The 57,671-nt window shown below is 47.0% G+C and carries 55 protein-coding genes and 2 tRNA genes (2 of these 57 running past the window's edge); 38 read left to right on the top strand and 19 right to left on the bottom strand.

Annotated elements, in window-relative coordinates; genetic code table 11:
- Window positions 1-985, bottom strand: the 5' portion of a protein-coding gene (locus EHO60_RS11655; protein ID WP_135768363.1) for a motility associated factor glycosyltransferase family protein. 845 nt of this gene lie to the left of the window's left edge; 985 of the gene's 1,830 nt are visible here — the first part of the coding sequence; it begins with the start codon at window positions 983-985; its stop codon lies beyond the left edge, outside the window.
- A 75-nt stretch (window positions 986-1,060) separates the two neighbouring features.
- On the opposite strand from EHO60_RS11655, the gene EHO60_RS11650 reads away from it, so the two are divergent.
- The 3 genes from EHO60_RS11650 to thiH are packed head-to-tail and all read left to right on the top strand — an operon-like array spanning window position 1,061 to window position 5,777.
- On the top strand, window positions 1,061-3,844 hold the full coding sequence (locus EHO60_RS11650; RefSeq protein WP_135768466.1) for a chromosome segregation SMC family protein: 2,784 nt from the start codon (window positions 1,061-1,063) through the stop codon (window positions 3,842-3,844).
- A 6-nt stretch (window positions 3,845-3,850) separates the two neighbouring features.
- Window positions 3,851-4,666 (top strand): thiazole synthase, encoded by an 816-nt coding sequence (locus tag EHO60_RS11645; protein WP_135768362.1) that lies wholly within the window; start codon window positions 3,851-3,853, stop codon window positions 4,664-4,666.
- Complete coding sequence (thiH, locus tag EHO60_RS11640) at window positions 4,647-5,777, top strand: 2-iminoacetate synthase ThiH (RefSeq protein ID WP_135768361.1); 1,131 nt, start codon at window positions 4,647-4,649, stop codon at window positions 5,775-5,777. Before EHO60_RS11645 ends, thiH begins: the two co-directional genes overlap by 20 nt.
- A 48-nt stretch (window positions 5,778-5,825) precedes the next feature.
- On the opposite strand, the gene EHO60_RS11635 is transcribed toward thiH, so the two are convergent.
- The 3 genes from EHO60_RS11635 to EHO60_RS11625 all read right to left on the bottom strand — a co-directional run bounded on the left by EHO60_RS11635 (window position 5,826) and on the right by EHO60_RS11625 (window position 7,542).
- Window positions 5,826-6,125, bottom strand: coding sequence for a Cys-rich protein (locus EHO60_RS11635; protein WP_135768360.1), 300 nt, complete (start codon window positions 6,123-6,125; stop codon window positions 5,826-5,828).
- Window positions 6,126-6,142: 17 nt separating this feature from the next.
- Window positions 6,143-6,219: transfer RNA gene (locus tag EHO60_RS11630), tRNA-Met, on the bottom strand.
- Between the two features lie 105 nt (window positions 6,220-6,324).
- On the bottom strand, window positions 6,325-7,542 hold the full coding sequence (locus tag EHO60_RS11625; RefSeq protein ID WP_135768359.1) for a hypothetical protein: 1,218 nt from the start codon (window positions 7,540-7,542) through the stop codon (window positions 6,325-6,327).
- Between the two features lie 320 nt (window positions 7,543-7,862).
- Between EHO60_RS11625 and glnA the strand changes: the two genes are divergently transcribed.
- Window positions 7,863-9,284, top strand: coding sequence for a type I glutamate--ammonia ligase (gene glnA, locus EHO60_RS11620; protein WP_135768358.1), 1,422 nt, complete (start codon window positions 7,863-7,865; stop codon window positions 9,282-9,284).
- Window positions 9,285-9,402: 118 nt separating this feature from the next.
- Here glnA and EHO60_RS11615 read toward each other — a convergent pair whose 3' ends face one another.
- The gene (locus tag EHO60_RS11615) at window positions 9,403-10,167 is read right to left on the bottom strand and encodes a hypothetical protein (RefSeq protein WP_135768357.1); all 765 of its coding nucleotides are present in this window, start codon (window positions 10,165-10,167) and stop codon (window positions 9,403-9,405) included.
- A gap of 321 nt (window positions 10,168-10,488) precedes the next feature.
- Here EHO60_RS11615 and EHO60_RS11610 point away from each other — a divergent pair, with 321 nt between their 5' ends.
- On the top strand, window positions 10,489-11,865 hold the full coding sequence (locus EHO60_RS11610) for a protein-disulfide reductase DsbD family protein (protein ID WP_425460292.1): 1,377 nt from the start codon (window positions 10,489-10,491) through the stop codon (window positions 11,863-11,865).
- Between the two features lie 33 nt (window positions 11,866-11,898).
- On the opposite strand, the gene EHO60_RS11605 is transcribed toward EHO60_RS11610, so the two are convergent.
- Together EHO60_RS11605 and EHO60_RS11600 are read right to left on the bottom strand one after the other, a co-directional pair.
- Entirely contained in the window at window positions 11,899-12,873 is a 975-nt protein-coding gene (locus EHO60_RS11605) for a prolipoprotein diacylglyceryl transferase (RefSeq protein ID WP_135768355.1), read from the bottom strand.
- A gap of 76 nt (window positions 12,874-12,949) precedes the next feature.
- Window positions 12,950-13,966 (bottom strand): M23 family metallopeptidase, encoded by a 1,017-nt coding sequence (locus EHO60_RS11600; RefSeq protein WP_135768354.1) that lies wholly within the window; start codon window positions 13,964-13,966, stop codon window positions 12,950-12,952.
- Window positions 13,967-14,024: 58 nt separating this feature from the next.
- On the opposite strand from EHO60_RS11600, the gene pcnB reads away from it, so the two are divergent.
- Window positions 14,025-15,482, top strand: a complete 1,458-nt coding sequence (gene pcnB, locus EHO60_RS11595) for a polynucleotide adenylyltransferase PcnB (protein ID WP_135768353.1) — start codon at window positions 14,025-14,027, stop codon at window positions 15,480-15,482.
- On the opposite strand, the gene recJ is transcribed toward pcnB, so the two are convergent.
- The 6 genes from recJ to EHO60_RS11565 all read right to left on the bottom strand — a co-directional run bounded on the left by recJ (window position 15,479) and on the right by EHO60_RS11565 (window position 21,241).
- On the bottom strand, window positions 15,479-17,383 hold the full coding sequence (gene recJ / locus EHO60_RS11590; protein WP_135768352.1) for a single-stranded-DNA-specific exonuclease RecJ: 1,905 nt from the start codon (window positions 17,381-17,383) through the stop codon (window positions 15,479-15,481). The genes pcnB and recJ overlap by 4 nt on opposite strands.
- A 2-nt stretch (window positions 17,384-17,385) precedes the next feature.
- On the bottom strand, window positions 17,386-17,706 hold the full coding sequence (locus EHO60_RS11585; protein WP_135768351.1) for a bactofilin family protein: 321 nt from the start codon (window positions 17,704-17,706) through the stop codon (window positions 17,386-17,388).
- Between the two features lie 414 nt (window positions 17,707-18,120).
- Window positions 18,121-19,290 (bottom strand): iron-containing alcohol dehydrogenase, encoded by a 1,170-nt coding sequence (locus tag EHO60_RS11580; protein WP_135768350.1) that lies wholly within the window; start codon window positions 19,288-19,290, stop codon window positions 18,121-18,123.
- Between the two features lie 86 nt (window positions 19,291-19,376).
- Entirely contained in the window at window positions 19,377-19,700 is a 324-nt protein-coding gene (locus EHO60_RS11575; RefSeq protein ID WP_135768349.1) for a flagellar biosynthesis anti-sigma factor FlgM, read from the bottom strand.
- A gap of 12 nt (window positions 19,701-19,712) precedes the next feature.
- Window positions 19,713-20,462, bottom strand: coding sequence for a 16S rRNA (cytidine(1402)-2'-O)-methyltransferase (gene rsmI / locus EHO60_RS11570; protein ID WP_135768348.1), 750 nt, complete (start codon window positions 20,460-20,462; stop codon window positions 19,713-19,715).
- Window positions 20,459-21,241 (bottom strand): LIC11073 family putative lipoprotein, encoded by a 783-nt coding sequence (locus tag EHO60_RS11565; RefSeq protein ID WP_135768465.1) that lies wholly within the window; start codon window positions 21,239-21,241, stop codon window positions 20,459-20,461. Before EHO60_RS11565 ends, rsmI begins: the two co-directional genes overlap by 4 nt.
- Before the next feature lie 22 nt (window positions 21,242-21,263).
- Between EHO60_RS11565 and EHO60_RS11560 the strand changes: the two genes are divergently transcribed.
- Window positions 21,264-22,004, top strand: coding sequence for an LIC_20245 family lipoprotein (locus tag EHO60_RS11560; RefSeq protein ID WP_425460290.1), 741 nt, complete (start codon window positions 21,264-21,266; stop codon window positions 22,002-22,004).
- A 28-nt stretch (window positions 22,005-22,032) separates the two neighbouring features.
- On the opposite strand, the gene nadE is transcribed toward EHO60_RS11560, so the two are convergent.
- Window positions 22,033-23,931, bottom strand: a complete 1,899-nt coding sequence (gene nadE / locus EHO60_RS11555; protein WP_135768347.1) for an NAD(+) synthase — start codon at window positions 23,929-23,931, stop codon at window positions 22,033-22,035.
- A 44-nt stretch (window positions 23,932-23,975) separates the two neighbouring features.
- A complete protein-coding gene (locus tag EHO60_RS11550) occupies window positions 23,976-25,211 on the bottom strand; it encodes a 3-deoxy-D-manno-octulosonic acid transferase (protein WP_135768346.1) in 1,236 nt (411 codons plus the stop codon).
- Between the two features lie 5 nt (window positions 25,212-25,216).
- Here EHO60_RS11550 and EHO60_RS11545 point away from each other — a divergent pair, with 5 nt between their 5' ends.
- Window positions 25,217-25,834, top strand: coding sequence for an HAD family hydrolase (locus EHO60_RS11545; protein ID WP_135768345.1), 618 nt, complete (start codon window positions 25,217-25,219; stop codon window positions 25,832-25,834).
- Here the strand turns inward: EHO60_RS11545 and EHO60_RS11540 are convergent.
- Complete coding sequence (locus tag EHO60_RS11540; RefSeq protein ID WP_135768463.1) at window positions 25,806-26,531, bottom strand: flagellar filament outer layer protein FlaA; 726 nt, start codon at window positions 26,529-26,531, stop codon at window positions 25,806-25,808. The genes EHO60_RS11545 and EHO60_RS11540 overlap by 29 nt on opposite strands.
- A gap of 119 nt (window positions 26,532-26,650) precedes the next feature.
- Here EHO60_RS11540 and EHO60_RS11535 point away from each other — a divergent pair, with 119 nt between their 5' ends.
- The 3 genes from EHO60_RS11535 to proC are packed head-to-tail and all read left to right on the top strand — an operon-like array spanning window position 26,651 to window position 28,809.
- Window positions 26,651-27,343 carry a hypothetical protein gene (locus EHO60_RS11535; RefSeq protein WP_135768344.1) on the top strand — a complete coding sequence of 231 codons (693 nt, stop codon included), beginning with the start codon at window positions 26,651-26,653 and terminating at the stop codon, window positions 27,341-27,343.
- Between the two features lie 21 nt (window positions 27,344-27,364).
- Window positions 27,365-28,030, top strand: a complete 666-nt coding sequence (locus EHO60_RS11530) for a YggS family pyridoxal phosphate-dependent enzyme (protein WP_135768462.1) — start codon at window positions 27,365-27,367, stop codon at window positions 28,028-28,030.
- Window positions 28,027-28,809, top strand: a complete 783-nt coding sequence (proC, locus tag EHO60_RS11525) for a pyrroline-5-carboxylate reductase (RefSeq protein ID WP_135768343.1) — start codon at window positions 28,027-28,029, stop codon at window positions 28,807-28,809. The genes EHO60_RS11530 and proC overlap by 4 nt, the downstream gene beginning before the upstream one ends.
- 130 nt (window positions 28,810-28,939) lie before the next feature.
- On the opposite strand, the gene EHO60_RS11520 is transcribed toward proC, so the two are convergent.
- A tRNA-Met gene (locus EHO60_RS11520) sits at window positions 28,940-29,012 on the bottom strand.
- A gap of 193 nt (window positions 29,013-29,205) precedes the next feature.
- Between EHO60_RS11520 and EHO60_RS11515 the strand changes: the two genes are divergently transcribed.
- The 12 genes from EHO60_RS11515 (at window position 29,206) to EHO60_RS11460 (ending at window position 43,069) form a co-directional block, all read left to right on the top strand.
- Entirely contained in the window at window positions 29,206-30,276 is a 1,071-nt protein-coding gene (locus EHO60_RS11515) for a sensor domain-containing diguanylate cyclase (protein WP_135768461.1), read from the top strand.
- A 77-nt stretch (window positions 30,277-30,353) separates the two neighbouring features.
- Window positions 30,354-30,584 carry a hypothetical protein gene (locus EHO60_RS11510; protein WP_135768342.1) on the top strand — a complete coding sequence of 77 codons (231 nt, stop codon included), beginning with the start codon at window positions 30,354-30,356 and terminating at the stop codon, window positions 30,582-30,584.
- A 14-nt stretch (window positions 30,585-30,598) separates the two neighbouring features.
- The gene (locus tag EHO60_RS11505; RefSeq protein WP_135768341.1) at window positions 30,599-31,576 is read left to right on the top strand and encodes a pepsin/retropepsin-like aspartic protease family protein; all 978 of its coding nucleotides are present in this window, start codon (window positions 30,599-30,601) and stop codon (window positions 31,574-31,576) included.
- The gene (gene mnmA / locus EHO60_RS11500) at window positions 31,569-32,717 is read left to right on the top strand and encodes a tRNA 2-thiouridine(34) synthase MnmA (RefSeq protein WP_135768340.1); all 1,149 of its coding nucleotides are present in this window, start codon (window positions 31,569-31,571) and stop codon (window positions 32,715-32,717) included. Before EHO60_RS11505 ends, mnmA begins: the two co-directional genes overlap by 8 nt.
- A complete protein-coding gene (locus tag EHO60_RS11495; RefSeq protein WP_135768339.1) occupies window positions 32,714-34,981 on the top strand; it encodes an alpha-hydroxy-acid oxidizing protein in 2,268 nt (755 codons plus the stop codon). Before mnmA ends, EHO60_RS11495 begins: the two co-directional genes overlap by 4 nt.
- 207 nt (window positions 34,982-35,188) lie before the next feature.
- Entirely contained in the window at window positions 35,189-36,472 is a 1,284-nt protein-coding gene (locus EHO60_RS11490) for a PilZ domain-containing protein (RefSeq protein WP_135768338.1), read from the top strand.
- Window positions 36,473-36,522: 50 nt separating this feature from the next.
- The gene (locus EHO60_RS11485) at window positions 36,523-37,425 is read left to right on the top strand and encodes a pseudouridine synthase (protein ID WP_135768337.1); all 903 of its coding nucleotides are present in this window, start codon (window positions 36,523-36,525) and stop codon (window positions 37,423-37,425) included.
- Window positions 37,422-38,891, top strand: coding sequence for a Na+/H+ antiporter NhaC family protein (locus tag EHO60_RS11480; RefSeq protein WP_135768336.1), 1,470 nt, complete (start codon window positions 37,422-37,424; stop codon window positions 38,889-38,891). Before EHO60_RS11485 ends, EHO60_RS11480 begins: the two co-directional genes overlap by 4 nt.
- Before the next feature lie 110 nt (window positions 38,892-39,001).
- On the top strand, window positions 39,002-41,005 hold the full coding sequence (locus EHO60_RS11475; RefSeq protein ID WP_135768335.1) for a plastocyanin/azurin family copper-binding protein: 2,004 nt from the start codon (window positions 39,002-39,004) through the stop codon (window positions 41,003-41,005).
- A gap of 49 nt (window positions 41,006-41,054) precedes the next feature.
- On the top strand, window positions 41,055-41,369 hold the full coding sequence (locus EHO60_RS11470; RefSeq protein WP_135768334.1) for a PLDc N-terminal domain-containing protein: 315 nt from the start codon (window positions 41,055-41,057) through the stop codon (window positions 41,367-41,369).
- Window positions 41,370-41,382: 13 nt separating this feature from the next.
- The gene (locus EHO60_RS11465) at window positions 41,383-42,420 is read left to right on the top strand and encodes a multicopper oxidase domain-containing protein (protein WP_135768333.1); all 1,038 of its coding nucleotides are present in this window, start codon (window positions 41,383-41,385) and stop codon (window positions 42,418-42,420) included.
- Between the two features lie 28 nt (window positions 42,421-42,448).
- On the top strand, window positions 42,449-43,069 hold the full coding sequence (locus tag EHO60_RS11460) for an SCO family protein (RefSeq protein ID WP_135768332.1): 621 nt from the start codon (window positions 42,449-42,451) through the stop codon (window positions 43,067-43,069).
- 167 nt (window positions 43,070-43,236) lie between these two features.
- Here the strand turns inward: EHO60_RS11460 and EHO60_RS11455 are convergent, their stop codons facing one another.
- Both EHO60_RS11455 and EHO60_RS11450 read right to left on the bottom strand, forming a co-directional pair.
- A complete protein-coding gene (locus EHO60_RS11455) occupies window positions 43,237-43,647 on the bottom strand; it encodes an Hsp20/alpha crystallin family protein (RefSeq protein ID WP_135768331.1) in 411 nt (136 codons plus the stop codon).
- A 29-nt stretch (window positions 43,648-43,676) separates the two neighbouring features.
- Window positions 43,677-44,087, bottom strand: a complete 411-nt coding sequence (locus EHO60_RS11450) for an Hsp20/alpha crystallin family protein (RefSeq protein WP_135768330.1) — start codon at window positions 44,085-44,087, stop codon at window positions 43,677-43,679.
- Window positions 44,088-44,580: 493 nt separating this feature from the next.
- Between EHO60_RS11450 and EHO60_RS11445 the strand changes: the two genes are divergently transcribed.
- The 15 genes from EHO60_RS11445 to EHO60_RS11375 all read left to right on the top strand — a co-directional run.
- Window positions 44,581-44,922, top strand: a complete 342-nt coding sequence (locus EHO60_RS11445; protein WP_135768329.1) for a MarR family EPS-associated transcriptional regulator — start codon at window positions 44,581-44,583, stop codon at window positions 44,920-44,922.
- A gap of 60 nt (window positions 44,923-44,982) precedes the next feature.
- Window positions 44,983-45,867 (top strand): ABC transporter permease, encoded by an 885-nt coding sequence (locus EHO60_RS11440; RefSeq protein WP_135768328.1) that lies wholly within the window; start codon window positions 44,983-44,985, stop codon window positions 45,865-45,867.
- 57 nt (window positions 45,868-45,924) lie between these two features.
- Window positions 45,925-46,935 carry a UDP-N-acetylglucosamine 4,6-dehydratase (inverting) gene (pseB, locus tag EHO60_RS11435; protein ID WP_135768327.1) on the top strand — a complete coding sequence of 337 codons (1,011 nt, stop codon included), beginning with the start codon at window positions 45,925-45,927 and terminating at the stop codon, window positions 46,933-46,935.
- The gene (gene pseC, locus EHO60_RS11430) at window positions 46,932-48,095 is read left to right on the top strand and encodes a UDP-4-amino-4,6-dideoxy-N-acetyl-beta-L-altrosamine transaminase (protein ID WP_135768326.1); all 1,164 of its coding nucleotides are present in this window, start codon (window positions 46,932-46,934) and stop codon (window positions 48,093-48,095) included. The genes pseB and pseC overlap by 4 nt, the downstream gene beginning before the upstream one ends.
- A 5-nt stretch (window positions 48,096-48,100) precedes the next feature.
- The gene (locus EHO60_RS11425) at window positions 48,101-48,835 is read left to right on the top strand and encodes a cytidylyltransferase domain-containing protein (RefSeq protein WP_135768325.1); all 735 of its coding nucleotides are present in this window, start codon (window positions 48,101-48,103) and stop codon (window positions 48,833-48,835) included.
- Between the two features lie 10 nt (window positions 48,836-48,845).
- Complete coding sequence (locus EHO60_RS11420) at window positions 48,846-49,994, top strand: N-acetyl sugar amidotransferase (protein WP_135768324.1); 1,149 nt, start codon at window positions 48,846-48,848, stop codon at window positions 49,992-49,994.
- 19 nt (window positions 49,995-50,013) lie between these two features.
- A complete protein-coding gene (gene hisH, locus EHO60_RS11415) occupies window positions 50,014-50,625 on the top strand; it encodes an imidazole glycerol phosphate synthase subunit HisH (protein ID WP_135768323.1) in 612 nt (203 codons plus the stop codon).
- Window positions 50,626-50,643: 18 nt separating this feature from the next.
- Complete coding sequence (hisF, locus tag EHO60_RS11410) at window positions 50,644-51,414, top strand: imidazole glycerol phosphate synthase subunit HisF (RefSeq protein WP_135768322.1); 771 nt, start codon at window positions 50,644-50,646, stop codon at window positions 51,412-51,414.
- Between the two features lie 6 nt (window positions 51,415-51,420).
- Window positions 51,421-52,416: a PseG/SpsG family protein gene (locus EHO60_RS11405; RefSeq protein ID WP_135768321.1), complete on the top strand. Its 996-nt coding sequence runs from the start codon at window positions 51,421-51,423 to the stop codon at window positions 52,414-52,416.
- Window positions 52,417-52,890 carry a GNAT family N-acetyltransferase gene (locus EHO60_RS11400; protein WP_135768320.1) on the top strand — a complete coding sequence of 158 codons (474 nt, stop codon included), beginning with the start codon at window positions 52,417-52,419 and terminating at the stop codon, window positions 52,888-52,890.
- Between the two features lie 18 nt (window positions 52,891-52,908).
- Window positions 52,909-53,964, top strand: a complete 1,056-nt coding sequence (gene pseI / locus EHO60_RS11395) for a pseudaminic acid synthase (protein ID WP_135768319.1) — start codon at window positions 52,909-52,911, stop codon at window positions 53,962-53,964.
- Complete coding sequence (locus tag EHO60_RS11390) at window positions 53,964-55,250, top strand: ABC transporter ATP-binding protein (protein WP_135768318.1); 1,287 nt, start codon at window positions 53,964-53,966, stop codon at window positions 55,248-55,250. Before pseI ends, EHO60_RS11390 begins: the two co-directional genes overlap by 1 nt.
- Window positions 55,247-56,071: a hypothetical protein gene (locus EHO60_RS11385; protein WP_135768317.1), complete on the top strand. Its 825-nt coding sequence runs from the start codon at window positions 55,247-55,249 to the stop codon at window positions 56,069-56,071. The genes EHO60_RS11390 and EHO60_RS11385 overlap by 4 nt, the downstream gene beginning before the upstream one ends.
- Before the next feature lie 19 nt (window positions 56,072-56,090).
- The gene (locus EHO60_RS11380; protein WP_135768316.1) at window positions 56,091-56,882 is read left to right on the top strand and encodes a hypothetical protein; all 792 of its coding nucleotides are present in this window, start codon (window positions 56,091-56,093) and stop codon (window positions 56,880-56,882) included.
- Between the two features lie 114 nt (window positions 56,883-56,996).
- On the top strand, window positions 56,997-57,671 hold the 5' portion of the coding sequence (locus EHO60_RS11375) for an accessory Sec system protein Asp2 (RefSeq protein WP_135768315.1). It continues 261 nt past the right edge of the window; 675 of the gene's 936 nt are visible here — the first part of the coding sequence; the start codon lies at window positions 56,997-56,999; its stop codon lies beyond the right edge, outside the window.

Below are 57,671 nucleotides of genomic sequence, written 5' to 3'. Positions count from 1 at the left end.
GATATTTCGCGGTGAGACTATGTACCACCGAACGAAATTTCAAATTTCTTAATATAGGAGGGGAACTGACCAGATCGGCAAAAAGAGGAATCGCTTCCGAATCCTCCCCTAAAAAGTGGAATACGGAATGAGTCTGGGCGTCGAGAGTCATAACTCCGTCCGGTACGATTCCATGTTTTAACAGAACCTTCAAAGAAGTGTCGCAGGAAAGGATGAAAACCTTATCTTGCACGGAGCGGATCCATTCGCACTGTCTGCGAAGGTTCGGACCGGCGGATACGAGAAGAGAGGGGACTCCTTCGAAACGGTTCTTTAAGGATTCGATCCTCGTCTTCGGATTGGGCGGAGAAAGAAAGTTCGCGGTGTTTACGAGAGAATTCTTCACCCAGATCCGTTCGAATTCGAACTTGGTTAAGAGATCGCTCATCTTGGAGGAAAGGATCTTACGGAGTCTCGTTTCGACTTCCGCATAATACGTCTCGTTTCCGGAGACGCTTGCCGCGTTCCTGACGATTCGGATTCCCGAAACCCTTTCCACAGGAAGGGATTCTAGATAATTCCAAAGAATGGACAGGGAACCTTCTCCCAAAAATAAGTGACGACCCGGAATGTCCATCACCGGCTCCAGCCAATCCTTCCAAAGAGGAAAAAGGAGTTCCTTCTCGCCGTCGATTAGCAGAAGGATCTGCCCCGGTTCCATTTTCAGATGGGTTTCCTGAATCAGGTGAGGGTTTCCTAATCCTAGAACCGCGACGAGATCGGTAGGAACGATTTTCACCTTCTCCAATTGCCGGACCGCTTGGGTACGCGGAGAGACCGCGCTGGCCAAAGCCCTTTCGTTCCGGGAAAGAAAAACTTCTCCTTTCGTTTTTGCTTCTTGTAGGCGAAACGGGGAAGAGCTCCCTTCCGGTTCTCGGAAATAGAGCGCTAGGTAAGGTTTTTTCCCGAATATTTCTCTTGTTTTTTCCGGGAGATCGTGGGACATAATACTCCTAGGCATTCCAGAGTCTGCCCGATTCTGGTCACTTGCAATCAATTTCCCGAAGAAACAAAAAAAACCATGTATCTTAAAAGCCTGAATATTGTTGGATTCAAGACATTTGCGGACGAGACGGAAGTCCTTCTCGATCCGGGATTTACCGCAGTGGTAGGTCCGAACGGTTCCGGTAAATCGAATATCGTAGACGCTTTAAAATGGGTCTTCGGAGAAAAATCCGCCAAGGGATTGCGCGGTGAAAAAATGGACGACGTTATCTTTCACGGGTCCGAGGCTCGTAAGCCCGCAGGTTACGCCGAGGTCAGCGTAGTCTTCGACAATTCCTCCAAGCTCATCAAGATGGATTACCCTACGATCAAATTGACTCGTAGGCTTTATGCGGACGGAACCAACGAATATCTCATCAACGATTCCAGAGTACAGCGCAAGGATATTGAGAAAATTCTAATGGATACCGGAATCGGAAAATCCAGCTACTCCATCATGGAGCAGGGAAAGGTGGATCGTATTCTCCATTCCAAGCCGGAGGAAAGAAGGCTGATCTTCGAAGAGGCCGCAGGAATTTCCCGTTTCAAAATGGAACGCCAAGAGGCGCTCAAAAAATTGGCAGATACCAGCCAAAACCTTCTGCGAATCCAGGACATCATCGGCACCATGAAAAAGGAGATGGAAGTCAAGGAAAAGCAGGCGGAAAAAGCGGAGGAATATTTCCGTCTCAAACAGCAGCTGGACGAAACGGACAAGATCATTCGATTCATCAAATACGACACTCTTACTAGGAAGTTGAACGCTTCCGAGACCGAGCTGAGGGATGTGAAGGAAAAGAACCAAGTTCTGTTGGAACGCATCTCGGCGGAAACGGGACGGATCGAATCCTTGGATTCCGAAAAATCCGATTTGGAAAAGAAGGTTGCAGAGATCGATAAGAAACTTCTGGACCATTTGACCCAAACCCAGATCCAGAAGGATAAGGTGGAAAGCAATAAGGGAATCATCCAGGATTACCAGGATCGGATTTCGGAGATTCGAGAGTCCTTATCTTCCGAAGAATCCTCTTTGAGCGTCCTTGTTTTGGATAAGGAAAGAGCGGAAAAGGAAGCGGTGGAACTGGAAGGCCAGATTCGGAACCTAGAGGACGCGATTGAGGAACTCAAATTGCAAAAGACGGATCTCGAAACCGAGATCGACCTCGAAAACGCTTCCATCCAGGAAAAAGAGGGTCGGATCAGTTCCAATGACAAACGACATCTGGAATTGCGGGATCGACTGAAAGAGGTAGTCTTCGACCTCATTAGCCAATTGGAATCCAGAAAAAAAGAGGCTCAGGAATCGGAAACTCGGCGGAAAGAGTTGAAGGAGATTCTGCTTTCGGAAGCGGACCGTCTGCATACCGTGGGTTTCAATCTCCGTTCCGAATTGGAGATTTCCTTCACTCCCGAAAACAAGGCCAGAATCCTTTCTCTCGCATCCGAATTGCAGACCGAGGAGTTTTGCAGTCGTCTTTCCCAGTATTTTTCTTTGGAGGACGGACTCCGGAGTCTCTTGTTCGACCGGGACGGATTCCTTTCCCAAAAGGAAGGCTTGGACCAGGAGTTGGAGGATTTGATTCTCGAAAACGAGAATCATACCAGATCCATCAAGGAATCCGGAGTTTCCATCGAACTTCTGCGGGAAGATGTGGAAGGGAACAAGGAAAGAACCGTGGACTTTGAAAAAAGGATCCTGGAACTGAATTCCGAAAGAAACGGAAAGATAGAAAGCTCCAAGTCCATTTCCGAGAGAATCGCGGAAGTCGAAAAAAGGATTCTTTCCGCCAAGGAATCCACCAAGACCCTCCTAGTCAAAAAGACGGAATTCGAAAAGGAAGTCGCGGACCTGGAGTTGCAGATCGAAAACAGGTATAACGAATTCCTGGAAATGAGTCGGGCCCTAGACTCAGAAAAAGAGGCCCTGCGTCATATCGTCCGAGAGATCCAAGGCTTAAAGAACGAGATCCAAAAGAACCAAGAGGATTATAAGAACCTATTCCCCGTATTGACGGAAAAGGAAAAAGCCGTTTCCGTTTTTCGCGTACAACTGGAATCCTTTTCGGAGGAATTGTACAACGATTATTCCATTTCGGAACAGGAACTTTCCGACGAATTCAAGGATAAGAAATTCGAAAGAGGGGAGAACGAATCCAAATTAAGAAAATTGAAATCGGAAATCCAAATGTTGGGTTCCATCAATCCTCTTTCCATCGACGAATACAGGAATATCAAGGAAATCTACGAACACCATCGGTCCCAAAAGGAAGACATAGAAAAATCCAAAAACGATATCTCGGAAATCCTGAAGAACATCAACGAGGAATCGGAAAAACTCTTCCGAGAAACGTTCGAAAAGATCCGGGAGAATTTCCAGGAAACTTTCTCTACTTTGTTTAACGGGGGTAGGGCCATTCTGGAATTGGTGGAAGGAGAGGATAGTCTAAACGCGGGAATCGAAATCATGGCAGAGCCTCCCGGCAAGCACGTCCAAAATCTCAGATTGCTTTCGGGAGGGGAAAAATCCCTGACGGCGATCGCGTTATTGTTCGCGATTTACATGGTAAAACCCTCTCCGTTCTGCTTTTTGGACGAGATCGACGCGGCGCTGGACGAAGCGAACAAGCTAAGGTTTTGCCAAATCCTGGATAAGTTCAAAGACAGGTCCCAATTCGTAGTGATCACCCATGCACAATCCACGATCCACCGTGCGAATTCCATCTTCGGGGTCACGAACGAAGAGCCTGGAATTTCCAAGATCGTCAGCCTCCGACTGGACCAGGCAAGGGACTTTGCCGGAAAGGTTTCCGAGGCAGTCTAATTTTTGATGCAGCCGAAATCCGACGAACTTGTCATAGCAGGGAGGTCGTTTCGCTCCAGGCTTTTTCTGGGAACGGGAAAATTCTCTTCCGGACAGGCGATGGAGGAAGCCATACGTTCCTCCGAAACGGAAGTCGTAACCGTCGCTTTGAGAAGGGTGGACCTGGAATCGAATTCCGACGATATTCTTTCCCATATCGATAGAAAGAAAATCCTACTTCTTCCCAATACGAGCGGAGCGAGAAACGCAGAGGAAGCGGTACGATTGGCCCGCTTAGCGAGAGAGCTGGGGGCGGGGAATTGGGTGAAGTTGGAAGTTACGCCGGATCCGGTTTATCTTTTACCCGATCCGATCGAAACCCTGAAGGCGGCGGAAATCCTCGTAAAAGACGGCTTTATCGTATTGCCTTATATTAATGCGGATCCTATCCTTTGCAAACATCTGGAGGAGGCGGGTTGTGCGACCGTCATGCCGCTGGGTTCTCCGATCGGAACGAACCAAGGGATTAGGACCCTTGCCAATCTGGAAATCATCATCGAACAATCCAGGGTTCCGGTCGTCGTGGACGCCGGATTGGGAGAACCTTCCCACGCTGCACAGGCGATGGAACTGGGGGCGGACGCCGTTCTGGTAAATACCGCAATCGCGATCGCAAAAGATCCGGGGAAAATCGGGCTCGCATTCCGGCTTGCCACGGAGGCGGGAAGGATTTCCCATTTGTATGGATCCGGCAGAGCGGCGGTGCGAAAATCCGCAACTGCTTCCAGTCCTTTGACCGGATTTTTAGAAGAAGAAAATCGTAATGTACACGGAACTTTTTGATTCCATTCCTTTTTCCGAAGCCATAACTCGGGTACTGTCCAAAACAAAAACGGATGTGGAGTTCGCGCTAGATCGGTCGGCATCGGGTAGGGCAGTCGGTTTCGAGGATTATCTGGCTTTGGTTTCCCCGGCGGCCGATTCGTATTTGGAGGAAATGGCGAACTTATCCAGGTCCTGGACGAGAAAGAGATTCGGAAATACGGTCTCCCTGTTCATGCCGATGTATCTTTCCAATGAATGCCGTTCCTCCTGCGTTTATTGCGGATTCAGTTTCGAGAATAAGATTCCCCGGCGGACGTTAAGCGAACCGGAGATCCGTCAGGAAGCGGGCATCCTGAGAAGGAAAGGGATCCGCCACCTTCTCTTTCTGACGGGAGAGGAATACTCCAAAACGAATTTAGAATATATTAAAAATGCCGTCCGCATTCTCCGGGAATTTTTCGACTCGGTGTCCATGGAGATCTATCCTCTCGACACGCAAGGCTACGCGGATCTGATTGCAGAGGGAGTCGAAGGATTGGTGGTTTATCAGGAGACCTACGATCCGGATGCGTATTCTTCCTATCACCTCCGGGGCATGAAGAAGAATATGAGATACAGATTGGAAGCGCCGGACCGCGGAGGTGCCGCCGGTTTCCGAAGGATCGGCCTGGGAGCGCTTTTAGGACTCGCGAATCCTTACGGAGAAATGTTCAAACTGGGAGAGCACGCATCCTACATTTCCAAAAAGTATTGGAGAAGCACGGTCCAAATCTCTCTCCCCAGAATGAGGCCGGCCGAAGGGGATTTTCACCAAACCCTTCCGGTTTCGGATCGGGAATTCGTCCGATTCCTATTCGCCTTACGATTGTTTTTGCCGGATTCCGGGATCGTGCAATCCACCCGTGAGTCCTCTAAAATGAGGGACCATCTCGCCGGATTGGCGGTCACTCAACTCTCGGTGGAATCCAGAACGGATCCGGGAGGGTATTCCGGAGGAACCGAACTCAAGCAGTTCGAAATCGAAGATATTCGGACGATTCCGGAAGTCTTCGCCATGCTGCGCGATAAAGGACTGGATCCGGTCTTTAAGGATTTTGATCGGGGATTTCTGGTGGGCGCCGAGAGTTGATCGCTCTCTGGAATCGGATGTTCCGATTCCTTAGCGCCGCCGAATTCCTTACTTCTTCTCTTTCGCTTTGTATGCGTTGATCAAACAGTTGTTGAAAGGAACGCATTGGTTGGCGTGGCTTTCATAACACTGTGTGACTGCAGGAAAATTTTTGCGACAAGTAGCGAGACAGCTTGCAGCCGCCTTTGGGCGTTCTTCCGCAGTCAGTTTCTTCTTTGTTTGGGATTCCACACAGTTCGTGTAGAAGTCGCAGATTTGTCCGCAAGCCGGATTTTGCGCGCTTGCGCTCGTGGCGGCAAACAAAACGAATAAGGAGAAAAGGAGGGTGAAAAGCAGATTCTTTTTCATAGGCCTATCTTAAAAAGTGGTAGCGACGCAGGGATTCGAACCCCGGACCTGCGGATTATGATTCCGTTGCTCTAACCGGCTGAGCTACGTCGCCGTCTTTCCTTCATATGAAGCCTTTCCAGACTTCTTCGTCATTTTTTTCGGAATCTCCCTCTTGTCAAAGATTTCTCCAGGGGGAAAACAAGCCATGAATCCATGTTCAAACCAGGTGATCCCAATCCTCCGCTTTTCTTCCGTTGGAAGAGCTGCCTTCCTGAGACAGATTCCTTTGCTCGGACAAGAGGCTTTCCAGCTTTTGTCTACATTTGTTTCCGAATTCTTCCCATAGTTTCCGATCGTTGTGGGAACCTTCGAACTTAGACTGTGCTTCCACAAGAAGCAATTGTCTAGGCAAGAGTTCCTCTTCGATTTCCCGTAACCTGGTTTCCCGTTTCCGTTTTCGAGTCTCTTCCGTTTTCCGGAATTCCTTCTCCAAAAAATCCGGAAGTTTTCTGTCGTTTCTACCGGTGAACTTGTCCACGAGCAAAATGGTTCTTTCCTCGAAGAGGGAATGAATTCCGGAATCGGATTCCGTTTCCGGTTGCTTTTCCGTCCAAGCTTTCAACCTTTCCGCGATGGCCGCCTTGGGAGGCCTTTCCTCTAGACAATAGGATACCAATCTTTCCCAAGCCTCGGCCGAAATTGCTGCGGACAAAAGAAGCTGGAAGGGAACGGAAAAAATCTTCCTGGGATGATGCGCTCGGGTATTCGGATTTTCTTTCGTGATTTCCGAGGAGGAAAGAGCCTGGAGCACATGCCCGTATTTTCCTAGACTTCTTCTGGAAATAAAATCTCCGACGAGTGTGATCGTTTCGTCTTCCAATTCCGTCCAACGGAGTTCCGGAATCCTGTCTCTTTGCGCGGAGCTTGCAAATAGAAAGGCCTCGGGAAGGATGAAATTCTTGGATCGAATCCGAGAACCTTTGCGGGATTCCCACAAATCGGATAAAAGGATGGAGGCGCCTTCCGAATCTTCCGTCCAGGATACTTTCGGAAAGGAAGAGATCGGAAGTTCCAGAAGCTCCGACGCTTGCTCGCGAAATTTTTTGATCCGCTCCGAGACGAGAAAAAAGGTGTCCGCGATTTCTGGTTCGCGGCTGTGAGTCCAGAGTAAAAGACGGTTCTGAAAAACCAAAGGAGGAAGCAGGTCCGAAAGTGCTTTCTTGTTTTGGACGATTTCCATCCGCAGGGGAAATTGTTCCCAACGGGAAATTTCCGACCAACCTTCCGTACCGATCGGAAGAAAAGAAACGGAATCTGCTCCGTTTTCTTTTCCCCATTCCAGCGCCGCAAGTAAGGGTTGAGAGGGATCCTGTTCTTCCGAATTGTTTCGGACCGGCAAATCCTGGGGAGAAGGAAAAATGAAATCAACCTTCATCAGAGAGTCCATGAGTACGTTTTGAGCGGAGTGTACTATTAAAGTACAGGTGCTGGCGGAAAGGCGAGCGGATTCTTGCTTTCGAAAATTCCAGGGAAACCATTGGTGAGGAGTTTTTTCCTGATTGCCTCCACTTCAAGGATTTTTAGCGTGAGCAGGAAGAGCTTTCCTTTCTTTCGTTAAGGTTTCGGGAAAGGCATTCTGGTGGCTAGGAAAAGCGGAGCTTTATTTGGCACGGCTTTTGCATATCTTTTGACGAATCACGCTTCGGGCGTGTGAATTAGAGACACCTAGTAGAAAAACATAGGAGACGCATATCAATGGCTAAAAATGCCGCAGAGGTGATCGCTTTTGCTAAAGCGAATAAGATTCTATTTTACGACTTCCGGTTCACGGACATCAAAGGCGCGTGGCACCACGTATCCTACCATGTGGATTCCGTAAGCGAAGACACTCTGAAAGGTCTTCCCTTCGACGGAAGTTCCATCCCCGCTTGGCAGCCGATCGACAAATCGGATATGCAATTGATTCCCGATCCGACCACCATCTTCCTGGATCCGTTTACCGCAGATCCTACTCTGGTGGTTTTCTGCGATGTTTGGGATATCTATAAAAACCAACCGTACGAAAAATGCCCTCGCTCCATCGCGAAAAAAGCGGTTCAATACCTGCAATCCAGCGGAATCGGCGATACGGTGTATTTCGGACCGGAAAACGAGTTCTTTATTTTCGACGGATTGAAAGTTCGCGACGCGATCAACATCCAATATTACGAGCTGGATTCCAGCGAAGGGATCTGGAATTCCCACACCGACATGCCCGGAAGCATCAACACCGGACACCGTCCCGGAACCAAGGGCGGATATTTCCCCGTTGCTCCGGTGGATTCCCAAGTGGATCTTCGTGCGGACATCGTAAAAACGCTTCATAAAATCGGAATGGAGACTTTCGTGGTTCACCACGAAGTGGCTCAAGGACAGGGAGAGATCGGTGTAAAATTCGGCACCTTGATCGAAGCGGCAGATAACGTTCAAAAACTGAAATACGTAGTCAAGAACGTGGCTCACAAATGGGGAAAAACTGCGACCTTCATGCCCAAGCCTCTCTACGGAGATAACGGTAACGGAATGCACTGCCACCAGTCCATTTGGAAAGACGGAAAAAACCTGTTCGCAGGGAACGGCTACCAAGGACTGAGCGATACCGCTCTTCATTATACCGGCGGTGTGTTGAAGCACGGTAAAACAGTAGCAGCTTGGACGAACGCTTCCACGAACTCCTACAAACGTCTGCTGCCCGGATTCGAAGCTCCTGCGATTTTGGCGTACTCCGCTCAGAACCGTTCGGCTTGCGCTCGTATTCCCTTCGTAAACGGAGAGAAAGCGAAACGCGTAGAATTCCGTTTTCCGGATTCTTCCGCGAATCCTTACCTGGCTTTCTCCGCAATGCTCATGGCGGGACTGGACGGAATCCAGAACAAGATCGATCCGGGACCTCCTCGGGAGGAAGACCTGTTCGAACTCACTCTGGATGAAATCCGTGAAAAAGGAATCCAGCAAATGCCTCACACTCTTAGAGAGGCGGTCGAACACATGTTGGCCGGAAAGGAGATCTTCAAAAAAGGAAACGTGTTTACCGAAGAGTTCATCCAGACTTACAAGGCTTACAAATTCGAAACCGAGATTTGGCCTTGGGAAGGTCGTCCGCACCCGTTCGAGTTTCTCACTACCTACTCCTGCTGATCGAAAGAAGAAGCAGAGACAAAAAACCCCGGTTCTCCGGGGTTTTTTGTTTTATCGATTCACTTTCCTTTGTCGTCGAATTTCCGTGCTTCCGATTCGCGATTTCGGAATCGCGAAACTAGGGAATCTGGTCCAGATTGGGTTTATCTGCTTCCGGATACTTGACTAGGTATTCCTTTACGGTGGCTCTTTTTTTCTCCAGTCTGCCCCGATGATCCGAGATGATTTTTCCGAAATCCAGTTTCCCGGTAATGATCTCGTACCTCTCCGTTTCCATCGTCCCTAGATCCAGATCCGAATCCACTTCCGAGGCCTCATCCGCATACCGAACCGCTTTTTCCCAATAAGGAACGGCTTCCTGGTAAAATCCGTCGGCGACTTCGAAGGATTGTTTGAGTTCGTGCGCGAAGTCCAGATTGTAAAAATAGAGATGCCTTTTGTCGAACTGGGAAGCGATGCGCATGTAGGACCGCATGATCTGGAGATTCAAGTGCATGAAGAGAAGCAACCGGTACTTGTGATATTCTTCCTCGTTCTTTACCTGGCAAAGCGCGTTTCGAGGGTGGCGGAATCTGCGGTTCAAGCCAGCCTTGAGGAAGAATATGTTTCTACGGAGTTCATTTTCCTTGTAATGCAGCTTCAAACCGTACATTTCGTAGTAATCTTCCAGAAACTTCGGTTCCCATTTGTGTAGCTTGTAAGGGACCCAATCCGAGAATTTCGTATACGGTCCGTTTTTTTCGTATTCGTAATTGTAGTCCAGGTCCGGTTCTGTGCTGATCGAAACCGGAACGGGCGAAAGTCCGGAATTTCCCGATAGGACCAGAGCTAGCAAAACCAACGCTGCGCCCTTCGATTTCTTGGTCGGAAATTTCCCCTTCATTAGCATTTCTATCGGCAAAATCGTGTCGGTCTAAAACCCTCAAAAAGGGGCGGGAAGGGCATAGTCGACGTTCTGGACCAAGCGGACTCGGTTTTTCCCGTTGGGAACAAAAATCAAGGAGACCGGAAGGCCTTTTTGCTGCCATTCCTTTCCGAATCCAGTCCAACTGTTAGGACGGAGGGAAATCGGTCGGGATTCCGAATTGACCCAAGAGACGTTTGTCGGTATCTAGGTGGGAAAAACAATGGAAAGAACCTGCCTTTTGCGGAATAAATATTCTGGAACCGACGGCGGACGAGTGGATTTCGAGTGATACAGAATGTGAAACTTTCCAGATTCTTTTTTTTACAATTCCCCTTTCTTTTTTCCACACCCATCTTTGCCGAAAGTTTCTCTTCCGGAGGGACTCTACAGTCCTTGAACCGATGGATCGAATCGGGTGTAGATCATTCCTCTTTTACCGTTTTCGGGGCTTTTTTCCTATTTGCCGGCGGTTTTTTGGCGAGCCTTCTCCCTTGCGTTTACCCATTGTATCCGATCACGGTAGGGATCATACAGAATCGGGGAGAATGCGGAAAGAGCAAGATCCTACATCCGTTTCTGTATTATTTCGGACTCGCTTTCATGTATCTTTGCTTCGGTCTTTTGGCCGGACTCACCGGAGGAGCCTTCAATACGATCCTCAGGTTTCCAGTCACGAACCTGATCCTTTCCCTTTTGATCTTTCTCTTAGCGATAGGTTCCATAAATCTGATCCGTCTTCCTACGTTTACCTCGAAAGAAGATAAGAAGGTTCCAGGCTGGAAGGGGACGTTCTTTTTAGGAATGGGTGCCGGCTTTTTGTCTTCTCCCTGCGTGGGCCCGGTCGTAGTGGCCATACTGATCCAGGTATCTGCGGGAGTGGAGGAAGTTTCCGCGTCTTCCTTAGTGTTAGCTTCTCTGAAAATGAGTTTGTTCGGTCTCGGTCTCGGAGTTCCGTTTTTATTGATTGGAGTGTTCGGGCTCCACTTACCGAAATCCGGTAAGTGGATGAAATGGATCCAGTTCGCACTCGGAGGAGTCGTATTTTATTTCGCCTGGATGTATTACGATAAGGCGATGAAGCTCTGGGGGATGGATCGTATTTCCAGTTTCGGTGTGCTGGCGATCGCTCTGGGAATTTTGGCTGCCTGTTTTTTTTACCAGAGTCAGGTTCTTCCTAAAACGGAAAGAATGAAGAAGGCCCTCTTATTGGCGGGTGGGATCGTCTCCCTTTCGATTTTAATTCACTTTGTAGGATGGGGGAAATCTCCCGCGTCCTTACATGCGGATCCGATCGAGACCCACGGAAATCTAGGATGGCACCGGACTTCCGAGGCAGCGTTCGAACTTGCGAAATCAGAGGGTCGCCTTCTATTCGTGGATTTTTATGCCGATTGGTGCACGAATTGCAGGGAGTTCGAGGAGCTCACTCTCTCCGATCCGGAATTGAATGAGGTGCTGAACAAAGCCGTTCTCTTAAAAATCAAGGACGACGATCATGTGTTTCCGAAGTTTCAGGACGATCCTAGATTTCCGGAACTCAAAATCGGATTGCCTTTCTTCGTGATCTTTTCTTCCACCGGAACCGTTTTGTATAAGACGAATAACTACTTGAACATTCCGGATATGATCCGGACTCTAAGAGGCGAATCCGTTCAGGCAAAGATGGAAGAATAAAAAAGGACTCCGTTGTCGGAGTCCTTTTTTTCGTTAAGCGCGGACTGTTGCGGAGACCGACGGAGTTTCTTTTTCCCAAAGCTTCCACCGAACCAGAAAATAGATCCCTACTAGGATCAGGGCGATGGAAACATACTGCGACTGGGAAAAGCCGTGCCAATAATAGCCGGAGAGAAATTCGGGATTTCCGTCCGCCGCCGGAATGTTCACCAATTTCGGAGGCTCGGTAAAAGGAATCACCGCCTTGTTGACTCTCAGGAATTCCACGCTCAACCTTGCGATTCCGTGTAGAATCAGGTACTGAGCTCCCAAGCTGAATTTACGGAAATTCTGAAATCTAGCCCATCCTTGGAAATATGCGAAATAGAGAAAAGAAACCGCAGATTCCATGATCGGGGTGTTCCAGACGGGGACGCCGGAAGGATGAGCTCCGTCGTAATTGAATACGAGTAACGGGATTCTCACGTCCGTCGCAAAGCCGTAGCATCCGTCTCCGGAAACGAAACAACCCAGGCGACCGATGGCATAACCGATCGCCATACTGGGAACCGCCGCATCCAAATACGCTTTTACGTCCAACTTGTGTTTCATTACGTAGAGAGTAACGAAAGCAAGTCCGAATAGGAACCCGCCGTAAAAGACCAAGCCGCTCCCGGAAAAGAGACTGCTCCATAAACCCGGTCTTCCCGGAAAACCGTTATAGTGGGTCATCGGATAAAGGTATTTTCCGTCGAAGCCCGGAGTCTCCACGAAGACCTGGTCCCAGATCTCGAAGATAAAGAATATCTTCGCTCCTACCAGAGTCCCGATGACTGCCAGAATCAATAGCCAGTCCGAATGCTCCGGTTCCAAACCTCTACGTTCCAGTTCCTTGGGTAGAAGATAAGAGGCGGCTAAAAACGCGAGTACGACTAAAAGGCTGAACGTGGACAATCCGTGCCAGTCTCTGCTGATATACTCCTGAACAAAGCTCATGAGCCATTTGGGTACGGGGATAACTTCGAACATATTACCTACTTTGGATTTGGTTCTTTCCTTGTAATTTTTCTTTCTCGAAACGGAAGGAATTTCGAGGTCATGGCGATCATTCCATATTTACGAATTCCGCAGGATCCATAGAGGGATCGTATCCGATATGCACTTCGTAATGAACGTGAGGTCCCGTCGCTTTTCCCGTGGATCCCACGAGTCCGATCAGATCTCCGCGATTCACGATCTGATCCTTAGACACCAGAATCTGGGAACAGTGTCCGTAGACAGTATAAAATCCGTTCAAATGATTGATGCGAATGCTCCGGCCCAATCCGCCCGCGGACTGTCCGTTATCTACTACGACTCCGGGCGCAGTGGCGTAAATAGGAGTTCCTTCTCCGGCGGCAAAATCGATTCCGGAATGGAATTCCCCCAGCGGGACTAAACCGAAAGGATCCACCCTACCTCCGAACGTAGAAGTGACGAAACCCACTCCCGGTTTCAAAGGCCGTCCTCGAGGCATGGCATAGAGAATGGATTCTCTCTCTTCCAGATAGTCGAAGGCGTTTTGGAAAGCGTGTTTGATTTTGAAAAGTTCGATGTTCCGTTCCGCAAATCCTTCCACCGTATCTTGATACAAATTCATGTTAGTCGATGATTCCGGTACTTGCTTTTCCAGGCTGAACTCCGGCACATAGTCGAAAGTCAGGATGCGTTTCCAAGGAACTTCATCCCAGGCCACGAGGTTCAACTGTTCCGTCTTTCGCTCCAATCCGGAAATTTCTTTTTTCGCGTCCTTTAGCAAGGAGTCGTAGTATAGAAAGAGTCCTACGTTGTTGTCCGTTTTTTGAATCAATTCCTTGTCGGGCTCGAAAAAGAAATTCATGTAGATCACGAAAGCGGCAGCCAGTAAGAAAAGCACTCCGGCGAGAACGGCCAAAAAAATCGCCATGAACACGCTGACTTCCAGATTTAAGACCGCTTCCTGGTCGTGGGGAACGAGGAGTACGGAAATTTTTCGCGAGCCTTTGTCCCGAAATTTCGCCCAGTTCGAACGAGCGCGAAGATAGAAAATTTTCAGTCTCTCGCGATAACTCGGTTGGTCTTCGAACTTTGCCTCGATGTTCATAGATTTTTACTTGCAGGTAGGGATCCGAGGGGGATTATAGGACTGTACATCCTATCATATGAAATTTCTGTCCAATCTATTCAAGAAAAAAATAGGATCCGTCGACGACATTCTAATTTACCCGGAAGGAAAGAGATATTATCGCGACGCCCATTCTATCCGTAAGAATATGATTGATGAGGATGCAGTAAAAATCATCCATCGACTGCACAAATTCGGATATAAAGCATATATCGTCGGTGGTGGAGTGCGGGATCTTCTTCTGGAGCGTAAGCCGAAGGATTTCGACGTGGTGACTAACGCAACTCCGAATCAAATTAAGAAAATCTTTAATAACTGTAGAATCATCGGTCGTCGTTTTAAAATTGTTCATATCCTATTCCGTGGAAAGGTAATCGAAGTGAGCACCTTCCGGTCTTTGCCCGAACACCGCTTCGGCAAGCACGATGAGGAGCAGGATTATCTGATCAAGCGGGACAATAAGTTCGGAACACCGCAGGAAGATGCCGCTCGTCGGGACTTTACGATCAATGCGCTTTATTATGATATTCGAAACGATTCCATCGTAGATTACGTTGGCGGCTACGACGATATAAGAAATCGCCAGCTAAGGGTGATCGGAAATCCGGAAATTTCTTTCCGTGAAGATCCGGTTCGAATGTTACGTGCCGTGAAGTTCGCGGTTCTTTTGGGCCTGAAGATCGATAAGGGAACTTCCAAGTCGATTAAAAAGAACGTTTCCGAATTGGAAAAAGCGTCCAGTTCCAGAATGCTGGAGGAATACAATAAGATCTTCCGCACATGGAAGACCTCCCTCATATTTCAGGGAATGGCTCAGAACCATCTTTTGGACGTTCTGTTTAAGGAAGCCTTCGAAAAAGAAAAAAAGAAGGATCCCGACTTCGGAGAGAAGTTTTTGCAGACCGGAGTGGGCAAGCGTCTTGCGATCGCGGACAAGCTGCTATCGGAAAGAGAGGAGCTCACTCCCCAGATTTTCTACGCATTAATTTTTTCGGATATCGTACAGGAGGCGGTCTTAAAAAAGGGCGGCCATTTGGTTGCTTCTTTGAAGAGCGCTATGGAACCGATTTTTCAAAGGTTAGGAACTCCTAAGAAAGATAAGGAAAGGTTGATTAAGGTTTTTGCTTCTCAGGATCGGTTTTACCATACCGAAGACGAAAAGGCCTCCCAAAACAACTTTTTCCGTAAGAAGGATTTCTTTTACGACGCCTTTTACGTGTTCAAGATCAATGCGATCGCGGATAATAACGATAAGGCTCTGCAATGTGCCTTCTTTTGGGAAATATCCGTGCGTAAAAGACCGGTTCTTCCCTCCGGAAAAAAAGAGGGAAAGCCTCCCCGGAACCACAGACGGGACGGAATCGATTTTAAGGGGAGACCTCGCCGGGAGCGGAACCGGAAATCGCAAGGGGGCCCCGAAGATAAGCTGGCGGAAAATTCGGACCGAAACTTCGAGGAGGGTCAGTCGGATTCTTCTCAGAACGACGACGTTTAAGCGAACGCAGTGACCACGAATTGCAGGGTGGTCTTGGAGCGGAACGTGTTTTCCTCAAGATACCCCCAGAGATCCAAGACTCCTTTGGATCTGAGAATTTCGGAAAATTCGTTCGCCTTGTTCCATATGATGAAATGAACCGAATCCGGTGCGGAAAGGATTTTGAATTTCGCATGCTTTCCTTCCGAAAGCGGTCTATACGAAAGTACCTTGGCCGCCCTCACGGATAAAATCGGTACCGGGTTTCCCTGACCGAACGGTTCGAATATCCCCAATTCATCATAGATTTCGGAGCTCAATTCGGCAGGTCGGATGCTGACGATACTTTCTTCTTCCAAAAGGGAACTGTTTTCCTTTTCCTCTTGGAGCCACCCATCGGCTTCCTGAAAGAGAATTTCGGCAAGTTGCGGAATTTTATCTATCGGAAGAGAGAATCCGCCCGCCTCCTTATGACCGCCGAATTGTTTAAAGATCGGTTCCGCTTTCTTTAGCAGATTGAGAACGTTCTCCGCTCCGTACGCACGGATGCTTCCTTTCGCATGGCCGTGATCGGGGGCGATGAAGATAACGGGCCTTCTGTATTGTTCCACGAGCCGAGTCGCCACGATTCCGGAAACTCCCGGTTCGAAATCGGGTTCGTAGCAAAAGAGTACGGGGCGTTCCGTCCTTTCTTTCTTACGTTTCAGAAATCCTTCCACCCGGAATAAATTTCGTTTGGTCCTTTCCTTTCTTTCTTCGTTTAATTTCAAGAGGTCTGCCGCCCAAGATTCCGCTTCCTGGTCCGATTCGCTTAGCAGAAGCTTTAATGCGGTTTCGGTCTTACCCATCCTTCCCGCTGCGTTCAAGGCGGGGCCGATACTCCAACCTAAATCCCTCGAGGAGATTTTTTTCGGATTTAATTCCAGGCGCTTCATTAACTGCTTCAATCCCGGACGGTGCGAATCAATTCCGGAGAGAAGTTTCTGCAAGGTGAGACAACCTTTTTGAACGATGATCCGATTCTCGCCCGTTAAAGGCATCATGTCGGTGATCGTACCTATCGCAGCCAGGTCCAGATTTTGTTTGACTTCCTCCCAAATATCGGATGATTCCGATATTTGGGAAAAGAATACGAATCTTTCCGGGTATTCCTCGTCGATCGCGTTTGGCCACTCCCGAAAGGGAACCGGAAATAGATTTTCTGCGACCGACCTTTCCCCCCGGAAAAGTAGAATCCCTTTTCGGACCAAAGATCCTTCGAATAGCGTTTCTCCATCTCGGACCCAAACATACTCGCCGGATTTTTCCAAAGAATCGTACAGCCACGCGGTAATAAGCTTCCAAGCTAGAACGGACGTGCAGATTTTCTCGTAAGGGTAAATGGAATCGATTCTTTTAGGCGAAACCAACTTACAGGAAGTGGGAATCTTTTCCGGAATCTCATGGTGATCCAGAACGATCACTTGCATGCCTTCGGAATTCAGTTCCTCGATTTCGAGGTTATTGCTCGTGCCGAAATCCAACGTGATGAGCAGATCCGGTTTCACTTCCCGAACGAACTTCATGGCCGGAGGACAGAGGCCGTAATCTTCTTCACTGGAAGTCTTGATCGTCAATTTCCCCGTATGGATTTTCTTTAGAAAATTTCCCAATAGACTCGTGGAACTGACTCCGTCGCTGTCACGATCTCCGAAAAGCAGGATGGATTTTTTTTCCCGAACGGATCGCTTTAAAAGTTCGAGCGCACTCTCCATATCGGGGAGCAAAAACGGGGAAGGTAGGTCCTCGAATCTAGGACTGAGTCGCGCGGGTATCCGGATCGTATCCTGGAAACGGGATGACAATAGAAAGGACTGGAGAGGGCTTAAGCCGGAAAGATTGGAAAGAGGGAGGTCGGAAAGGGAAGGGCCATGTTTCGGCATGGCTACATGATGCAGTTTCCGCTGAACTTCGCCCCGGACTCGACTTCCAGATCGGGAGTTTTGACGTCTCCGACGATTTTGCCGGTTTTTCGGACGGAGATCCTTTGGGTGGCATTGATGTTTCCTTTGAGGTCACCTTCCACCTCTAGAGTGCCGGTTTCGATATCCGCCTCTACTTGTCCCGTTTCTCCGATGACCAGGGTTCCGGTCGTTTCTATCGTCCCTTTAAAGGCCCCTTTGATTTTAAGAGCATTGTTAAAGCGGAGTTTTCCCCTGAATTGGATGTCGTCTCCGATCACAGTGTCGATAGATTCTTCGTTCATTGTTTCCATTCTGATTTTTTACGGGCCCCTTTCAAATGTTTTTCCCGGTCCTAGTTCCTTTTTCTTCGGTTCCGGGGTTCTCTCGGGAAGTGGTGTTTTTTTGGGGGGATGGTCCCCGCCCTCGTTTGGGCGGGGGCCGGTGCGGTGGTACCCCCGAAGCGGCTGCGAACGCACGTAGCATGAATTCTTTTTTCGGTAAACCTTTTTTGAGTAAAATTGTTTGTATGACCTCCTACATGAAAGTATCACAAAAAAAGTTGTCGGTATGATCTTTTGGTAATACAGAAATGGGCGGAATTGCCCACGAACACACCTCCTCCGCCCGAATAGGGTGGGACCCCCAAAAAATCCCCTAGCAAACCTAGTCCCGCGCGACCTACAGACGACCCGATGCTCTCTGTCGGAAATCCTTTCTTAGAACGCTGCGACTAGAATCGTTTCGATTTCGTTTTTGGGTAATTCCCTGGGAAGGCAGTCTAAAAAGGAAAAAGAAGAAGCCAAACTCGCGATCCCGGGAAGGTCTATTTTTCGTACTTCGTATTCCGAAAGTCTTTGCGGAATTCGAAGTTCTATATAAATCTTTCGGATTCCTTCCACTGCTTTGATGGCAGCCTCGATCACCGAGATATTCGTAATATCCTCGTCCAAAGCTTTGGCGATCAGCACGTATTTACCGGCCGACGACGTAAGGTTGTATTCCATGACGTGAGGAAGAAGGATGGACATGGCCTGGAAAATGTCCAAATTCGTCAAATTGGAAGCCGCGAGCGAAAGTGCATAACATAATCCTAATGAACTTGAGGAATGGGACATTCCCACCAAAATACTGGCTCCGAAGATGGAATTCCTATATTGTAGATTCTTAGGGTCGCGAATCGCAGGGACAAGGTTCTTATAGATGAGTTCTATCGCTCTTAAGGAGGAGGAGTTTGTGAGCTCGTTCGAGTATTTCGAAAGAATGCTGTCGACTGCAGCCGCTAAAATTCCGACGCCTACCTTTGCCACGTCGGCAGAAGTCATAAAGGCTCCGATCTTCGCGTCGGCTATCACCAACTCGGGAAACAAATTTTCGTGGGTAAAGTAACGGACGGTTCTATCTTCGTCCGTATAGATCGTGGCGATAGGAGAACATTCCAAACCCATAATAGGGTGGGTGGGAATCAAAACCGTAGGAATGGGCTTCTTCAATTTCGGTCCGCGTTTGGAGATAAATACCTCCTCCGCAAACGAATCGCTATTGGCCAATACAGAAACCAGCTTGGCGGCGTTCAAACTTTCATAGGAACCGTAACCGATGATGCAGTTCGCGTTGGAAATTCTCGCGAAGTAGGCGGCAGTGTCCAGTTCCTTTAACGTGGGTTCTTTTTCGATATTATCGTAAAGGATGACTCCGTCGATATGCTTTTCCAGGGAAGTTTTGATGATGGAGAATTCGTCCATGTTTTCCAGCTCGGTCTGAGTGGAAAGTATCACTGCCCTAGTTCCTACGTTCTTGATAAAGCTACCCATTTTGAAGCCGCAATCGGCTTCAAAATGCACTTTTGTGGGAAAACTGAAATTAATCCAATCGGGGAGTATCGGCACCTGCGGTCCTCCCGTTATTTAGGGTTGGGAAGGGGCGAAATAGAACCCGGAACGCAAGGGATTTTATTCCGGGTAATCAGACGAAATCAACGTCCGAGAAAAGACTCGGCGATCCGATCCGCGACAGCGTTCAGGATTTCGGGGCTAAGAGAATCGTAATCACCGTTCTTTAGCTTTTCTTTTACTTCCTTCAGCTTGGCGGAACGCTCTGAGTCTATAGGGGAAGAGGCGATCTTTTGGGAGATTGCCTGAACTTCCGCTTGTAAACGGGCTTCGGAAGCCTTTTGTTTCGCAGTATCGGATATGGATATATTATCGAAAGATTCTTTGGCTTCGTTTTTCCTTACAGGAGTCGGTTTACGAGGCTCGTAGGAACCGCCACTGATGCCGCCTATTTTGTCAATGGTCATTGGTTTTCCCTCTTACTTGAAAGTATCGGCAACCCCGACACGTCCGTTAAGCATTTTTTTAGGTTTTCCTAGGATTAAGATCGCAAATTCCCCTTTTTCCGCGAATTTTAGGGTCTCGAGGTCCTGCTCGGGGTCGATTTTCAGGATTTCCTCGTGCAATTTCGTCAATTCCCTCCCTACCAGAATCGGAGATTGGGGAAAAATCTCCCGAGCAGCAAGTAGGGTATCCTTGATTCTGTGAACGGATTCGAAGACCGCAAGCACCCCTTCGAACGATTCCCACTCCTTCAATTGGTTCCTTTTTTTACCCTTTTTTTCGGAAAGAAATCCTAGAAAAAGGGTGGGTTGGACCTGCCAACCGGAAACGGACAAAAGCGCGGTAAGGGCGCTAGCTCCGGGGATGGGAACCACAGGAATTTCGTTTTCTCTTAACACCCGGACCAATTGGGAACCGGGGTCGGACACTCCGGGAGTTCCGGCATCCGAAACCAAGGCCAAGGTTTGTCCGGAACGGAGGTCGGAGATCACATTCGCGAAAGGATGTTCCGATTGGTCTTTGTACAAGGTTCGGCAAGGTGTGGAAATTCCGAAGGCCGAGAAGAGTCGTTTGCTGTACGCCGCGTTTTCGCAATAAACTTGGTCCGTTTGCTTCAAAACTTCGATCGCCCGCAAAGTAATGTCTTCCAGATTGCCGATGGGAGTAGCGACCACGTAAGCGGTACCCGGTTGGGCTTTGAACCTGGAGTCCCAGGACAGATTCATAGATTGCAGCCGGGGGGAAGCACGCCGGAAGGGCAAGGGCAGCCGATTTTGGCCACGCTCGGGTAATTACAAGGATTGCAGATGGTTCCTACGGAACAAGTGGCCTGTACGGATGCGGTGCATGCTGGGTCCTGGCAATAAGAAGGGTTGCAACTGGTATCCGTTCCGCATTCTAAGGCGGGTTGCAAGGAACTACAACGCGATACCGGAGTCGATTGGTTGGACAAAACCCCGGAATTCAACAGCGCCCTCAATGTAAAAGTATAAACTTCGCATTTTTGAAAAGAGGTAACTCCGGGGGGAGGGATGAAGTTTTGGACCCTTTGGATGATCGGAGTTGTAGTGGAATCCTGAATCGCTAATTGGGGGAAGGAAGGCTGCGTTCCGTTCACCAAATACAATCCTCCGCTCGTAGATGTTTCTGCGATGGAGGGTGTGGCAGCGGTGATGTATAGGTTGTATCCTACGAACTGCGGTTCTAGGTTCGTAACGAAATATTTCAAGAGATAGTTCGGCTTGTAATTCGCATAATTGATGGAGTACAAAGGGTCGATAACGTTGAAATAATTATCCATCCCCGGATTCGTAGCCAGAACGCTATAGACTTGGGGGACGGTGACGGGAGTGAGAAAAACGAAGGGGGATTGGGCTACTTCCGTGTTTGTTCCGCATCCATTCGATAAAAAGAGGAACAAAAGAGAGAAGAGGGTGCTGCCAATCCGTCGGGTTTTTAGGTTGCCCGTATAGAAGCTGTATGAGATCCCCGAAATACGACCCACAGGGATAGGATTCACCCTAAGGATGGTCTTACAACTAAAAAATACGGAGGCTATCGTCTTGAACGGCATACGTAAGATTCTATTCATCGGCGGCTTTATTCTAGTTTTCATCTTAGTATTGGTTTTTCTTTTTTCCGGAGGAGAGGACGGCGGAGGTTCCGATCGAAAAAAAGGGGAGGCGGATGCGGTGGCCAGTCTCTTAGGCGGAGGCGGTTCTCGTTCTTCCGATCGTTCGGGTGGAAATTCCGGACCGGCAGGATCCGTTTTCGATTCCGATTTTTTTCGTTCCGGTAAGGGAGAATATGTAGAAAGCGAAAAGTCCGGCTCATCTCAGGAACGCAGTGAGGATGCGGCAGACGCGGACAACCCAGTCAATCCTCAAACCGGAAAGCCCTATACCAACGACGAGATGGACCGCTTTCAGCAACTGAAAGAACGGTTTCCCGGGAACTCCCTTATCCCGGTAAAATTAAGTCCTACGGAAAAAGAACAGAAAAAACAATTCGAACAAAGGGTTTCGGATGCGACCCGCGCGGTTATGAGTCGGACCGCTTCCCAGGAACAGACGGTAACATATTACGATTTTATTGAAAAGCAGGCCAAGGATCGCTTGGACATAGTCAACTACCTGGTGGATTTACAAAAAGGTTCCGGGGACGACGAGCAGGAAAAAAAATTGGAGACGATACGCCAATCCATGGTCCAGCAATTCGAACAGGTACAGAGGGACAAAAAGAAAGCCTTCGACGAAATGGCACAGTGATCCGGGTTTCGAAAGGCTTTCCGAAAAATCAGAACGTAATTTCGCTCAAAATCGGAAAGCGGAAGCTGGACTTCGGATCCAACCCGTAACTGTCCAAATGAAAGGAAGGGGGTAACCTTTCCCGTTTCCATTGGTTGGCGGGAAAGAGTTTGAGAAATTTCTCGGATCCGTTTCGAGCCTCCGTTGGATTTTCCCAATCCACGTTACGATCGATTTGCGAGGGAGAAACTCCCTTGAAAACGAAGGATTCTTCCAACTTTTGTAATAAAGGATAAGGCATCAGATCTTTTTCGTCTTCCTGTTTGTCCTGTAGAGGTTTCAGTTCCGCGGTAGGCTTGGAGTCTAGGATTTGCTCGAGAGCTCGGATTGCGGGCAGGATTTCGTCCTTTCCTTCCATCACGTTTCGCAGCCAAGCCAATAGGAATTCTTTGCTGATTCCGGTAAGAGGTGCTACCGAACCCGAGGAATCTCCATCCATAGTGGTATATCCTACGCTGGCTTCGCTTCTGTTTCCGGTGGATAAAAGCAAATGGCCGTTCAAGTTGGCCAAGAGCCAAATCAAAGGGGAACGCACCCTAGCTTGGATGTTTTGGAGCGCGAGATTGTGCGACTCCCAATTAGGAACGTAACCGACCACTTCCGAAATCTTTTGGATCATGGAGGAAACTTCGGAATCGATCCGGATAATGGAGTGGGGAACTCCTAATTCTGCGGCCAATGCCTGCGCGTTGTTTTGCGTCAGGTCCGAATTGTTTTCGGTTCCTTGGTAGAGAGTACAGAGCAGATTCTTTTCGTTCAGACCGACGGATGCAAGGTAGTCCTTTCCTAATTCCTTCTTCGCGATCAGGATCCCCGCCTTCACCAACAAGGCGCAGGCGGCGCTGTCCGCTCCTCCGGAAAGGGAAAGAGTATAGCCTTTCGTTTTAGATTTCCTTAAATAATCGAATAGACCGAGAGAGACAGCCCTCGTAAAATCGCGAAAGTCGTCCCTTCCTTTCTCCGCCGAAGAGGGAGAAACCCGTTCTTTCGTAAGAACGGAAGGGAATTCTACGATACGGATCCTTTGCAGATTTTTGCTTTTGGATCTGGATTCTCTCGTGCCGGAAGGACGAAAATTCCGCGCCCTCTTGGAACGTAAGTCGCTCGAGTCCAAATCCAAATGAATGAATTCGAAATCCGTAAAATGAAATCTGGGTCCTTCCGCTACGAGCGCACCTTCCAAGAATCCCAAGGATCCGCCTTCGAAAATCAATCTTCCAGATTCGTTGCCGTTCAGATTGGAATACAGGACGGCTCCGGCTCCGTTCCGCGAGGCTTCTCCGAAAAGTCTCTTTCTGGTCTCTTGTTTTCCGAGAGCAAAGTGGGAAGCTCCGGGAGAAAGAATCAGATCCGCTCCGGCTTCCACTAAATTCTGCCCCGGCCTGGTTTGGACCCATGAGTCTTCGCAGATCTCGATTCCGAAATTGAAATCGTCCGTCTCGAAAAGTATTGAGCCGAAGGATATTTCACTCCCGTCCGGAGCGATCGCATAAGGATCGGCTTCTTCCCCTTTGGTGAACCACCTGTTTTCGTAATGAACTCCCGTTTGCGCAAGATTCTGTTTCGGTACTAAAGCGATCACTTTGCCGTTCCGGACGACTGCGGCTACGTTGTAAAGATAAGGACTCTGGAAAAAAGGCAATCCGAGAACGACCGTTCTGGAACCTGAGGCTTCCGCAATTTGGATCAGACTCTTCCATGAATGTTCCCACACCCAAGGGAAATAGAAGGCGTCTTCGCAGCCGTAGCCGGAAATGCAAAGTTCGGGAAAAAGAACGATCGAGGAAGTTTTGCATTTTTCTAATGCAGCCAGAATCCTTTCCCGGTTTCCGCGAAAATCGAGAGGGGTGGTCCGGATACTTACTGCGGTACAGCGATAGATCGACATGTTCTCCCTAGTGTCTTCGCCAGCACCCTTGCGGAAACCTTTTTTTACTTCTCCAATTCCTCGTAGATCCGCTTCGCGGCTCCTCTTCCGGATTCCAAAAAAGCCTGATTCGAAGAGGCGATCTTTTCCAATCTTTCCGAAGAAAGAGACAGCGCTTCCAAAACGTCTTTTTCGTTTTTCACGATGAACAGTCCACCCTGCGAATTCAGTTCCTTTGCTTCCGGAGAGTGATCGATCTTCGGGCCTGTCAGTATCGGCAAGCCGAAATAGGCCGGCTCCAACACGTTGTGAACACGGTGACGCAGGGCTCCACCTACATAAGCAAAATCTGCGGCTTGGTATGCGAACGCGAGAATGCCTAAAACGTCGAAAACCACGACTCTCGCGTCGGTAGTTTCGAAAGGGCCGGAAGTATAGAGGCGAACGTTTTCCGTCCTTCGGGAAACCTCGGCTAAGACGGATCGGATTCTGGCAGGATCCGTTTTATGCGGAAAGATCCAGAATGCAAAGTCGCTTAACGACGGTTCGGAAAGCAAAGGGAGAAGGAGATCTTCGCACTCCTCGTACGTGGAAGCCAAAAGAAGAACCTTCGGAAAAGGATATCCGTTCGGTCTCCGAAAACTTCCCGGATTTGACTCCACTTTTCGAATCACCGTATCGATCCTACAGTCCCCCAACGTCTTGATCTCCGCCTTAGGCCCTAGGAGTTTTCTGAAATTTTTTTCCGCAGAGAGATGGGAAGGATAAATTCGGTCGAAGAGCCCGAAGACGCAACGATAGAATTTTTTCCCGAAAAATCCGGCGGGGGGCGTGATGACTGCGCAGGCCAGCACCGTTCGGACGCCTCTTTTCTTTGCGGAGAGCAAAAGATTCGGCCAACGATCCCAGGCCATCAGCACTAACGTCTTCGGTCGGAATTTGTCGAACAAGAGACGATAAGCCCAAGGAAAGTCCAAAGGAAGGTGGAACTTCACATCCGCGGGAAACGCATCCAGCTGCGATTCCCGAACGGAAGGAGAAAATACGCTCTGTAGAATCAGAGTTTGCGGCTCCCGTTTTCGGAATTCCGTCGCGAGCGCTTTGCATTGGTCCAATTCTCCTACGGAGGAGGCATGGAACCAAATTACTTTTCGCGCCGGATCCGGACCGGGGAGGGAACGAATTCTCGCGAAGTCTTCCTTCCTCACACGGAAGAATTCCCGAGCCGCCGGAATCGATAGGGACAAAACACGAATCGGAATCCAAAGAAGAATCGTCAAAATTCTATAAAAGAAAAGCATGGGGTATGCGATCTCCGCTATTCGTGTTCGATCTGATGGACACACTGATCAAAGATCCGTTTCACTCGGCTCTCCGCGCCCTATTATCCAAGGATCAGTTGGAATCTTTTAAAAACGGCCGGGAAAGGCAAGCTTTCTTGGAATTCGAAAAAGGCCAAATCGAGGAGAAGGAATTCTTTTCCAGGTTTTATCTCGAATCCCACAGATTGGCGGGACTTCCGAATCCGGAAGAATTGAAACGAAAAATGTTCTCTTCCGTCGAACTCATCGAGGAAACGGCCAAGGTGGTTCGAAGGCTAAAACAAAAAGGGTTTCAAGTGATTTTGGCCAGCAATTATTCGATTTGGTACAAGGAGCTCCTAAAGTTTCCGGAAGTCGGAACTTTACTCCATTCCCTGGACAGACTCTATTTTTCCTGCGAAATGGGAGTGCGCAAACCTTCCCAGGAATATTACCAATGGATCGAAGTGGATTTTCCGGAACGGGAAATCGTATTCATAGACGACAATCCCACGAATGTGGAAGTCGCCGGCTATCTGAATTGGAACTCTTATCGTTTTGATCCGAAGAATCCGACGGGGCTTGAGGAGTTCCTCAGAGAGCAGTACCCCAATTGTCTTTGATTTCGGCTCCCGGATAGATTTCGTCCCTGCTATCGATCAGGATTCCCAGTCGGTCCATATAAAAGATGAATTCCCCTTTTTCCTGGAAAGGATTCGGCTTGATCCGGATCGCTCCGACTTCCAAAGGAAATCTCAGAGATTGGTTCAATCGAATGTTCCTGGGCGGAAGAGAAAGTTTGGCTTCGATCCGTTTCCAGCCGTCGAATTTCAAATTCCCGATTTCCTGAATCACTTCCTTGGAATGTCTTTGCTTAAATACGATTTCCACCGAGGCGTTATGATTCGAGGAATAAGCCCAAAAGAAAATACGTGTGGGAATTCCGATCGGTAAGCGGATCGGTTCCTTGGGCCGTATTTCTAAACGCTCTAATTTGGGATTTTCGAAATTGCTTTGGACCATCATGGATCTGTACTCTTCCGGTTGGGAAGATTTGTAGAGTTCTCTTTCCTTTAAAAACGCGGGAGAAACGGGAACCTGGGAAGTGAATTCGATTCTATTGACGAAGGAAATTCCGCGATAGATCTCCCAAGGACGTTCTCCCTCGAAGGAATCGACCAGAAAAAGATTGTAGTGTTTCCAATCTTGGAGTACTTTTTCGAGTTGGAGGACCCGGCTTGATTCGTCCTGGTCTCTGGTCACCGGAGGAGCCCAAGTCAAACCGGGGAGGAACAAGAGAACGAACAGATTTCGTAGCAGAAAATTCGACCGTACTTCCACGGTACTTCCTTCGGAAGAATTCGGATTTCACCTGAGTAAACCTCAGTTTTTTGCCCGTTTTCACGCTTTCTGGTCCGATAAGTAAAAAAGGAAAACCTATGAACCGGGATATTTTGAAAACTCTGTTGGGAGGCCTGCTAATCCTTTTATTAGGATGTTTGATCGTGTATGTGATCTTTCAGCGGGATAAAATATCCACTTGGGTAAAAAGCCAACAATCTACACCGGGAGAATCGGCTCCTAACGAAAGGGTGATTATCGGTCTGGACGAACTCCCCCAAACAAAGGAAACAACTCCTCCTTCGCAAAATTTCGATTCGGAACTTTCTCCGAACAAAGAGATCCCGAAGGAAATACCGAAACCTCTTCCTAAAACGGATTACGAGGTTCCCGGACTCGGGCCGGAGGTCGGAAAAACCAAGCCTTCCGAGCGTTCGGAAAATTCCAAACGGGAAGAACCGTCCCGGACTTTCGCGGAAGACGAGCCTTCTCGCTGGAAGGAAAAGCATTCCTCCGAATCCGCAAAATTCGATGAGTCGAATTTCAGACCTAGCCCAAAAGAAACCTCTTACCGTAAAAACAACGGGACGAAAAGAAAGCATTCCTTGGTCAAAAAACGATCTCGTCTGACTTCTTTGGAAAAAAGAGTCGATCGATTGGAAAAAAAATTAGGCGTAAAAAAGTCCAAACAAGCTCGGTCCAAGAAAAAGCCTGCTTCTTCCCTCGAAAAAAGAGTGGAGCGTTTGGAAAAAGAAGTATCTACGCTAAAGAAGAAATCCAAAGAGGAATAAATCCTCTAAGGTTTGCGCAACTTGGGAGTTTCGGAAAGATACCAGGAGATCCGTCGGGAAATCGAATCCCTCCGTCCGACGCCTCAGGTCTCGGTCATTGCGGTCTCCAAATACCAGCCGCAAGAAAAAGTGCTCCAAGCTCTACAAGCGGGTTGCCTTCATTTCGGAGAAAACCGAGTACAGGAGGGCCTGGAAAAATTCCGGGATTTGGGAATTCCGGACCGGGATTTTGTGCTCCACCATATCGGTCCCGTCCAGAGCGGAACCTTAAGGAAATACACGGGAATGTATTCCTACGCGCACGGAGTAGGATCGATCGCCTCCTGGGACGAACTGAAGAAACGCTTGGAAAAAGACAAATGGAAGATGGGGATTTTTCTACAGGTCAATCTGACGGGAGAAGATTCGAAATCTGGATTTGCCGAGCAGGAGATTCTTAGGATTCTGGCAAAAGAATCGAATTTACATACCGAATTCTGCCGCCTCGAAGGACTGATGACCATGGGGCCGAGTTCGGGAGATCCTACAGAAACACAGAGAGTGTTTCACCGGTTGGGAAAAATCCGGGAGGAGTATTTTCCTGCGGGAAAACTTTCCATGGGAATGTCGGGAGACTATAGAATCGCGATTTCGGAAGGAAGCGATTTTGTCAGAATCGGAAGCGCAATATTCGGAGAACGCTCATGAAATCGGAAACGGTCGGAATCGTAGGATGTGGAAACATGGGGGGCGCCATCTATCGCTCCTTGAAAAGGGGAGGAGGAAAGGTCCTCGGATTTGATCCCTTTCTTCCCCCGGAAAAATCCGAAGGAATTCTCTTGGAGAAGGATTGGAGCGAGTTTCTACGGGCCTCCGATCTATTGGTTCTCTGCGTGAAGCCCGGAGACGTTTCCAAGACTCTCAAGACGATCTCTTCTCCCAAAAAGATCCTCTCGGTGGCTGCGGGAATCCCTACGGAGATTCTGCGAGCTTCCTCTCCTTCCGGTTCTCAGGTCGTACGGATCATGCCGAACTTGCCGATTTTGGTGGGAAAGGGTGCTCTTGCCTATTTCGGGGATTCCGAATTGTACCCGAACGTCCGGGAGATTTTTTCTCCCATTTCATACTGCCTGGAAGTTTCAAAAGAGGAACTTTTGGACGCCGTGACGGGACTTTCCGGATCCGGACCGGCGTACGTCCTACGGTTCGTCCAAAGTTTGGCCGAAGGAGGAGTCTCCTCCGGTCTAACATACTCACAGTCTTTGGATCTTGCAATTCACACAGTCTTGGGTGCGGTAGAACTACTTTTGGAAGAGAGAAAAAAGAAAAACGACCTTCATCCGGAAGAATTGAAAAACAGAGTCACTTCTCCGGGCGGAACTACCATTGCCGGTTTAGAAGAATTGGAAAAAAACAAATTCCCGTATGCAGTCATGTCCGCGGTAAAAAAGGCTGCGGAACGTTCCTCCGAATTGGGAAGATCTTAGAAAAATTAACCCTTTAGAATTAGGATTTTTAGAACCTAACGAAAAAGAATGTGAAACCGAATGTAGAAACGAGCAACTTTTGCTCGTCTAATTGTTTGCTTTTCTGGATTAGGGAAGGAGAAAGACACTCTAGCGCGGACAGGATTCGAACCTGTGACCTTTGGGTTATGAGCCCAACGAGCTACCGGCTGCTCCACCGCGCGGTGTCTGAAACCATGTTTCCCCAGCCCAGGCCCAAAGTCAAGCGAAAAAACTAAAAAGAGTTTGATTTCCCCAAGGAAACGTTTTTGATGCTACTACCTTGAGCGAATGTATCTTTGAATGAGTCGAAAAATTCTTCGCCAGTCGGGCATAGCGAAACGAGAACCATTGAAACACGGACCGGGAGAATCCAACTTGATCGGAAAAGATAACGATCCTCTGATGATCGAGTACTACGAGAAAAAGATCTACGATCAAAAGCAATTAATCGAGATCAGCAAGGCCCTTAACTCTACACTCGATTATAAATATCTCATAGACGCCATCTTAAACATATGTCTGGCTCAACTTCAAACGTTGAGTGCGGCGATTTTTCTCTCGCCTGAGGCGGATTCGAACTACTTCGAACTCGAGCCGAGTTTCAAGGGATTCGATCTGAGCGACGACGATGTGACCTTTCGTATCAAAACCGATGCGCCTTTAGTTACGTTTTTGGAAACAAAGCTGAAAGCGATGACGCCGGATCAGGTGGAAGAAGCGATGGGCTTGAGTCCCGAGCTCCAATTCCTTCGGAAGATCGGAGGAGACCTGATCATTCCCCTGAACGCGAAGGGCAAGGTGAACGGACTTCTGCTTTTGGGAGAAAAAATCACCTTGGGAGAATGGATGGAGGAGGACAGGGACTTCTTGACCACTCTCTCCACTCTCGCGGGAATCGCTGTGGAAAACTCGCGACTTTACGAATTGGCTACCGTAGACATGATGACCGGTTTGAAAGTACACCATTATTTCCAAACCAAACTGAAAGAGGAAATGGAGAGGAGCCGGAAGAAACGTACCGGCTTGGCACTTCTCTTTACGGACGTCGATAATTTCAAAAAATTCAACGATACCCACGGTCACCAGGCGGGGGACGAGGTGCTGATCGCCGTTGCCAAGAAATTGATAGAGAGTGCGGGAAAGCACGATATCGCGGCAAGATACGGCGGTGAGGAATTCTGTTTGGTCATGCCGGGAGCCGATTTGAAGCGAGGCTTTGAAATGGGGGAGAAGATCCGGAAGGCCGTAGAAGCGTCTTCGATCCCGAATCCGAACGGAGGGCCCGACTTTAAGGTGACCTTGTCCATCGGAGTTTCCGAAATTTGGCAGGCGGATCGTAACAATAAGGATTTGATCGAAAGGGCGGATAAGGCGCTGTACGAGGCAAAACACTCGGGAAAAAACCGCACGATCCCGTACCAGCCAACTTCCACCAATCCGAATTGAACGCTCTTTTCGGGACTTTCTTCCTTCCCGAAAAAAATCCGAGTAAACCGTTTTCGTTTTCGGCCGATAGGTCTAGCATGGAAAGACAACTAGCTCTGGATCATTTTTATCTGACCCAAATCGAGGAAGCCGAATTGGGGAGAAGGATCAAAAATCGGGCCTTGGGTCGGGAAGAATTCGATTTTTCCCCCTATGCTTGCTTTATCGAATACAAATCCAAGGATGAAAGGACGGGGATCGAATACAGGGATTGCGTGATCGACTATACCCGTTGTCCAAACAACCGTTGTATTAAAAAACTAATGTAATTTTTACATTCGTCTTGAAGGTTTTACGTAAGGCGCAAATTCTATTCCCCTTTTTGTTCTGTTCGTTTTGCGTTCCGATCCACATACGGGACTTTCTTCCTGAATACGCGCGCACGGAGGAGGTTGCAGGAGGAACCTGGTTACGTCTTCCGATCCGTCATGTGGACCAATTGCCCATTTTGGAACTTTCCTTAGAGGAAGGAAAGGATCCGATTCGTTTCCTGCTGGATACCGGTTCCTTTGCTTCTTTTTTGAAGGAAGATTTGATTCCCTCCGGATCTCCCACCCGTCTGTTGAGCGCCAGTTTTCCGGGCGGGAGCGTACGATCCGTCCGCAAGGTCTTAAAGTCTCCTCTCTTTTATCGAAATGGTAAGTTATTCGAGGAGGTGGAATTTTATTCCCACGATTTCCCTCCGGAGCTACGGGTCCAAGGATTGCTCGGGATGAATGCGTTTGCCGGTCAGATCGTATTGCTCGAGCTCCCTCGCAGAATTTCCGTTTGGAATTCCTCTCTTTCTCTTCCTGCCCCCGGCTTCGGGGAGGAAAATCTATTTCACCTTCATCTGAGATTTGGCCAACCTTTGGTCTTCGTTCTTCGGCCGCCCGGGATCAATTTGGAAGCTTGGGTTTTGGATACGGGGGCGAAATTCACCGCAATGGAATGGGCGGGAGCGGAAGATCTGGCCTACGAAGACGGAGGAGAGGTCACCGTTTTCAATTTCGGAGGGGGAAAGCTTTCCGCAAAAACCCGGGTCTTTAAACCGTTTTGTCCCGTTTTCGTGCGTAAATTGGGGGAAGGGACCGAATTCTGTCTTTCCCAGTTGGAGGTTTTTCCGGGAGGAATTCCTTCCGAAGTCGGGTCCGTTCATGCGGAAAAGGGAATCCGAGGGATTCTCGGACGGAATTGGCTGGAAAACTATAGAATTCTTTTGGACACAAAAAGGAGTCTGATTGGTATAGTAGGAAAGGAAACAGGTGCGGGTCGTGAGTAAGGGAAAGATCATCGTTGCCATGAGCGGCGGAGTCGATAGCGCCGTGACCGCTGGGCTGCTGATGGAACAGGGTTACGAAGTCATCGGGGTCAACCTTCGCACTTGGGAATACGAGGCTCCCGCCTGCGACACAACCAAAAAATCCTGCTGCTCTCCGGAAGACATTCGGGATGCGAGAGACGTAGGCCTTTCTTTAAATATTCCGTTTTATGTGATCAAGATGGAGAAGCTCTTCCAGGAAAAAGTGATCGATCGTTTTGTGAACGATTATCGGGAAGGAAAAACTCCGAACCCTTGCGTGGAATGTAATACTTTCGTGAAATTCGGCGCCTTGTTCGAAAAGGCGAAGGCATTGGGGATCGAGAAGATCGCCACGGGCCATTATTCCAACGTGGTGGAGATCGACGGGAGATACGCGATTTCCGACGCGGCGGATCATAACAAAAACCAAGCGTATTATCTGTACGGACTTTCCCAGGAAAATCTTAGGAACGTGATTTTTCCGTTGGGAGGTATGACCAAACCGCAAGTAAGGGAAATCGCGAGAAGAATGGGACTTCCGGTAGCCGAAAAAGCGGAATCCCAAGAGATCTGCTTTATTCCGGAAAACGATTATAGAAAATTTCTGACCCGCAAAAACGTGGAGTTCACTCCGGGGTTCTTCAAACTTCGGGACGGTAGGATCGTAGGAAAACATTCCGGCAAGGAAAACTTCACGATCGGTCAGAGAAAAGGGCTCGGGATCGCGTGGAAAAATCCCCTATACGTGATTTCCATAGAGGATGACGGTACCGTGGTGTTAGGTGAAGACCGCGAGACCTTTGTGGAATCGTTTGTCGTGGAGGATTTGAATTTTCAGGCTTGGAATCCGATGCAGGAAGGTCAGGCGGAAGAATGCAGGATCCAGGTACGTTATCGTTCCAAAGCGATCGCCGCGAAGGCAGTGAAGGAAGGGGATGTTTTGAGAATCTTTCCTTTAGAGGATCTGAAGGGAGTGGCCCCGGGCCAATCCGCGGTATTTTATCCGAAAGAAGGGAATTATCTTTTGGCCGGCGGAATCATTCGGAAAGGTAGCGTTAAAACCGTGGAAAGGATTTTGGATGCACACTCTCAGGAAATCGGAGCGACCGCTTTTCCGTGAGCAAAAAGGTCGTCGGTAAAACCATCCTCATCGTGGGTGGGGGCCTTCTACAGGTTCCCATTATCCAGACCGCTAAGACGATGCAGTTGCGTACCATCGTAGCGGACATGAATCCTCAGGCACCCGGTTTAAAAATCTGCGATATTCAGATGATCATGTCCACGAAGGACATAGAAGGGATGGTCCGCGAATCGAAGCGTTTGGCGGCGACCACCAAAGTGGACGGTGTGATCACCGCAGGCACCGACGCCAGCATGACGGTTGCGGCGGTCGCGAACGCTCTGGACCTTCCCGGAATCCGATTCGTAGACGCGGAGGCCGCCTCGAATAAGGTCAAGATGAGGGAACGGCTCAAAAAAGCCGGGGTTCCGATTCCCGGTTTCGCGCCGATTTGGAGTCTCCAGGATACGAGAGACGCATTAGAATTCCTGAAATTTCCCTTAGTCATGAAACCTGCGGACAATATGGGTGCTCGGGGTGTGGTCAAGGTCAATAACCGCGAGGAATTGCAGGCGGCGTTTAAGCATGCAAAAAAATATTCCCCGACGGGAGAAATGATCCTGGAGGAATACATGCCGGGACCGGAAGTCTCGGTAGATGCCTTGGCCTGGGACGGAAACTTCGCGATCACGGGAATTGCGGATCGGATCATCGAGAGGGAGCCTTATTTCATCGAGATGGGGCACAATATGCCTTCTTCTCTTCCTGAGTCCGTCTTAAAGGAGATCGAGGACGTGATGTTTCGGGGGATGAAGGCTCTCGGGATCCGAAGAGGAGCAGGGAAGGGAGACATCAAGGTCACCCCCGACGGAGTAAAAGTCGGAGAGATCGCGGCCAGACTTTCCGGCGGCTTCATGTCGGCCTTCACGTTTCCGCTTTCCAGCGGGATTAATTTAAACCGAGCCGCCATCCTGATCGCCTTGGGAGAAGAGCCGGATAACCTCGAGCCGCTCCAGAAGAAGGTATCCATCGAACGGGCGCTTCTCGCGCCGAAAGGCAAGTTACTGTCCATCGAAGGATTGGACGAAGCCAAGAAGATAGACGGGGTCGCCGATATATTCTTATTTCATAAAATAGGGGATATTATCCCAGAACCTACGAATAATATAGAAAAGACCGGACACGTGATCGTCACTGCCGACACTCTTTCTCAGGCCGAAAAAATCTTCGAATCCGTTCTCTCCACCGTGAAATTCGGGAGCGACGAATTGTATTCCATTTCGGAAAAGGAGATTGCCCAAAACGCGAGGGCGAGATTCGGCAAGGAAATCTGTTGGGTTTGCAGGATCTGCGACGGAACGGATTGCGCTTCCGGGGTTCCCGGAATGGGGGGCGTGGGAAGAATGCGTACCTTCCAGGACAATATAAAGGCTTTGGAAGAATATTCCCTATTGCCTAGATATATCCGCGACCATGTTTCCGCTTCCCCCGCTGCGGATTTTTTAGGAACACCGTTGGCATCTTCCTTTATGGCCGCTCCTATGACGGGGGCCATCACGAACATGAACGGTGCGATGGACGAATACACTCTCGCCTACACGTTGTTAGAAGGTTGCCTTGCTTCCGGAACGATCGCCTGGCTCGGGGACGGTGCTAGTCCCGAGAAATATCTGGTCATGCTGGACGCCTTGTCCAAGGTGAACGGAAAAGGGATTTTGATCTGCAAGCCTCGCGAGGACGAGGAACTTTTGAAGGAAAGATTTCGGGAAGCGGAAGAGAGAGGAATACTGGCGCTCGGAATGGACATAGATGCGGTGAATTTCAGAACCATGGTCCAAAAAAAAATCCCTTCCGTCACGAGAAATCGGGATGCTCTGGCTAGAGTAAGATCCTTCACTAAATTGCCTTTCGTTTTGAAGGGGATCATGAGTCCGGAAGACGCGATTCTCGCCGTAGAAATCGGCGCGGATGCGATCGTAGTTTCGAACCATGGAGGACGGGTTTTGGACGATATGCCCGGAACCGCAAGAGTGCTTCCGAAAATCCGCGACGTGGTCGGAAATCGGATTCATGTGTCCGTGGATGGGGGAGTCCGAAGCGGAGAAGACGTATTCAAGATGCATGCGTTAGGGGCGGATACCGTTTTGGTAGGACGACCGATGGCGATTTCCGCAGTAGGGGGAGGGGTCGCCGGCGTGCGTTATTTGATCGGCCAGTATACGGATGGGCTAGTCCAATCCATGAATACGGTAGGAGTTTCGAAAATCGCCGAAATCAAAAAGGAGTTCCTTTTCCGTAAAAAAGAAGAGAATTCGGAAAACTGAATTCCGCGAATCGGTAATAGTTCCAAAGTTCTAAATCCGGGACTAGGAAAGGGATAATTTTCCCTCCTAACAGACCTCTCGGGAGAATCACGTTTCGTTCGGGTGGTGCCTTTTCGTGAATTCGTTAGGAAATTTCTTCCCATTGTTACCGTCGAATATAAACTCGTCCTTTAACAATCGAATCGCTCATTTTTTCGGGGGAAAGCCTTGGATAAAACGGTAAAAGAAGCGGATGCGTTGGGGAAGATTCTCCAAACATTGTTTGCTCGGCTTCCCGTATCCATAGATATTAAAGGACGTTCTTATCCCGTCAAAGTCGTAGGCATTAAAGACAGCCTTTATCTTTTGGTTTCCATTCCGGGAAAATCTTCCAGCGAAAAAACCCGCATATTGTTTTTAACCCATAATTTTCATTTCTTCCACGGAGTATTTACCGTAACGGGTAGAAACGCAAGTAACGGATTGGAATTGCTTCGGGTCCAGGCGGTGAAAGTGAGCGAGGCAAAACGTTCACAAGGAAGGGTCGAGCTGGAAAGCTCCGAAAATGATCCGATTATAATTCATAATGTTATCAATCAGCAACATTTGAGAAAATCCATCGGATTCGTGGATAAGTCCGTGGAAGAGATCATTCAGAGGCACGCGAAGAAGATCAAAGAGTCGTATATGGATTCTTTGGTGTATTTTTCCGACAGAATGGATAACAGATTGCGGATCATGTACAATTTCGAGCAATCGATCTTCGTGATCAATCGGCACGAACGGAGTTCCGGCGGTAGTAATTTCGTACCCATGGAGGAATACCTAAAGCTGATCTCTCTGAATAAGATCGAATCCAGGTTCGCATCCGAGATATGCGTACTGATTCGCTACAAAAATTATACTCCCTTGGGTTATGTTCAAGTGTTGTCCGAGAAATCGATGGACACGGAGGATTATAACAATATCACTCTTTTCTCCGCCGCGATTTCCCGTGACGTGATCAATTCCGGTTTCTTCCAGGAATCCAAGGAAAAATGCGTCGTAGAGGATATCAGCAGAATGGGTTTGGGCTTTTTGCATCCTCAATCCATTTTCTTTTCCCGAAGTTTCGCGGTGGGGGAAACTCTCCTCTTCGACATGCAGATGAATCGGGGGTTGAAAGGGACCTTTCGGGGCGTCATCCGGAGTATCGTCAATACCGATCGGATGTTCCGTGTGGGTTGTCAGTTCTTCAATTTGAACTCTAGGGAAGAACAACTCTTGAATCAATTTGTGGATTCCAAGCTGGGTCCGGAGGGCGGAAAGCAGGCGCCGGGAACCGAGGAAAAGAAACCTCAACCGGGCAAATCGGAAGAATCGACACAAGACTCTTCGGAGCAAGTTTCGGAAACATCGCCCGCCTCTTCGGATCTTGTGGAAGCGTCTACCGGGTTGGCCCACTCGGAACCGGACGGATCCGTAATGGAGGAAATTCCGAACCTAGGATTCGATTCGGGGGAATCCACCTGAACGAGTACGCGCTCCGAACGAGAATCGGAAAGGAGGAGGCGGGAAATCGTTTGGATGTTTTTCTTGCGAAACGTTTCACGTATCTTTCCCGTTCCTACTGGAAACGGAACCTTTCGGCGGGAAAGATCCTTCTGAACGGAAAGGCTGCCAAGCCTTCTCATTTGTTAAGAGAAGGAGAGGAAGTGGAATATCTTCCCGAAGAAACGGAAGAACCTCCCGTCGATTCCCGCTTTACGATTTTGTACGAAGAGGATCGTTTTTTTGCCGTCGGCAAACCCGGAGACCTTCCTGTCCACGCGAGCGGAAAATACAGGAAGAACAATCTCGTGGATCTACTGGAAGCAGACGGTAGATTCGGGAGACCGTATCTAGTCCATCGTCTGGATCGGGAAACCTCCGGAGTCGTACTCTTCGGTAAGGATCCGAAAACCGCGTCCATCCTATCCTCTTTCTTTTCCGATCGTCTCGTATCTAAAACCTATCTGGCCACGGTGGTCGGACGTTTTCCGGATCGGATTCTGGCTCGAGGAGTTCTAGGTCCGGATTCCGGTTCCAAAATTCGAAAGAAGAGGAAGTTTCTTCCGGAGGAAAATCTTCCCTCCAACGTATCGGATACCGAATGGGAGTTTTCCGAAACCTTCTTTCGTAAAGCGGGAGAAGGAATTTGGAACGGGAGAAGGGTTTCGAACGTAATTTGTAGGCCGAAAACCGGAAGATTGCACCAGATCCGTGCCACCTTGTTTTCCCTGGGGTTTCCGCTCGTCGGAGATAAGATGTACGGAGAGGACGAAGACGTTTTTCTGGAATATATCGAAGGAAAAGAACCGGATTTGATCCTTAGATTAGGATGGGATAGGCAAGCTTTGCACGCGCTTTCCTTGAGATTTCCGCATCCTTATCAAAACAGAATATTACGAATTTCGGAACCGATTCCGTCGGAATTCCGTTTATGAATCGGGAGCCTCCCAAAATCGCGATCGCACTCGTTCCTTTCGCCTTTTTGGTTTTGTCTTTGTCGGCGGCGGGTTTTCTATTCGGTCGAGGTATCGCGGAAGGTCCGGCTCAGATCCTTCTGTTTTCTGCGGGAGCCATTTCCGCCGGAATTTCCCGCTTGAGAGGAATCCCTTGGGAGAAATTGGAAGAGACCGTCTTGGATTCGATGCGGAACGTTCTGCAGCCTATCCTAATTCTTTTATTGATCGGAGCATTGATCGGAATCTGGATTCGATCCGGAATCGTGCCCGCCCTGATCGTGTGGGGTTTGGAGCTTCTGCATCCGTCCCTGTTTCTTCCTTCCGCATTGGTTCTTTCCTCGGTCGTTTCTCTTGCCACCGGAAGTTCCTGGTCCACAGCAGGTACGGTAGGCGTGGCTCTTGTCGGAGTCGGCGCCGCATTGGGAATCCCGCTCGGGATGGCGGCGGGGGCGATCGTGTCAGGGGCGTATTTCGGAGATAAACTTTCCCCTTTTTCCGAAACCACAAACCTTGCCTCGTCGATCACGGGAGTGCCTTTATTATCACATATTCGTAATATGGCTCGCACTACGCTTCCCGCTTTTCTGGTCTGTCTGGTCGTTTTTTCCCTTTTAGGTTTCGGTCAGAATATCCAAGAAACGGGTTTTGCAGCCAAGCCGATCGTCGATACGCTTCGTTCCGGTTGGAATATCGGATGGTATTTGCTCATTCCCCCGTTTCTTACTTTTTTGATGATTTACTTTCGGGTTTCGGCGGTGCCGTCCCTTTTTTTGGGGATTTTCTCCGGAGGGGTTCTCGCGGTCCTTTCCCAGCCGGATATGTTCGGAGGAGCGGAGGACTGGAAGCAAGCTGCCGGCGTTGCTTTTCGAAAACTTCTGCTCGCCGCTTCGGAAGGGACGAAGGTAAAAACGGGACAAGTCGTTGTGGACGAGCTTCTCTCCAGAGGAGGGATGTCCTCTATGCTATCGACGGTTTGGTTGATTTTATCCGCTATGTTTTATGCGGGAACCATGGAGGGGGGAGGAATGACCAAGGCGATCGCGGACGGAATCTTGCGGAGGGCAAAAACAAGGGGATCCTTGTTTGCAAGCACTGTCTTCACTTGTTTGGGTACAAACGTTCTATGTGCGGATCAGTACTTGGCCATCGTTGTTCCGGGAAAAATGTTTCATGAAGCATTCGTTAAAAAAGGAATCGATCCACGCAATCTTTCCCGGATCTTAGAGGATTCCGGCACTATGACCTCGGCTCTTGTTCCTTGGAATTCCTGCGGGTCTTTCATGTCGGCGGCCTTAGGAGTTCCCACTGCGGTTTATTTTCCGTTCGCATTTTTGAATTTGCTTTCTCCATTGCTTTCCTTATTCACTGGTTGGACCGGGATCGGTTGGGCAGGGAAATCTTTGCCTGCGACAAAGGAGAAAGAAGTTTCTGAAACGGAAACATAACAATCGGTTGAAAATCAACTTTTAAAAAAAGGTTGTCTCCGCCGGGTTTTTGAGTAGAATTTGTTAAAAATGAGTAAAAGCTCATAAATGAAGTACAAAGAGGAGAACCCATGTCCGTTAGTAGGAAACCGAATCGATTCTTGCCCTGGCTGGGGCTATTCCTGATAGGGATTTTCCTAGGCGGGGCTTTTTCTTCCTGCGGCGGAAAAGAGGGCGAGTCCGAAGGATTTGCACACGTAGTAATGGCGGACAATGCGTTTTCGCCTCCGATGCAGAGGGTTCACAAAGGCGGAGCAGTGGAATTCGTGAATGTAGGGGCCAATCCGCATAACGCGATCGCGATCGATCGTTCCTGGTCCACGGAAAAGAATTACGGAAACCTAGTCATGCCTAGGGGAGCAAAAATCAAAGTGACCTTTCCTAAAGAAGGCGTGTTCCCGTATTTTTGTTCCTTCCATGCGACTCCTGACGGAAAGCGAGGAATGATCGGGGATATCGTCGTAGGGAACGTAGCCTACAACCCTGCCGCAAAAATCGGAAAGACCTGGAAATCCGCGGAGAATTTTTCCGGAACCGTTCGGAAAGTTCCGCAAACGTATCCTACGATCCAGAATGCGGTGGACGCGGCTTCTCCGGGAGATTTGGTCCTGGTTTCCGAAGGAGTATATTATGAAGAAGTGGTGGTTACCACTCCGTCTATCACCATCCGCGGAGTGGATCGGAACAAGGTCGTTCTAGACGGACAATTCCAGAGAGGAAACGGAATCATCGTCGTCGGAGCGAACGGAGTAGCGATCGAGAATATGACGGCTCGGAACGCTACCTTAAACGGCTTCTTTTGGACAGGTGTAAAAGGCTATAGAGGATCCTACTTAACTGCGTATAATAACGGTGATTATGGGCTTTATGCTTTCGATTCCAATGACGGGGTTTTGGAGCATTCGTACGCTTCCGGTTCTCCCGATTCGGGAATCTATGTGGGGCAATGCTATCCTTGTCGTGCGGTTCTTTACGACCTGGTTTCCGAAAACAACGCACTCGGTTATTCCGGGACGAACGCGGGAGGGGATCTTTATATCTTAAGTTCCGTATGGAAGAACAATATCGTAGGATTAGCGCCGAATTCTTTGGACAGGGAATTGCTTCCTCCGGAACGGGAAACCACGATCGTTGCGAATCTGGTTTACGATAATAATAATCTCAAGGCTCCGGCCAAGGCTTTGGAATATCCTTCCTACGGTACCGGAGTGATGATCGCCGGCGGTTTGAGCAACGTCATTAAAAAGAATCTAATCGTGGGGCATGAGAATTTCGGCGTGGCAATCCTGCCGAATCTGGACGAGAACTTTTGGCTTTCCCATAGAAACGTCATCGAAGACAATACCGTGCATTCCTCCGGTTTAGGAGATCTCAGTCTGAACGGTCCTATCAGCGTAGGCAATTGTTTCGATAAAAACCGATTCCAGACTTCCGTTCCGCCTTTATTGGAACAATTTTCCTCCTGCAAGCCCGGCATTCGTTTTCCGGTGGGAGGAGAACTGATGCCGACCTACAATATTCTTTCACTCATGGTGGACGCGACTCTGGGTCGTTTCGTCAGCGGAGATTGGAAGACGCAGCCCGTTCCTCCTCCGCAAGAGAACCTTCCCGGGGGATCCGCCGCTCCTGTGAAACCTGCCGTACATCCTTTCGAAGATTTCCGTTTGGACTTGGAGAAAGTCGTTTTGCCGAAGGAAGCGGAGAAAATTCTGGCCGAGCGGAAACCTAAAATTGGAAACGTGTTGGGAAGTATTTCCGCACCTAGGCCTTTGGACGTTCAGGTTCTATTTTTCCGCTTGTTCGGCTATATCCTTCCCATGCTTCTTTACGTTTGCCTGACTAGCTTGAGTGTCGCCGATCTACTGTCTTATATCCGACCTGGAAAATCGATCCGATTCGGATGGTTGGCTTTCGTGGTCCTAATTCCGTATTTCGGCGGTGCGTGTTATCTAGGTTTCGCGAAAACGGATATTCCGAAATGGCAGAGATTTTCCCTTCTTCTTACCGGTTTCGGTTTTAGTCTCGGCTTCTTGGCGGTTGTCGCCGGGATTATCGTGGGAAATGTGGGCGGGTGAGGTCTCTGCGTTTGTGTGTGAGCAATTTGAAGTACATTAGGAGATTTTTATGAATACGAACGGAATTTACGAACCCGGATTTATCGTCCTTCTTTTCAACTTTTACGGATATTATATTCCCTATATTCTATTTGCATTATGGGCCCCCCTTGCCCTGGTGGACTTGGCGAAGCGGGAAGATGTGACTCCGAAACAAGGAAGTCTCTGGACGGCAGCCATCGTCCTGGTTCCGTTATTCGGGGCAGGCGCGTATCATATTTTCGGAGGATCCAAAATCCCTTCCTGGGCCAGAAACTCTCTGGTTTACGGGGGAGCGGCTGTCCTCGCTTTAGTGATCGTAATTTCTTCCATATCTCGATTTTAATCTAGGGACTGCGGTGAATCGAAAGCAATTTCTGCGTTGGATCGGACTGGGGGGCGCGGGTTTAGCGGCGGGTCTGGGAATCTCCAAAATTAAGTCCAAGCCAGGAGAAGACTCCTTTGCTTTCTGTAGGACATCGTCCGGTGCAGATCCGGCCTCGTCTCGACCGAACACCTCTGTCCGGGTTCCGGGTTCCATCGGAGGAAATTCGTACGGGAGCATGGTGCATCCTCCCAATCTGATCGGATCCGATTTTTTATCCAGAATGGAATTGCATTCCTCTTTGCCTTCTGCACCGAGCGGCTCCATTTTTAAAACGGAAATCAATATCATAGAAATGCCTTTGATGGTAGCCCACGAGACCTTCGTCAACGCATGGACTTTCGACGGGATCGTTCCCGGAAAAGTTTTACGGGCCAGAGAAGGTCAGAGAATGGAAATCCTTTTCAGAAACCATTCCAATCATCCGCATTCCATTCATTTTCACGGATCTCATGATCCGCAAGAAGACGGTTGGGAACCCGTCGTTCCAGGCGGAGAGAGACTATACAAGATCCAAGCGGGGCCGGTGGGATTTCATCCTTATCATTGTCATGTTCCTCCTTTGGCGAGTCACATGTCCAAAGGACTTTACGGAGGCTTTATCGTGGATCCACCGGGAGGTCGCCCTCCGGCATTGGAGTATATGCTGGTGCTTTCAGGATGGGATCTGAAAGAAACGGGACAGAACGATATATATACCTGGAACGGAGTCGCCGGCTTTTACGATCGCTTTCCCATTAAGGTTCCCGTAGGGAAGAAAGTGAGATTGTACATTGCGAACATGACCGAGTACGATCCGATCGCCTCTTTTCATCTGCATTCCCAGACTTTCGACGTCTTCAGAACGGGAACGAGATTGACTCCCGACGAACATACGGATGTGGTCACCCTCGGACAAACGGAAAGAGTGATCGTGGAATTTACCTTAACGAAAAGAGGGCGGTATATGTTTCACCCTCACCAAACCAAAATGGCGGACCGGGGGGCGATGGGCTGGATCGTCGCAGTATAACGGTTCCATAAACTCGGGAGAAATGAAAATGCAATCTCAAACAGGTTATTTTAAGATACTGATCGGCGTTGCGATCGTGGCGGTCGGAATCGGGGTAGGATTCCTCCCTTCCTATTTAGAAAAAAGGAAGGGATTTGCCAGTGAAGAGCCGGTGATCGAATGGAAAACGTCAATATTAAAGAATTCTAAAGGAATCGAAACCAGACTTTCCGGATTGGAGGGAGACGTTTTTCTCGTTTACTTCGGTTTTGCGCATTGTCCGGACCTTTGCCCTCTCGCGCTCGAGGAAATGGGCAGGGCGTACAAGCTTTTAGGTCGAGATTCGGCACGGATCGTTCCCGTATTCGTTTCCATAGACCCGGAAAGAGACACTCCGGAAGTTCTGGAAAAATATGCGGAAGGTTTTCCCGATCACGCTTTGAAGGCGTTTACCGGCGGAAAAAATCAGATCGAAGCTCTGCAAAGAGGATTCGGCGTGGTTTCTAAAAAGGTTCCTCTGTCGGACGGTACGATGGGCGGATACGGAGTGGACCATACGTTATTGCTGTATTTAGTGGATCGAAAGGGGAATATTCTCTCCGCGTATCCTACAGGGACGAGTCCGGAAGAACTTGCAAAAGGGATTGCGAATTGGCTTAGAACCATCTAAACGATTTGCCAAAGACCCGTAAGCGGGAAAGTCTCCGGATTCTTGTCGCATCGTTCTCGTTCTGAAAGTGGACGAAGGGAACAGAAGGTAAAAAAAATCCCGGAGAAGGAATTCCCCGGGCGATTCAGGACTGTCGTCTTTTTTCGTTCGGTTTGATGGAAAAGTTCCTAGTCTACTTGCACCTCGATCTTTTTACTTGCAGGTTTTCTGCGGGGAAGGGTGACCTTCAGGATTCCGTTTTTGAATGTAGCGGAAATTTTCTCCTCTTCCAGTTGTTCCGAGACGGCGAAACTTCTTCGGAAATCTCCGGTTCCGTACTCGGAATACCTCAATTCTCCGCGTACCGTAGGTTGGGTCGTTTTTGCTTCGATACGAAGTTCGTCCTTTTCTAGACTGATCTCAAGATCGGTTTCTTTGACTCCGGGTAGATCCAATAAGAGAACGTATTTCTCCTCGTCGGAATATATGTCCGCGGCCGGAGTCAGTCTCGGTCGAACCGTCCGTTCCCGGTTCGCTTCTTCCGTTTGACTTGTTTCCGGATTCTTATTTAGGGTTTTTGAAAGTTCTAAAATGCTCATTCGGTTTTCTCCTTCGCGGTCCTAAGAGTTTAGGCTTCTATTTTGATTTTTCTGGGTTTTTCGTTTTCCTGGATCGGCAAAACCAGGGTTAGAATCCCGTCTTTGACTGTGGCTTGTACTCTTTCCGAATCAACGGCCAGAGGTAATTCCAAGGTTCTTTTAAATTTTCCTTTGGAACGTTCCAATCTTCTCGGCTTTAACGAATCCACATCGGGTTCCTTACTTTCCCCTTGGATCGTCAATAAATTATGCGCGACAGTGACCTCTAGGTCTTCCGAAGTCAAACCCGGAATTTCCGCGGTAACGGTGATTTGGTCCTGGTTCGAATATACGTTCAGAGTGGGAAATGTGCGGTTTCCTTCCCAAACCGGCTCGAATAGATTGTGAATCCTATTTTGCATCCTGCGCACTTCTTGGTAAAAATCGACTTGGTGCCTCATTTTGGTTGTCCTCACTTGTTTTAGCACTTATATAGATAGAGTGCTAATTTTGAAAAAAGGTTCAATTTTTTTGTGAAAAATTGGCACTCTTATTTTAAAAGTGCCAGATTTCTACTTGGAGGGACGGGGCGCTGTTTGGTGGGAATGTGGGGAGGTGAAGTTTTTAGGAGAGGCCCCACCCTTACTGGGCGGGGGCTGGAGCGGAGCGGCGGGGTTTTCCGGCTCTCATTTCACAAAATTCCCGGTTTTACAATTCCTTTTTGGAAGAAAAGTTTTGTAGGAGCTCCTACAGGCCCGGACTTTTCTGAGGGGAATTGAAATGCTGGGGTTCTTTCTGCCATTTCGTCCCCAGGCATTCGTTCAATTCTTGAACAAAATTCTTGACAGACCTACTTGCGGCGATTTACTGGATTCGATTTTAAGGCATTGTGACCCAAGGGGCGAAGCTATATAGAGCGCCTCGATTTCTTCCCGATTCCCGATCGTATTTCCCATGAATGACGAGCTCAGGCATAAAATCCTGAAATTGATCGAAGATCGCCCTGATTTTAACCAGCGCGATCTGGCCAACACCTTAGGCATCAGCCTCGGGAAGACGAACTATTGCCTCAAAGCTCTCTTGGAGAAGGGTTGGATCAAGGCGAAAAACTTCAAGAACAGTAAAAACAAACTGGCATACGCTTATATTCTGACTCCGGCAGGGCTGGAGGAAAAAATCAAGTTAACGCTTACCTATTACTCCATCAAAAAGCGCGAATACGAGGAACTCAAGCAGGAGTTGGAAAAGATGGGAATCGGTGAGGAGAGGCTTTCGGAGGGGCACGAGTCGGTCTGACACGGATTCGACCTATCAATGCTAAGTCCTGTCGATTTATTTTGAAAGATGGAAAAACGAATGTTTGATAAAATTGCAAACAAATACAAAACACAAGATTCAGTAAATAGGGATTGGGATCTAATCATTCGTCCGAAGGAAGGCTTATTTGCCCTCCATCTAGGCGATTTATTGCGTTATAAAGATCTAATATTTTTATTCGTTAAGCGGGATTTTGTATCTTTATATAAGCAAACTATTCTGGGTCCGGTTTGGTATATCATACAGCCTTTGGCCTCTTCGATAATTTTTACGATTATTTTTGGGAAAATTGCAAATGTCCCGACGGACGGAATTCCGCACTTTATTTTTTATCTTTCAGGAACGGTTCTTTGGGGATATTTTTCGGATTGTTTGATTAATACTTCGAATACTTTTGTATCAAATGCGGGAATCTTTAGTAAGGTATATTTTCCGAGATTAGCCGTTCCGGTTTCAATAATTTTTAGCAGTTTAATCAAATTTTCGATTCAGTTTACGTTGTTTATCCTGTTTTATATCTACTATATTTCCGAAGGCGCGGATTTGTCTTTGCAGTGGAGCGTGCTGTTGTTTCCTATTTTCATATTTCAAATTGCGCTTTTGGGGTTAGGCTTTGGGATCATCGTATCTTCAATGACGACCAAATATCGCGATTTGTCTCTTCTTGTAAATTTTGGGGTTCAACTCGCGATGTATGCCACTCCGGTAGTTTATCCGCTATCGATTGTACCGGAAAAGTTCAAAGTTTTCTATAATTTGAATCCGATGGCTAGTATCATCGAAAACTTCCGTTTTTCTTTTTTGGGGACGGGATATTTTGATTCGTATGCTTGGACCCAGAGCTGGATTATCACATTAGTCGTGTTTTTTATCGGTGTTATTGCGTTCTCTAAGGTGGAAAGGGACTTCGTCGATACCGTTTGAATCGGCTGATTTTGAGGCGTATTTTTGCAGTTTATTTTTATACTAAAGGGAACTTAAATGCTGAATGATTTATCTATTCTAGTGACCGGAGGAACGGGCTCTTTCGGAAAAAAATTTATACAGACCGTCTTGGCTAAATATCCGAATTTAAAACGATTAGTGGTCTTTTCAAGGGACGAATTGAAGCAATTCGAGATGCAGCAGGAAATTTCAGAGATAGGGAACCCGCAGATCAGATACTTCATTGGAGATATCAGGGACAAAGCGAGATTAATGAGGGCAATGGAAGGAATTAACGTCGTTATTCATGCTGCCGCTTTAAAGCAAGTTCCGGCCGCGGAGTATAACCCTTTTGAAGCCATAAAGACCAATATTTTGGGTTCTCAAAACGTAATTGATGCTGCCATAGATTCGGGAGTTAAGCAGGTTGTTGCACTAAGCACAGATAAGGCTGCCGCTCCGATTAACCTGTATGGGGCCACGAAGCTTTGTTCTGATAAACTTTTTGTAGCGGCCAATAATTATAGAGGAAAGCACGATATACGTTTTTCTGTGGTTCGGTACGGAAACGTTATGGGAAGCCGAGGAAGCGTGATTCCATTCTTTTTGAAGAAAAGATCAGAAGGAATTTTACCAATTACGGATGAGCGCATGACCCGGTTTAATATAACCTTGGAAGAAGGAGTGGATCTGGTCTTATATGCTTTGGAAAATATGTGGGGAGGAGAAATTTTCGTACCTAAAATCCCAAGCTACAATATAAAAGTCGTCGCAGAAGCCATTGGACCTAATTGCGAAATGAAGGTCGTAGGGATCCGCCCCGGCGAAAAATTACATGAAGAAATGATAACTGAAACCGATGGGATGAATACGATCGAGTTTAAAGATTATTTTGTAATTCTTCCATCCGTGGAACTTTGGAATGTGAGCGAGTTCAAGAAAAAATTCAATGGTGGTTTTTGCCCTAAAGATTTTCGCTATAGTAGCGGACTTAATTCGGATTGGCTTTCCGTCGAGCAGATCCGAAAGCTGATCGTGGAAAACGTGGACCCGTCCTTTCGAGTATGATTCCCTACGGTCGTCAAAACATTGATCAAGCCGATATTGATTCTGTAGTCGAGGTTCTGAAATCCGATTTTATTACACAGGGACCCGCCATTGAATCTTTTGAAAATGCTGTATCTGCATACTGCAGCTCTTCTTACGCTGTCGCAGTATCAAATGCAACAGGCGCACTTCATATAGCATGTTTAGCTCTGGGAATTGGGCAAGGCGACGAAGTTTGGACCTCTCCAAATACATTTGTCGCTTCTGCGAACTGTGCTTTGTACTGCGGTGCTAATATCGATTTTGTCGATATAAACCCAAAAACGTATAATATGGATATCGATTCTCTCGTCAGTAAGCTTAAGCTGGCTGAGAAAAAGAATCGATTGCCCAAAGTAGTGATTCCCGTTCATTTTGCGGGACAATCCTGCGACATGAAGTCGATTTACGATTTAAGTAAGATATATGGCTTTAAGATTATTGAGGATGCGTCCCATGCGGTAGGTGGAAAATATGCGGGGCAGCGTATAGGGAATTGTCTGTATTCGAATGCCACCGTTTTTAGCTTCCATCCCGTTAAGATTATCACGACAGGAGAGGGAGGAATGTTGACGACAAACGATAATTCGTTGTTCGAAAAGTTCCAGTTGCTAAGATCGCATGGAATCACTAGAAATCCGAAGCGAATGACGTCGGAGTCGGTCGGGGCCGGCGCTTGGTATTATCAGCAAACGGAATTGGGTTTTAATTATAGGATGACCGATATCCAGGCTGCCCTAGGGGCGAGTCAGCTTAAGAGATTGGATCAATTTATTAGTAGACGTAAGGAGATCGCCGATAATTACACACGGCTTTTGAAAGGTCTCCCAATTATCACTCCGTTTCAAGATCCAAAATCGGAATCGGCTTTTCATTTGTACCCGATACGTCTGATTCCCGGGTCGACTAAAATAAATAGAAAGCAGCTCTTCGAGCACCTTCGCTCTTGCGGCATAGGAGTGCAGGTTCATTACATACCGGTGCACACTCAGCCCTATTATCAGAAACTAGGTTTTCGTATAGGCGATTTTCCTGAGGCCGAAAAATACTACGAATCTGTCCTAAGTCTTCCTATGTTTTACGATTTAACGGATGAGCAGCAAGAATACGTAGTTAAGACTATAAAGGATATTCTCTCCTAATTCTGATGAAGACGGCTTTTATTGTTCAAGCAAGAATGACATCTACTCGTCTTCCAGGAAAGATACTCAAGAAAGTTATAGATAAAACACTACTAGAGTATCAGATAGAACGGTTACAGCGGGTCCGACTCGTAGACGGGATTATCATTGCGACTACTACGAACGAATCCGATCAGCCGGTTGTCGATCTTTGCGAACGGATGAATATCCCTTATTATAGAGGATCTGAATCGGACGTTCTTTCGAGGTATTACGAAGCCGCTACTCAATTCGGAGTTGAAAATATAATTCGAGTCACTTCGGACTGTCCGATTATAGATCCAGAGATTCTATCCGAGATTGTTCAGTCCTATTTTATGTATCAAAAAAGCGGAGTCGATTACGTATCGAATACGCTTGAGAGAAGTTTTCCGAGAGGAATGGACGCGGAAATTTTCTCTTATAAGACTTTATCTGCGGCCCATCGAGCGGCGTTTGATCCTTCCGATAGGGAGCACGTCACTCCATATATATATAAGAACCCTTCGCTTTTCTCTCTCCGAAGCGTGATCAATTCGATTGATGAAAGTTCATTCAGGCTTACGGTGGATACTCAAGAGGATTACGAACTTATCAAGATTATAATCGAAACTTTATACCCGGAAAATCCCGAATTTGGAGTAAAACAAGTAATTGAATTTCTGAATAAAAATCCGGAATATATTAAGATTAACGAACATATTGCGCAAAAGAAATTATAAGGGGCAATGAATGATTAAATACTGTAAAAAATGTGTTATGCCCGATACGAAGCCGAATCTCTATCTAGATGAAGCTGGAGTTTGTAACGCTTGTAGAAGTTATGAAAATCGTAAGGAAGTAAATTGGGTAGAGCGAAGAGAGAGCTTAATGCTTCTGCTTGATAAATATCGCTCTAAGGATCGCTCTAATTGGGATTGCATTGTTCCGGTAAGTGGTGGAAAAGACAGTACGTTTCAGGTGGTCAGGTTGTTACAACTTGGTATGAATCCTCTTTGTGTGACGGCTTCGACTTGCGATTTGACGGAGGTTGGCAGAAAGAATATTGAAAATATCAAGAAGTTAGGGGTGGATTATCTTGAATTTTCACCGAATCCTTTAGTTAGAGCCAAATTGAATTATATAGGTTTAACGAGGGTTGGGGATATTTCTTGGCCGGAACACGTAAGTATTTTTACCATTCCCGTAAGGGTTGCAGTTCAATATAATATTCCGTTAATTATATGGGGTGAGAATTCCCAGAATGAGTATGGGGGCCCTGCGGCCGATTCGGAGAGAAGCATCCTTGATCGAAGATGGCTGGAAGAATTTGGAGGGCTCTTGGGATTGAGAGTTTCGGATCTCCCAGGTGTTGAAGATATTTCGCAGAAAGATTTGATCCCTTATACCTATCCGAGCGACGAAGAGCTGAAACGTGTTGGAGTAACTGGGTTGTTTTTGGGATATTATCTGCCTTGGGACGGTTATTCAAATTCACTCTTAGCTCAAGCACATGGATTTCAAACTTGGTATAAGATAACCGAGGGCTCGATCGTTAATTACGAAAATTTGGACAATTACCAGACAGCAATTCATGAATTTTTTAAATTTATTAAATTTGGATTCGGAAGAGCCAGTGACCACGCTTCTCTGCATATTCGTAGAGGAAGGTTGACTCGTGAGGATGGAATATATTTAGTTAAGAAGCAGGATGGTAAATTCCCTTGGACGTATCTCGATAAACAGCTTTCAGAGATTCTTCGTCCGCTTGGAATGACGGTGGAAGAATTTGTAAGGGTAGCGGATAAGTTTACGAATAAGAAATTATTTGTTAAGGATTCCCGTGGAAATCTTGTGAAAGATAAGGATTTTAACCTTACAAAAATAAATTACGACAACTGATTATACGGGGTCAAGTTGTATGAGTGTAGCGATAATAGATTATGGAATGGGGAATTTGTCCTCGGTGTTGAGGGCCTTTCAAGAATGCGGTGCAGAGGCCGAAATAACGGACAACCCTTTGGATCTGAAAAAAGCGACTCATATTGTGCTTCCTGGGGTTGGCGCCTTTCCTGACGGGATCGAGAATATAAAGGAAAGAAAATTTGATATAGCTATAAAGGATGCAGTTTCAGAGGGAGTTCCGCTTATTGGAATCTGCCTCGGGATGCAACTACTTGCAGATATTGGCTACGAAGTTCGTAAAAGCGAAGGATTAGGCTTAATCCCGGGCGAAATAAAAAGATTGGATGAGTTCGATGATTTACGAATTCCTCATGTTGGTTGGAATGAAGTCGCCTACAAAAAGGGCGACGATCTTTTTTCGAATATACCGGAAAATTCGGATTTTTATTTCGTCCATAGCTACTACTTTCAGCCGGCTTCAGATGATGTCGTAGTCGGTATTACGCCTTACGGTAAGGGTTTTACATCTGTACTTCGCAAGGGAAACGTCATGGGGGTTCAGTTTCATCCCGAGAAGAGTAGCCAATTAGGATTTCGGATCATTCAAAACTTTCTTAATATTTCCTAGTAAAGTCGATCGAATTATATGCTAAAAGTTAGAGTAATTCCAACTCTTCTGATGAAGAACGTGGGTCTGGTTAAAGGAGTTCGATTCAATAGCTGGAGAAGAGTCGATACGGTCTTACCAGCAATTAAAGTCTACAATATGCGAGAGGTGGACGAGTTGATCGTACTGGATATTTCCGCTACAAGGGAAGGCAGAGATCTAGATTATGAATCCGTATCCGAATTTTCGGGAGAATGTTTCGTTCCGTTAACCGTAGGCGGCGGGATTAAGAGCGTAATCGATATTCGAAAAGCATTGCTCGCCGGAGCCGACAAGGTTTGCATTAATTCCGCCGCCTATGAAAATCCAAAACTTATTACTGAAGCGTCTGAAAAATTCGGTTCCCAATGCATAGTGGGAAGTATAGATTTTATGGAAGAGTCCCCAGGTCATTATGTTTGTTACGCTAATTCTGGAAGCAAGAAGATAGATGTAGACCCAGTTTCTTGGGCCAAGGAGTTGGAACGGTTGGGAGCCGGAGAATTAATTGTGACTTCTATCGATCGGGACGGAACAATGACCGGTTACGATCTAACCATATTAAAAGCAATATCGGATTCCGTCAAAATTCCCGTTATTGCATCCGGCGGTGCGGGAAGTTATGGAGACATGCTCAGCGCAATTCGGGAAGGTCACTCGTCCGCTGTGGCTGCTGCGAGCATATTTCATTTCACAGAGCAAACTCCTTTGGAAGCCAAGAAATTTTTGGCGTCGAATGGCGTTCCTGTCAGGAAATTTCGGATTCTCTAAATTCGCATGTTTGCGACTTTCCTAACTGAAGGTACTTCACAAACCGGATACGGACATTTAGCGCGAGTGAAAGCGCTTTACCAAGCCGCCGAATCGCTTCGTTTGGAGTGTTTGTTCGTGTGCGATTCGGACCGTGGTGGAGCATCTTATCTTGAAGGAATAAATTCTGCTATTTGCGATTGGAAAGTTTCAATTCCGGGAAAGGTGGCCGATTTTTTAAAGAGAACAAATATTATTATTTTCGATAGCTATTTGGCAGATAGAGAGGTTTTTTCTAGAGTTAAATCGATCTCGAATATTGGCGCGAAGCTGGCTTATATCGATGATTTTGCTCGATTGAATTATCCGGACGGAATTATAATCAATTATTCGATTGGTTCTGATCTTGAGTTATATCAAGGGCAATCAGGAAAAAAATCGTATCTTCTCGGCCCTAAATACGCACTACTTTCACAAGAATATTGGGAGAATTCAAGCTCTTATGAGTGCTCTAAGGAAATTCAAAACATTTTGCTAACTTTTGGCGGAGTTGATCGCGAGAATTTGACAGAACGAATTTCAGATTCGTTAACTCGCGAATTTCCGGATTTGTCCTTAAGTTTGATTATCGGGTCTGGAAATAGCGTTTTTCGTGCTGATCATTTTAAGGATAAGAATGTGTCCGTGTATTCTGGGATATCTGCTTCTAAGATGAAAGAATTATTTCAAAAAACAGATCTTTGTATAACGGCCGGAGGTCATACTACTTATGAAATTGCTTCAGTTGGAACTCCGATGATCGTAATAGCTACTGCGGAAAATCAGAAGATAAATACAAGAGGCTGGGGTTTATTGGGAGTGCCTACTATGCACGGCGGCGAAGTCGGCTTGTTGGAGAAGATTTCTGCTTCGATACGCATATATAAATCTTATGAAAAGAGAATTTCTCAGCGTTCTTGTCTACATCAAACGGTGAATGCCAAGGGGGCGGTTCGTGTTATGGAATCGCTCGCTTTTGAGTAAATGCAGGACATTATTTTAAGAAAAGCTGATATATCGCATATCCGAGACGTATTTGATCTATCCAACGATCCGATTGTGAGGGAGAATAGTCTGAATCCCTCCTTCATCGAATGGGGTGAACATGAAAAATGGTTTACATCGAAAATTCAGGATCCGGAAAGTCTGTTCTTGATCGTAACCAATCAAGCCGGAACGTTTTTGGGACAGGTACGTTTTCAAGCGGAAGATTTGGAAAACGCCGTCATTAGCATTAGCTTAGTTGCCGCTATGAGGGGCCTGTCGTTTGCGTCCCTTATTTTGGAGGAGGCATGCAGAATCTATAAAAATGAAAATTTTCGGAAAAAATACGTCTTTGCGCAAATAAATAAATCAAATATTCCCTCGATCAAATCTTTTGCTAAAGCATTGTTCGTTTACGATTCTGACTTTGAATATAATAATAAAATGTATATACTGATGAAAAAAACGATATGATATTAAAGGTTTAATTCAGTGAAAGAGATTCAAATCGGATCAAAATTAATTGGGGACCCAAATCCGTGTTTTATCATTGCGGAACTTTCGGCCAATCATAATCAAGATTTTCAATTGGCGGTAGAAACTTTATACGCGATGAAGGAGTCGGGTGCAGATTGCGTAAAATTGCAGACCTATACTCCCGATACTATTACTTTAAAATCTGAAGCAGAATGGTTTAAGATCCAAAAAGGAACGATTTGGGATGGTAAGACTCTCTATGATTTATATTCCGAAGCCTATACTCCATGGGACTGGCAACCCAAATTAAAAGAAATTGCGGAGTCGTTAGGATTAGAAATCTTTTCTTCTCCTTTTGATAAAAGTTCAGTCGATTTTTTGGAGACATTGAACGTTCCAGCATACAAAATTGCCTCCTTTGAAATCACCGATATTCCGCTGATCCGATATGTTGCAAGTAAGGGCAAGCCGATTATTATATCCTCTGGGATTGCCCGTATCGAAGATATCGATCTGGCAGTAAGGACGTGTAGAGAGATGGAAAATGAGCAAATCATAATTTTGAAATGTACATCTTCCTATCCTGCCCCTTATGAGGAGGCAAATTTACGTACTATTCCGAACTTGTCCGAAACTTTCGGTGTTATTTCAGGGCTTTCCGATCATACAGAAGGATGGTCGGTTCCGGTTGCTGCAGTCGCTCTAGGCGCAAAAGTTATAGAAAAGCATTTCATACTGGATCGAAATTTAGGCGGTCCGGATTCTTCTTTTTCGATGGAGCCGAAAGAATTCAAGACGATGGTGAATGCGGTAAGACAAGCTGAGAAATCACTTGGAGTTATAAATTATGATTTGTCAGAATCAGTAAAGAAAAGCAGGGAATTTTCCCGTTCCTTATTTATCGTAAAAGATATAAAAATTGGCGAAATGTTTACTGAAGAAAACGTTCGTTCTATACGTCCCGGTTTTGGGTTGCACCCGAAATATTTAGATAAGGTTCTCGGAAAGGTCTCAACGGGAGATTTGAAGGCCGGAACTCCCTTAGATTATTCTATGATAAAAGGTTTGTGATGATTGTCATTAAGGCGGAGTCGATATCCAAAAAATATACTTTGGGAGCGATTGGAACTGGATCGTTCCAAAGAGATTTTCAGAGTTGGTGGGCTAAGATTCGAAAAAAAGAAGATCCGAACGAAATTATTTTGGAGGATCATGAGTATAGACCCGAAACATCGCGAGAACAAAATTCCACTTTTTGGGCCTTACAAAATATCAATATGGAAATCGAAAAGGGGGACCGTGTAGGTATAATCGGCCGCAACGGCGCAGGTAAATCTACTTTTTTAAAACTCCTTTCCCGAATAACTGCCCCAACATTAGGTGAAATTAAAGTAAGAGGTAGAATTACTAGTTTATTAGAAGTAGGCACCGGTTTTCATCCCGAATTGTCAGGGAGAGAAAACATTTATCTTAACGGCGCTATTTTAGGGATGTCAAAGAATGAGACAAAATCGAAAATTGAAGAGATTATCGATTTCGCGGAAATAGGGCAATTTATTGATACGCCGGTAAAACGTTATTCTAGCGGAATGTATGTCCGTCTGGCTTTTTCCGTCGCTGTACACTTACAGTCGGAGATACTAATTCTAGATGAGATACTTGCGGTAGGGGACACTAAATTCCAGAAAAAATGCATGCAAAAAATTTCCGAAGTAGGAGGGCAGGGGCGCACGATTCTTTTTGTAAGTCATAATTTGAATTCAATTTTGGTCTTATGCAATAAAGTCGCGCACTTACGAGCCGGTAAACTAGTTGAGTTTGGCGAAACTCAACTAGTAGTGAACAATTACTTGGATTCGTTAGCGGATTCGCAATTGGAGTCTATTATTCGTAGTTTCGACGGGAATCTCATTATTAAAAGAGTTAGATTCATGGATAGCAAGGAAAAAATACAAAATATATTTCCAATGCTCAGTGATCTTTGTGTTGAGATTTCCTATGAAGCTTTAGCCGATCTGGGGACGATTACCTTTAGTGTGGGAGTTTCTGGCGCCTCCGGTTCCTTGTTTATGGGGAGTATGCTTTACGACGCTTCCCGCCCTAATATTAAAAAAGGATCCGGAACTCTCAGATGTATATTTAAGAAAATGCCTCTTATGCCTGGGCAAATGTACTCTGTCTTTCTTGCAATCAGAGGAATCGACTACGAGACTCCTCTTACCGGAACTATAGACGTAGGTAGTTTTGCCGTCGAAGGGGATTTAGCATCGATCAGATACGACGGACCTCTGGCCAAACAAACCGCAAAAGTCTCGGGTCCGATTATCATGGACTATAAATGGGAGCATGCGAGATGAATGTCGGATTATCCAAAGGATTGTTTTTAGTCGGCGCGTATAGGAGATTTGGATTTAATGCGGAAGTATTACTTAGAAATACTATGAGAAATCCTGCAGATCCGCTTGCTACGGAAAAAGGGAAGGGAGTCAATTTCGGAGTAGAAATCTTCGATTACGAAGGAAGCTGTCTTTATTCGGAACCGTCTTACGGAAAAATTGAGTTCAATTCCTATGTGAGTCTTAAAGTAAGCGATCTTTTATCCGGAGATAACAAAGAGAAAGTTGAATTATTAGTTGTAATACCCGAGATATCCACGGGAGAAAATATATGGTTCGAACAAGAGCACGAAATCATATATTCTAGTCAGAAAACTAAATCATTACCTTCCGTGATCTATGACCAATTGCCTCTTCGAGTAATTGATGAATACGCTCCTATCATTCTATTAAATCATAAAATATATATATCAAAGGAACTGAATTCGGTTATCGCTTTAGCGAATTACAGGGGAAAGGAAAACATTCCTCCTCGGCTGCAAACCATGGAGTTGAATTTTTTTGATGAAAAGGGAAAACTGATTTTGAGAAAAAAGACATCTTTGCCGTATAATTCTTGCTCGTATATAGATGTAAAAATGGAGATCGGTCATAAGTTAAATCTCACGGATTCTCCCATCTTGATTACTATGACCGCAAGAGGGGGAAATAGTCTTTTTGCTATCGAAACGATGACCTTAAATGAAAAGATTGGGACGGCGGCGTTAGAGCATTCCCTTGCACCTACTTATTTTGTTAGTCAAAATATGCGAGAGGTCCGTGAAAAGGCTTTGCTGTATTAAATCAGAGAGGTAAGGGACAATGAACGTCATTAAAGCATTACTTAGACCGATCTATAGATTTTATTTGAATTTTAGAGAAAGTAAAAACGCCAACCTAAATGCCCCCGTTACCCAAATATTCATCAATGATGAGAAAAGAAAGACCAACTTTTCGATCACAAATTACCCTTCATTTCTCTTACCTAAGTTAATTGGAAGTATTTGGTATGAGATTTCCTTGAGTGACCAGGAAGGAAATCTTCTGTTTTCCAAGGATGTAAAATTGCCTAAGTACGGTAGTTTGAACGTTGACATAGCGGCGATTTACTCGGGGCCGCTACCGCCGCGCGGTCTTTTTTACGCGAATTTGAAGGCTTCGAGATTATCTTTCATTCAAAAATATTATCTTCGAAGATTAGGTAAATTAACTTCGCATTTTTATACTTTCTATCATTCCTCCGGCTATGAATCGTTAGCCATGGTGCATCCGCAAACCGTAGCTCCGGTTCCGATATCGGGTCCAAAGTCTAATTTTTGGTACTCCCAGTTTTTACTCAAAGTCCAGGCAATTTCAGCTCTCGAACTGTTTCAAATGAATCCGAGTCAACGGGCGGAGAAATTAAAGATTATCGTAATGAATATGTTAGGAGAAGAAGTCGTCTCTTCGGAAGAATTGGTGCCCGCTCTTGGGGTCCGGAGAGTTGTATTCGATCAAATGCAATTAGGTAATAACGAATACGTATATATCGCTTCCGATACCCTGAGAGGGAATGAAAAACCGATTCTTTTCTCGCATTACTCTGACGGGACATACACAGCCCTTCATACTTGATGATAACAACTGGCGGTTTTAAATCGAACTTTTGTCGTATTCTAACGAAAGAATCTTTAAATTAACCAACCGTTTGAAGTTTTGAATATTCGAATATTTATATAGAAGTAGTAAATGAATTTGGATATATCTAAATATACCGACGAACAAGGCCGCGATTTTTTTTACATTTTTAGGAAAAAACCTGGAGTCCGAACTTTGGTAATTCATTTTACCGCGTTCTTTGGAGACTGGGGCGATCGGAAAGAATACAAGGAGAATTATCAAGGATATTTCCATCGCTTAAAAATGCTAGGGGATCAGAGAGAGTTCAATTCGTTGTTTCTTTGCGATCAATTTGGTTTTACAAAGAATGGAACTTATTATACTGGCGAGCACGGGGATTTTTTCGTAGAGCGCGCAATGCTCAAGATGATTCAATCTATCCTAAATGAAAACGGAATAAGCAATCAAGATTTGATTACGATCGGTTCTTCGATGGGAGCGACTGCGGCCCTGAAATTCGGTTTGATTTTCAATGCGAAAGGAATTGTCTGCATTAGCCCACATATCGACTTGGATATATGTGCCGAAAAACAGGGGCGTTACAAACATGTTGCATTTATTTGCCCCGATGGTGATCCAATGTCGGAAAACAATTTCAAGTATACAAGACAGGTGGCCCGCTTGCTGAACGAGTGGAATCGCGCCAAAAATTTACCAATACTATTCATACATTCATGTGAAGACGATTATGGAGTTCATGCTGAACAGGTGATTCCGATCGTTGATCGGTGGAAATCTCTTGGC

The sequence above is a fragment of the Leptospira fletcheri genome, assembly GCF_004769195.1.
GTDB lineage: Bacteria > Spirochaetota > Leptospiria > Leptospirales > Leptospiraceae > Leptospira_B > Leptospira_B fletcheri.
This window is presented reverse-complemented; position numbering and strand designations above follow the sequence as displayed.

What these genes read in the sequence shown, in the direction of transcription:
- EHO60_RS11650 (WP_135768466.1), top strand. Translation starts at nt 1,061, where the DNA reads ATGTATCTTAAAAGCCTGAATATTGTTGGATTCAAGACATTTGCGGAC.
- EHO60_RS11645 (WP_135768362.1), top strand. Translation starts at nt 3,851, where the DNA reads ATGCAGCCGAAATCCGACGAACTTGTCATAGCAGGGAGGTCGTTTCGC.
- thiH (WP_135768361.1), top strand. Translation starts at nt 4,647, where the DNA reads ATGTACACGGAACTTTTTGATTCCATTCCTTTTTCCGAAGCCATAACT.
- EHO60_RS11635 (WP_135768360.1), bottom strand. Translation starts at nt 6,125, where the DNA reads ATGAAAAAGAATCTGCTTTTCACCCTCCTTTTCTCCTTATTCGTTTTG.
- EHO60_RS11625 (WP_135768359.1), bottom strand. Translation starts at nt 7,542, where the DNA reads ATGAAGGTTGATTTCATTTTTCCTTCTCCCCAGGATTTGCCGGTCCGA.
- glnA (WP_135768358.1), top strand. Translation starts at nt 7,863, where the DNA reads ATGGCTAAAAATGCCGCAGAGGTGATCGCTTTTGCTAAAGCGAATAAG.
- EHO60_RS11615 (WP_135768357.1), bottom strand. Translation starts at nt 10,167, where the DNA reads ATGAAGGGGAAATTTCCGACCAAGAAATCGAAGGGCGCAGCGTTGGTT.
- EHO60_RS11605 (WP_135768355.1), bottom strand. Translation starts at nt 12,873, where the DNA reads ATGTTCGAAGTTATCCCCGTACCCAAATGGCTCATGAGCTTTGTTCAG.
- EHO60_RS11600 (WP_135768354.1), bottom strand. Translation starts at nt 13,966, where the DNA reads ATGAACATCGAGGCAAAGTTCGAAGACCAACCGAGTTATCGCGAGAGA.
- pcnB (WP_135768353.1), top strand. Translation starts at nt 14,025, where the DNA reads ATGAAATTTCTGTCCAATCTATTCAAGAAAAAAATAGGATCCGTCGAC.
- recJ (WP_135768352.1), bottom strand. Translation starts at nt 17,383, where the DNA reads ATGCCGAAACATGGCCCTTCCCTTTCCGACCTCCCTCTTTCCAATCTT.
- EHO60_RS11585 (WP_135768351.1), bottom strand. Translation starts at nt 17,706, where the DNA reads ATGAACGAAGAATCTATCGACACTGTGATCGGAGACGACATCCAATTC.
- EHO60_RS11575 (WP_135768349.1), bottom strand. Translation starts at nt 19,700, where the DNA reads ATGACCATTGACAAAATAGGCGGCATCAGTGGCGGTTCCTACGAGCCT.
- rsmI (WP_135768348.1), bottom strand. Translation starts at nt 20,462, where the DNA reads ATGAATCTGTCCTGGGACTCCAGGTTCAAAGCCCAACCGGGTACCGCT.
- EHO60_RS11560 (WP_425460290.1), top strand. Translation starts at nt 21,264, where the DNA reads ATGGTCTTACAACTAAAAAATACGGAGGCTATCGTCTTGAACGGCATA.
- nadE (WP_135768347.1), bottom strand. Translation starts at nt 23,931, where the DNA reads ATGTCGATCTATCGCTGTACCGCAGTAAGTATCCGGACCACCCCTCTC.
- EHO60_RS11550 (WP_135768346.1), bottom strand. Translation starts at nt 25,211, where the DNA reads ATGCTTTTCTTTTATAGAATTTTGACGATTCTTCTTTGGATTCCGATT.
- EHO60_RS11545 (WP_135768345.1), top strand. Translation starts at nt 25,217, where the DNA reads ATGCGATCTCCGCTATTCGTGTTCGATCTGATGGACACACTGATCAAA.
- EHO60_RS11535 (WP_135768344.1), top strand. Translation starts at nt 26,651, where the DNA reads ATGAACCGGGATATTTTGAAAACTCTGTTGGGAGGCCTGCTAATCCTT.
- proC (WP_135768343.1), top strand. Translation starts at nt 28,027, where the DNA reads ATGAAATCGGAAACGGTCGGAATCGTAGGATGTGGAAACATGGGGGGC.
- EHO60_RS11510 (WP_135768342.1), top strand. Translation starts at nt 30,354, where the DNA reads ATGGAAAGACAACTAGCTCTGGATCATTTTTATCTGACCCAAATCGAG.
- EHO60_RS11480 (WP_135768336.1), top strand. Translation starts at nt 37,422, where the DNA reads ATGAATCGGGAGCCTCCCAAAATCGCGATCGCACTCGTTCCTTTCGCC.
- EHO60_RS11475 (WP_135768335.1), top strand. Translation starts at nt 39,002, where the DNA reads ATGTCCGTTAGTAGGAAACCGAATCGATTCTTGCCCTGGCTGGGGCTA.
- EHO60_RS11470 (WP_135768334.1), top strand. Translation starts at nt 41,055, where the DNA reads ATGAATACGAACGGAATTTACGAACCCGGATTTATCGTCCTTCTTTTC.
- EHO60_RS11460 (WP_135768332.1), top strand. Translation starts at nt 42,449, where the DNA reads ATGCAATCTCAAACAGGTTATTTTAAGATACTGATCGGCGTTGCGATC.
- EHO60_RS11455 (WP_135768331.1), bottom strand. Translation starts at nt 43,647, where the DNA reads ATGAGCATTTTAGAACTTTCAAAAACCCTAAATAAGAATCCGGAAACA.
- EHO60_RS11450 (WP_135768330.1), bottom strand. Translation starts at nt 44,087, where the DNA reads ATGAGGCACCAAGTCGATTTTTACCAAGAAGTGCGCAGGATGCAAAAT.
- EHO60_RS11445 (WP_135768329.1), top strand. Translation starts at nt 44,581, where the DNA reads ATGAATGACGAGCTCAGGCATAAAATCCTGAAATTGATCGAAGATCGC.
- EHO60_RS11440 (WP_135768328.1), top strand. Translation starts at nt 44,983, where the DNA reads ATGTTTGATAAAATTGCAAACAAATACAAAACACAAGATTCAGTAAAT.
- pseB (WP_135768327.1), top strand. Translation starts at nt 45,925, where the DNA reads ATGCTGAATGATTTATCTATTCTAGTGACCGGAGGAACGGGCTCTTTC.
- pseC (WP_135768326.1), top strand. Translation starts at nt 46,932, where the DNA reads ATGATTCCCTACGGTCGTCAAAACATTGATCAAGCCGATATTGATTCT.
- EHO60_RS11425 (WP_135768325.1), top strand. Translation starts at nt 48,101, where the DNA reads ATGAAGACGGCTTTTATTGTTCAAGCAAGAATGACATCTACTCGTCTT.
- EHO60_RS11420 (WP_135768324.1), top strand. Translation starts at nt 48,846, where the DNA reads ATGATTAAATACTGTAAAAAATGTGTTATGCCCGATACGAAGCCGAAT.
- hisH (WP_135768323.1), top strand. Translation starts at nt 50,014, where the DNA reads ATGAGTGTAGCGATAATAGATTATGGAATGGGGAATTTGTCCTCGGTG.
- hisF (WP_135768322.1), top strand. Translation starts at nt 50,644, where the DNA reads ATGCTAAAAGTTAGAGTAATTCCAACTCTTCTGATGAAGAACGTGGGT.
- EHO60_RS11405 (WP_135768321.1), top strand. Translation starts at nt 51,421, where the DNA reads ATGTTTGCGACTTTCCTAACTGAAGGTACTTCACAAACCGGATACGGA.
- EHO60_RS11400 (WP_135768320.1), top strand. Translation starts at nt 52,417, where the DNA reads ATGCAGGACATTATTTTAAGAAAAGCTGATATATCGCATATCCGAGAC.
- EHO60_RS11390 (WP_135768318.1), top strand. Translation starts at nt 53,964, where the DNA reads ATGATTGTCATTAAGGCGGAGTCGATATCCAAAAAATATACTTTGGGA.
- EHO60_RS11385 (WP_135768317.1), top strand. Translation starts at nt 55,247, where the DNA reads ATGAATGTCGGATTATCCAAAGGATTGTTTTTAGTCGGCGCGTATAGG.
- EHO60_RS11380 (WP_135768316.1), top strand. Translation starts at nt 56,091, where the DNA reads ATGAACGTCATTAAAGCATTACTTAGACCGATCTATAGATTTTATTTG.